Genomic DNA, 57,671 nt, shown 5'->3' with positions numbered 1-57,671 from the left:
CGGTCGACGCCGCCCGCACCGTCCTCTCCCCGCTGATGGCGGACCTCACCGCCACCACCTGGTGGTACGACGAGTGGATCGAGGACCGGATCGAGCGGGCCCCGCACCGCTTCGACGAGTCGTTCGACCGGTGGCGCCAGCTGTTCCGGGCTGCGGTCATCGACCAGTACGAGCAGAACAAGCGGGTCGTCGACCACACCCTCTCGCAGGGCGAGCAGAGCCGGGCGCGGACGCGCCGCCGGGAGGCGGAGACGCAGACGAACCTGCTGCTGAACCGCTCGTCCGACAGCAAATCGGTGATGAGCGACTTCAACCCGTACCGCTACCTGGCGTCCGAGGGCTTCCTGCCCGGCTACAGCTTCCCCCGGCTGCCGCTGGCCGCGTACATCCCGCGTTCCGGGAACCGCCGCAACGCGGACGGCGACTACCTCCAGCGTCCCCGCTTCCTCGCGATCCGCGAGTTCGGCCCGGGCGCGCTCATCTACCACGAGGGCGCCCGCTACCAGGTGACCCGCGTGCAGCTGCCGCCGGACGCCTCGGGCGATCTGGCGACGGCGGAGGCGCGGCGCTGCGACGGCTGCGGCTACCACTACGCGGTCAAGGTCGGCGCGGACGTCTGCGGTATGTGCGGCGAGTCGCTGCGCGGCAAGCGCACCGGGCTGCTGCACCTGCACACGGTGTACACGACGCCGCGCGAGCGGATCTCCTCCGACGAGGAGGAGCGACGCCGGGCAGGTTTCCGCCTGGAGACCTCGTACGCCTTCCAGGACCACGGCGTCCGCAAGGGGCGGCTCACCGCGCACGTCTCCGACGCCGAGGGCGCGCCCGTGCTCGACCTGGACTACGGCGACTCGGCGACGGTCCGGATCACGAACCTGGGCCGGGTCCGCGACAAGGAGGGCGAGCCGGACGGCTACTGGCTGGACCTGGGCGACGGCCGCTGGCTGAACGACCGGGCCGCCGCGGACGCCATCGAGGGCACCGGCATGCCGGTGGTCGATGAGGACGGGAACGAGAAGCGCCGCAAGAAGCGCGTCCTGCCCTATGTGGAGGACCGCCGCAACATCCTCGTGGTGACCCTGGACGAACCGCAGCCCGAGGCGATCGCCCTGTCGTTCCTGTACGCCCTGGAGCGGGGCATCGAGGCGGCGTTCGAGCTGGAGGACTCCGAGCTGACGGCGGAGCTGCTGCCTCCGGACGACGGTCCCCGGCGGCGGATCCTCTTCATGGAGGCGGCCGAGGGCGGCGCCGGCGTGCTGCGGCGCCTCCAGCACGACAAGGACGCCCTCGCCGAGGCGGCCCGGACGGCCCTGGAGATCTGCCACTTCGACCCGGACACCGGCGAGGACGAGGGCGGCCCGTCGCCCGACGAGGAGTGCGCCCGCGGCTGCTACGCCTGTCTGCTGACCTACGGCAACCAGACGCACCACCGCCGGCTGAGCCGGCACAGCGCCCGGCCACTGCTGCTGCGCCTGGCCGGTGCCCGCACCGAGCGGGAGGACCGGGGCGAGTCCCGCAGCGAGCAGTTCCGCAGGCTGGCCCCGGCGGCCCCCGCCCGCACGGAGAACCCGGCAGCGGCCCCGTCGGCTGTTCCGGAGGCGACTCCGACCCCCCTGGAGACGGATCTGGGGGCACTGGTCGCGCAGGGCGATCTGCTCGGCTGGCTGCGGGCGAAGGGCTTCCGGCTGCCGGACGAGGTCGACGTCCTCGTCCCGGAGGCGGCGGCCCGCCCGGACCTCGTCTTCCGCCTGGACGGCGCCCACCTCGCCGTGTTCGTCGACGCCCCGGGGCGTACGGCCGACTCGACGCGCGACGTCGAGGCCGGCTACCGCCTGGAGGACGCCGGCTGGGACGTCCTGCGCTTCCCCGCGGACGCGGACTGGGACGCCATCACCTCGCTCAACGCCGCCTACTTCCACCTGCGCTGACCGCCGCGCCCCTTCTCGACCCCAAGGAACTGAGACAACTCATGAGCCTCACGTACACAGCCGGCTCCCTGGTCGCCGCCCGTGGCCGGGAATGGGTGGTGCTTCCGGAGAGCGCCCCCGACATGCTGGTGCTGCGCCCGCTGGGTGGGAGCGAGGACGACGTCGCGGCCGTCTTCCCCGCCTTCGAGGAGGTCCGTCCGGCGGAGTTCGCGGCGCCGTCCGCGACCGACCTGGGCGACCAGCGGGCCGCCGGCCTGCTGCGGACGGCGCTGCGCATCGGGTTCCGTTCGGGCGCGGGACCGTTCCGTTCGCTGGCGTCGATCGCCGTGGAGCCCCGGGCCTACCAGCTGGTGCCGCTCCTCATGGCGCTGCGGCAGCGCACGGTCCGGCTGCTGATCTCCGACGACGTCGGCATCGGCAAGACGGTCGAGGCCGGCCTGATCGCCAAGGAGCTCCTGGCGCAGGGCGAGGCGACCCGGCTCGCCGTGCTGTGCTCCCCCGCGCTGGCCGAGCAGTGGCAGGCCGAGCTGCGGGAGAAGTTCGGCATCGACGCCGAACTGGTCCTGGCCTCCACGGTATCGCGGCTGGAACGGGGCCTCGAACTGGGCCAGTCCCTCTTCGACAAGCATCCGTACACGATCATCTCGACGGACTTCATCAAGTCGACCCGGCACCGCGAGGACTTCGTCCGGCACTGCCCCGACCTGGTGATCGTCGACGAGGCGCACTCCTGCGTCGCGGCGGACGACACCGCGCAGAGCGGTACGTCGGCGGCGAACCAGCTGCGGTACGAGCTGCTGCGCCGCGTGTCGGCCCAGGAGGACCGACACCTGCTGCTCCTGACGGCGACCCCGCACTCCGGCAAGGAGTCCGCGTTCCGCAACCTGCTCGGCCTGGTGCGGCCGGAGCTGGCCACGCTCGACCTGGAGTCCCCGGCGGGGCGAGCGAAGCTGGCGGAGCACTTCGTGGCCCGCAAGCGCGCCGACGTCCGCGAGTACCTCACCAAGGAGGACGGCCTCGTCGACGACTCCCTCGCGGAGCGGACCGCGTTCCCGTCGGACCGCTGGACGAAGGACGAGCCGTACAAGCTGACGCCGGCCTACCGGGCGCTCCTCGACGACGCCATCGCCTACGCCCGGGACCGGGTGGCGGCCGCCGGCGAGCAGGGCAAGCGGGAGGCGCGGATCGCCTGGTGGTCGGTGATCGCCCTGCTGCGGTCGATGGTGTCCTCGCCGGCCGCCGCCGCGCAGACCCTGAAGACCCGCTCCGAGTCGGCCGCCGCCCGCACCGCCCAGGAGGCGGACGCCCTGGGCGCCCCGGTGGCCTCCGACTCCGCCGAGAACGACCGCATGGAGGGCATGGACGTCGCCCCGGGCGCCGCCGAGTCGGAGGAGGCCGGCGCCAGGCTCCTCGAACTGTCCGAGCGGGCCGCCGCGCTGACCGGCCCGGCCGAGGACGCGAAGCTGAAGGCGCTCACCCGGCACCTGAAGGGCCTGATCGCGGACGGCTACCACCCGATCGTCTTCTGCCGCTACATCCCCACCGCCGAGTACCTGGCCGCGCAGCTGGAGGGGAAGCTCGGCAAGAAGACCCGGATCGCCGCGGTGACCGGCACGCTCTCCCCGCAGCAGCGCCTGGAGCGGATCGAGCAGCTCGCCGCCGGTGCTCCCGAGGATGCCGGCGACCCGGCGGTCCGCCGGGTCCTGATCGCCACCGACTGCCTCTCCGAAGGCGTCAACCTCCAGCACCACTTCGACGCCGTCGTCCACTACGACCTGGCGTGGAACCCGACCCGGCACGACCAGCGGGAGGGCCGTGTCGACCGGTACGGGCAGAAGCGTGACCAGGTCCGCGTCATCACCATGTACGGCGAGGACAACGGCATCGACGGCAAGGTCCTGGAGGTGCTGTTCAAGAAGCACCGGCAGATCCTGAAGGACCTGGGCATCTCGGTCTCCGTCCCCGACGAGACCGCGTCCGGCGTCACGGACGCGGTGGTGGAGTGGCTGCTGCTGCACGGCCGGCAGGGCAGCCAGGAGAGCCTGTTCGACCTGGACGGCCACCAGGAGTCCTTCGACCGCATCGAGCGCGAGTGGAACTCGGCCGCCGAGCGCGAGAAGACGTCCCGGTCCAAGTACGCCCAGCGCGCGATCCACCCGGAGGAGGTGGCCCGCGAGGTCGCAGCCGTGCGGGCCGCGCTCGGCGGCGCCGACGAGGTCCGCGGCTTCGCCCTGGACGCGCTGCGCGACCTGGACGCCCTGGTCCGCGACCCGCGCGACGGCACCGGCGACTTCACCGTCCAGACCGGCGGCACCCCGGCCGGTCTGCGGGACGCGCTCGCCGCCACGCTCGGCGGGCGGATCGTGGAGGAGGACCGGGAGATCCCGTTCCGTACGAGTCCGGCGATCGCCCGCGGCGAGGTGGCCCTGGTCCGTACGGATCCGGCGATCGGCGCCGTCGCCGCGTACGTCCTGGACTCGGCGCTCGACGCGAACACCCCCGGCCCCCGCCCGGCCCGCCGCTGCGGCGTGGTCACCACGAACGCGGTGAAGGTCCGCACCACGCTCCTCCTGGTCCGCTACCGCTTCCACCTGACGCTGCCGTCCCGCACGGGCGAGCGGCAGCTGGTCGCGGAGGATGCCCGGCTCCTCGCGTACGAGGGCGTGCCGGCGCGTGCCCGCTGGCTGGACGACGACGCCGCGGCCGCCCTCCTGAAGGCCGGGGCGACGGCCAGTACGCACGAGCAGGCCGCCCGCAACCACATCGCCAAGGACCTCGCCGGCCTGCCCGACCTGGCCGGACACCTCACCGCGTACGGCACCCGGCTCGCCGCCGAGCTCGACGCCTCGCACCGTCGGGTCCGCAAGGCGAACGAGGAGATCGTCCGCGGCCTGAAGGTCGTCCCGCAGGAGCCCGCCGACGTCCTCGGCGTGTACCTCTACCTTCCCCCCGTCGCGTCCGCCCCCACCGTGTCCGGAGCCGAAGCCTGATGTCCGCCGCCACCCGCAACGCCCTGGCCTTCACCGCCGTCACCCCGGTCGGCGGCCTGCTCCCCTCCGACATGCTGCTGCGCATCGCGGAGGCCCGGAACCTGCCGGGCACCAAGCCCGCCGACTACGGCCTGCCGGCCGCGGTGCCGGTACGGAACGAGGCCGAGCGCGCCTGGGAGTACCTGAAGCCACTCTGGCGCGACCTGCGCGCCGCCCTGCCCCCGGACCCGGCGACCGGCGCGCCCGCCGCCGACCCGACGGGCCGCGCCGGCACGGACTGGCTGGCGCAGCTCTTCCGCAAGCTGGACTTCGGCGCGCTGACCGAGGTCGGCGCGGCCGGCGTCCCGGCGGACTCCGACCCGGAGAAGCGCTTCCCGGTCTCCCACCGCCACGGCCCGGCCCTCGTCCACCAGGTTCCCTGGAACCAGGAGCTCGACAAGCGCCCGGCGCCCGGCCAGGTCCCGCCCCAGTCGATGGTCCAGGACTGTCTGAACCGCACCGAGGCCCACCTGTGGGCGGTCGTCACCAACGGCCGCCGGCTGCGGCTGCTGCGCGACTCGTCGTCCTTCTCCACCGCCGCCTACGTCGACTTCGACCTGGAAGCCCTCTTCGACGGAGAGCTGTTCAGCGAGTTCGTCCTCCTGTACAGCCTCCTGCACGCCTCCCGCTTCGCCGTACCCGAGGGGACGGCGGCATCGGGGTGCTGGCTGGAGAAGTGGCGCGCCGAGGCCGTCACCTCCGGCACCCGCGCCCTGGACCAGCTGCGCCTGGGCGTCCAGAACGCCCTCACGGTCCTCGGCACCGGCTTCCTGCGCCACCCCGACAACTCCGCGCTGCGCGAGGACACCGACCCGAAGGCACTCCGGGACGCCCTGCTGCGCCTGGTCTACCGGCTGCTTTTCGTCTTCGTCGCCGAGGACCGGGACGCGCTGCTCGACCCGAAGGCCGACGCGCGGGCGCGGGAGGCGTACGAGCGGTACTTCTCCTCCGCCCGCCTGCGCGAGCGCGCCCGCCGCCGCCAGGGCACGGCCCACGGCGACCAGTACGAGGCCCTCCGCATCGTCCTCGAAGCCCTCGGCACGGAGGGCGGCCGCCCCGAGCTGGCCCTGCCCGGCCTCGGCGGCCTGTTCTCCCGCACGGACGCCGACGCCCCGCTCGACGGCCTGAAGCTGTCCAACGAGTCGCTGCTCTCCGCCGTACGGCACCTCGCCCAGGTCCGCGACCCGGGTGCGCGCCGCTGGCGGCCGGTGGACTACCGGCACCTGGACGCCGAGGAGCTGGGCTCGGTGTACGAGTCCCTGCTCGAACTGGAACCGAAGCACTCGGCGGCGGACCGCAGCTTCGAGCTGGTGGAGGTGGCGGGGAACAGTCGCAAGACAACGGGCAGTTACTACACCCCGTCCTCGCTGATCGAGTGCCTGCTCGACACGACGCTGGACCCGGTCCTGGACGACGCCGTGAAGCGGGGCGAGCAGCGGGCCACCGCCGCCGGCCGCCCCGACCCGGCCGAGGACATCGTCGAGGAGCTGCTGTCCCTCACGGTCTGCGATCCGGCGTGCGGCTCCGGCCACTTCCTCGTCGCGTCGGCCCGGCGGATCGCCAAGCGGGTCGCCTCGGTACGGGAGCACAACCCGGAGCCGACCGAGGCCGCCATGCGGCACGCCCTGCGCGAGGTCGTCGCCCGCTGCATCTACGGCGTCGACCTCAACCCGATGGCCGTGGAGCTGGCAAAGGTCTCCCTGTGGCTGGAGGCCATGGAGCAGGGCACGGCCCTCGCCTTCCTCGACGCCCACGTGAAGTGGGGCAACGGCCTGATCGGCGCGACCCCGAAGCTCCTCGCGGGCGGCATCCCCGACGACGCGTTCAAGCCCATCGAGGGCGACGACCGGAAGCACGCGTCCGCGCTCGTGAAGCGCAACAAGGCGCAGCGGGGCGGCCAGGACGAGCTCCTGTTCGACACGGAGCCGCTGCCGGGGAACGAACGGTACGCCGCCGAGCTGTCCCTGATCACCAGGGCCCCCTCCAAGCTCCTGGAGCAGGTGCGGGAGCAGGAGTCCGCCTACCGCGAGTACACCGAGTCGACCTCGTACGTCCAGGACCTCCACGCCGCCGACGCCTGGTGCGCCGCCTTCGTGTGGCCCAAGCACGCGGGGGCGCCGGAGGCGCCGACGGACCAGGTCTTCCGCGCCCTGCGGGGCCGCGACCAGTCCTCGGTGCCGGACGCGACCCACGAGGAGATCCTGAAGCTGCGGGACCAGTACCGGTTCTTCCACTGGCACCTGGAGTTCCCGGAGGTGTTCGCCGTCCCGGAGTCGGGGGCGGGTGTGCAGGCGGGGACGGGGTGGGCCGGCGGGTTCGACGCGGTGGTGGGGAATCCGCCGTGGGAGCGGGTGAAGCTCCAGGAGCAGGAGTTCTTCGCACAGCGGGACCCGCGGATCTCCGGGGCCACAAACGCGGCCGCACGGAAGCGGCTCATCGCGGAGTTGAAGAATGACCGCGATGGGGAGCGGCTGTACGCGGAGTTCGAGGCCGCGAAGCGGCGGTCTGAGGGCGAGAGCCACTTCTTGCGCGTCAGCGACCGGTTCCCGCTGACGGGGCGCGGTGACATCAACACGTACGCCGTGTTCACGGAGATGGACCGGGTGCTGACGGGGCCTCGGGGGCGGACGGGGGTGATCGTCCCTACGGGGATCGCTACGGATGCGACGACACAGTTCTTCTTCAAGGACCTGGTCACCAAGGGCCGCCTCGTCGCGCTGTACGGCTTCGAGAACGAGGACAAGGTCTTCCCCGGCGTCCACCACAGCGTGAACTTCGCCCTGTTCTGCATGGCAGGCTCCGGTTCTCCTGATGCCCCGATCTCCATCGCCTTCCGGGTACGCCAGACCGAGCAGATCTCCGAGCGTTCCTATCACCTGACGGGCCGCGACATTCAGCTCCTCAACCCGAACACCGGAACGTGCCCGGTGTTCCGGAGCCGCAGGGACGCCGAGATCACACTGGGGATCTACCGCCGCGTGCCGGTACTGATCGACCAGACGAAGAAGTCGGACGGGAACCCCTGGAACGTCTCGTTCATGACCATGTTCCACATGTCGAACGACTCCCACCTGTTCCGCCCCGCCGCTCAGAACAACGAGACGCTCGACGATCTCCTCAAGGCCGACTGGAGCCTCGTCGGCAACGTCCTCACCCGTGGTGAGGAGCGCCTGCTCCCGTTGTACGAGGCGAAAATACTCCACCATTACGACCACCGCTTCTCCACCTACGAGAACGCCACGGAGAAGCAGCTCGCCGTGGGCACCCTCCCGCGCTTCACCGTGGAGCAGCACCAGGACGTCTCCGCCGTACCGCTGCCGCGCTACTGGGTGCCGGAGCAGGATGTTCCGACCGGCGAGGTCGACAAGAACGGCAAGCCGATCCTGGAGCCGGGCGTCTACAGTCGTCTGGCCGCCAAGGGATGGGACCGGGAGTGGGTCTTCGGATGGCGTGATATCTGCCGCGCGAGCGATGAGCGCACGCTGATCGCGGCAGCTGCTCCGGCCCACGGTTTCGGCCACCCCTATCCTTTGGCCTTCCCCGCTTCGCCGGACCATGCCCCTCTGCTCTCCGCCGTCTGGTCCTCCATGGCCTGCGACTACGCCGTCCGCCAGAAGATCGGCGGTACACACCTCACCTACGGCTACATGCAGCAGATGCCGGTCCCCACCCCCGACCAGCTCGCCCCCCACGCGGAGTTCATCACCCCCCGCGTCCTCGAACTCACCTACACCGCAGCCGACATGGCCCCCTTCGCCCGCGATCTCGGCGACACCGGCGCCCCCTTCATCTGGGACACCGACCGCCGTGCCGTCATCCGGGCCGAGCTGGACGCCCTGTTCTTCCACCTCTACGGGATCACCCGTGAGGACACTGCCTACATCCTCGACACCTTCAACGTCACCCGGGACAACGACGTGAAGGTGCACGGCGAGTACCGCACCAAGAACCTCATCCTCGCCGAGTACGACCGCATGGCCGCCGAGGGCCTGACCGGCTACCGGTCCGCCCTCACCCCGCCCCCCGGCCAGGGGCCCCGCCACAGCAACTGACCCACCCCCGGGGCGGCCTCCTCCACAGCCGCCCCGGGTCCTCCCACGGACAACACCCCCCACCGCACGGTTTCACCCCCGTGCCGGTCGCCGTGCCCTGAAAACTGCCGTCACCGTCGAAACGGAGAACCCCTTGAGCACTCACGCGGCCTCGTTGTCCGAGCTCCCGCCCTCGATGAGCGCGTACGAGGAGCAGGTCTGGAAAGCCCTCAACGAGCACTGGGAGCGCCGCAACAACCGCCGTGGTCTGCCGAAGTGGGCGAGCAACGCGCTCGATCGCACCGGGGAGGCCACGGGAAACGCGGGGCGTCGGGTCAAGGAGGCCGTGCCGGAGGCGGTCAAGAAGCCGATGCGCCGTGCGGGCGACGCGCTCTCCGACGCGGCCCTGCGGCCGGCGGTCGCGGGGGCGACGGCGCTGCTCGACCTGGTCAACGACTGGGCGTTGGAGCTCAACGACCCGAAGACCGTCGAGAAGCTCGCCCGTAAGCGGGGGCTCGACATCGACAGCTTCACCGAACTGCGGGAGCAGGACCTCAAGGCCTGCGACCGGCTGCTGAGCGCCAACACGATGAAGTGGCGGACCGCCGGCGCGTTCGAGGGCGGGGCCATGGGCCTGCTGGCGATGGTTCCCGTCGCCGGCATCCCCGCCGCGATGACGGCGGACATCCTCGTGATCCAGGTCCTGAGCGCGTCGATCGCCTCGCGCATCGCGTACTCGTACGGCTACGACGCCAAGGACCCCGACGAGCAGCTCTTCATCCAGCGCCTGGTGCACCAGTCCTTCATGGCGCAGGTGGCCAAGGCCGAGCCGCTGAACAAGACCGCCCAGGCGGCTCAGGCGCTCAAGGGGCGCGTGAACTGGTCGGACAAGCTCCGCGCCGACCACAAACTCGCCGCCGCTCTGGAGAAGTTGATGCAGCACCTGAGCCCGGCGGGCTCCAAGGTGTCGGTCAAGAGCGTCGCCAAGGTCGTGCCGTTCGTCGGCGTCGTCATCAGCGCCGGTCTGAACGCCGCCGTTCTCGGCCGCGTGGCCTCCGAGGCCCAGCGGTACTGCCAGACTCGCTTCCTGTGCGAGAAGTACGGGCTGCCGATGCCGGCCGCGCTGGTGTCCTACCAGGACGACGGCCCCGAGGAGGACGCCCCGTAAAGGCAAACGCCCCCGCCATGGCCCCTCCCTCTGGAGAATGAAACACATGATTCACGAGTTATCGGATGCCCAGGCCGCCGCGTTCCGCTCCCATGGCTCCGTCGTCATCGAGGCGTACCTGGAGTCCAAGGGCTGGCGGCGGAACCTCGGTGACGGTCCGCGCACCATCTGGTACCGCCAAGAAGTCGCACGAGACCTCTGTCCGTACTGCGACGGCGATGAGGGCTCCCTCGTGGACGCCCCCTCCTGCCCCGTTCACGACCTCGCCACGTGGGTTCTGGCATGGCCTTGCGGTAACGGAGCCACGGCGCACGATGTCCTGCGCACCTTGTGCCGCGCGGAAGGCCGCACCCCGGAGGAGATCCTTCACGCACTCGCCCTGCGTGACCGCGATGAGGTCAGAGCGCGGTGCGCCACTCCACTGTGGCAGCAGATGCCCGACCCCGATCTGGGTATGGAGCTCTTCGACACGCTCAGGAGGGTTCTGGACCTGTCAGCGGGTCAGGACACCGAAAAGCACCCGTATGAGGCGCGCCTGATCTCTGAGGACGAGGTGCTCTTCACTTTTCCCCACGAAGAGCCTCCGACGATCGACGGCCCGCCCTCACCCAGCCGAGAGGCCGCATGTCTTCTCCTCTCCGCCGCCCAGAACGAGGTGGCAGGCCCCAGTGACCGCAGCACTCACGTGGCGACGAGGTACGCCACCGGCGAGTGGGCCACCGTGGAGGTCATGGGCCCGGAGGATCTCCCGCCGTGCACTCCCCTCGAAGCCGCGATGAGTTCGCTCGTCCACCAGTTCAACCTCGTGGGCTGGACGCTCGACAGGGCGCTCCCTGCACGGTCGCCCTCCTAGACACCACCCACTCCGGCCCGGGCCACACCGTGAGGGCCGCCTGTCGCGCCTCCGGGCCAACCCCATCACGTGACTGCCGCACTCGTACAAGCACTTCCGTCCACCACCCTCGTCTGTTTCGACCACCAGAGGACTTGACCATGACCGACATGACCGGCAGACCGGCCCCGGGGGACGACAAGCCCGCCGAGCCGACGTCCTTCGTCCCCACCCAGCTGCCGCCCGCGCCCACCACGCCTCCACCCGTCCCGGCTCCGGCACCCACGGCACAACGCCGCCTCGCGAAGGCACCCTTCATCGCGGTCGCGCTCTGCGCCGCCCTGCTCACCGGTGCCGCCGGCTTCTGGTGGGGAAGCAACGGCGCCGCCGACTCGGCCGGGCCGCTGGACCACGTCGAGATATCCGGCGGCGAGCTGACCGAGGGGGGCGCCGACAGCGACTGCGACGACTCCGACAGCTTCAGCTACAACGACTGCGACACGGATACCACGTACACCTTCAAGTACAAGGTCAAGAACGAGGGCGACGATCTCGCCAACTACTCCGCCGTGGTCAATGCCTTCGACGAGGACGGGAACTTCCTCGGCCAGACGTACATCGCGGCTCGCCATCTGGCCCCCGGCAAGACGGATTCCGACGAGGGCGAGTTCAACGAGTACTCGACGCTCGAAGGCGACAGCGAGCTCTCGGACATCGCCACCGTGAGGCTCGCCCACGTGGAACGCACCACACTCGCCAACTGACCCCGAGACGCGACACGCTCGGCCGGATAAGAGCCGGTGTGCCGCTGCGGCAGCGGCACACCGGTCGTTCCGTCGGTCAGTTCCCCGCCACGAACCTCACGAAGGGCTCCCACTCCGCGCGCCACGGCGAAGGCCGGGTGGGTCAGGTCCTTGGAGTCCCGCACGTGAAAAGCCTGTTCGGCGTCCGCGATCTCCACGCAGCTGTCGTCCTGGTTGCCGCTGTGGCTGGACTTGCACCAGGCGAGTTCCGTCGTACTGCTTTCGTGTCGGAGATCAGACGCCCGTTCCGCTGCCCTTCGGAGTATCCGAGCCGTCGGCCGTCCGGAGTCTCCAGCAGCTGCACCGGCCCGTCCAAGCACCCGTGGAACTCCAGATTCATCGGCGCCACCTGAAACGTCACGTTGCGCGGAGCGGTCCGCTCGAGGGCGTGGTCCAGCATGCTCGCATGCGCCTCCGCCCCGTCCGGCCGGCGTCGGAACACGTGCTCCTCCACGATGAAGCTGAACGGTACGATCGGCCGTTCCCGCATCCGCTGCCGCTCCATCCGGGCGGTGAGCTGGTCCTCGGTCTGCTCGCCGGTTAGCAGCGGGATGCTGTTGTCGAACACCGCCCGCGCATACGCCTCCGACTGCAGCAGCCTCGGCACCAGCCGGCACTCCTACGTGCACAGGCTGACCGCTTCCCGTTCGAGCCGGGCCCAGCGGCGGAACCAGGCGGCAAGGCCGGCCTCGCCGCGGCTGAGGTGGCGGGCGGCCCGCTTCAGGGTGCCCGTGTTGCCGAGGGCTTCCTCCGCGCGGTCGATGAACGCCTCGTCGGGCATGCGGCGGCCCAGTTCGCCCGGTTCCACGGTGTGCTTGGAGCAGCGGACGAGGGCGGCGAGGCCCGCCCGACTGCGGCCCACGTGCTCGCGCAGGGCCTGGACGACCGCGCCGAACGTGCGCAGACTGTCGGACGGACGGGGTTCCCGCGCCCATTCCCCGCCGGTGCCGTCCGGGTAACGACGGCCCCGCCATCTCCTCCTCAGCGAGGCTCATCCGCCGTCCCTTTCCTCCGTGCCGCGTCCGCGCCGGTGCGCGCATGTCGCTCGACTGCACGACTCAGCGTGGCGGGCCGCTCCGCGCACCGTCCGCCGACTCCGCGTACGAGGGCCGGCCCTCGCCCCGGGGCGTGACCGGACGCCACTCTGGCGTCATGAACCAGATCGTTCCCCAGCTGGCCCCGTCGGCCTGCAGCTTCGCCCCGCTCCTGTCGTCGACTCACCGCGGGGCGCGGCTCGCCCGGCTGCTCGCCGTCTCCTCCCCGCTTCCCAGGACCCCACGGAGCGTGCTGAGCCGGTCGTCACGAAGCTGGCCGCCAACGCCGTTGTCCACGGGCGCGTGCCCGGCCGAGGCTTCCGGCTGACGCTCCACTTCGAGCCGGAGACCGGACTGCTCCGCGTGGAGGTCACCGACGCCCGCGGGGAGTGCCTCCCCCGCCCCTCCCGCGAGCGCCGGCCGTTCTCCACCGGTGGTCACGGCCTCATGCTCGTCGCCGCGCTCGCCGACCGCCGGGAGACGGTTCTTCACCCGCCCGGCGGCAAGGCTGTCCGGGCCGTCCTGAGGCACCCGCTCCGACATCTCCCCTGCTGCGAGGCGACCGCCGCACCTGAGCGGAAGCCCCTTCGAGGCGAGATCCGGCCAAGGTCGACTACCCCGCCCGGAGCGCGTTGACACCGCCAACACACTTCCTTACGGTGGAACTTGTCACGGGGAAGCGAGGGGGGCGACAGCGCGTGCGGGTGGGCGAGACCAGGGGAACCGGCCGGGAGGTCACGGCGGAATCCCTGCTGGCCGCCGCCGAGCAGGCCTTCCTGAGGGGCGAGTTCGACGTCGTACGGCCGCTTCTCCAGCGACTCCGGAGCGAGTTCGGCGCACCTGAGACCAGTCCGGCCGACACCCGGTACGCCATCCTCCTCGCGGCGATGGCCGCACGAGCCGGGAACTGGCCGAAGGTGGTCCAGCTGTGCCCGGACGTGCCCGACGGGGCGGAGGCCGGGGTCGTCCACTTCCTCGCCGTGCACGCCCTCCGCGAGCTGGCGCGGGAGGACCAGCACGCGGACGCCGGGAACGCGGCGGTCGTGATCGTGCTGTGGGCATATCTCCTGGACGCGGACGACCCGGGCGGCTTCCGGGCACTGCTCACCGGACAGCGGGGCGAGCCCCTGCCCGACGCCCTCTGGGAGCAGGCCCTCGGCCAGCTGCGGGGACGCATCGCCGAACTGCTGCGCGCCCTGGACGCCCGGGCCGGACGAGACGTCCTCGCCGCCTGGCACACGGCTTGGGAGGCCGAGTGTGCGGACGGTGCGATCGTCCTCTCCGCCATCCCCACGGACGCCGGGCCGCACGCCCTGATCTCCCTCCTCGATGCCGCCTGGCACCTCGTCCACCACGGTCGCGGCGCCGACCTCCTCGCCGCCGACACCGCCCGCCTCTTCGACTTCGGCCTCTGGCCCGACGACACTCCCGCGCACCGCGCGCGCTCCGCCCCCCTGGCCCAGGCCCACGCGGACCGGGGGGCGGAGCACGTACGAGGCCACAGGTGGAGCGAGGCGCTCACCGACTTCGGTACGGCGGCACAGCTCGGGCACACGCTCACGCGCCATGACGAGGACGCCGTCGTCCGCGCCTGGCGGAGCGTCGGACGGAGCCGGAACGGGTACGGCAACGACTCCCTCGTGCGGATCGCCGGACTCGAACAGGCCTACGTGCTGCTGCCCTGCGACACCGCCCTGGCCACCGAACTGACCGACGAACTGGTACGGCGGGGCAGGGAGGTCGCCGGCACCGACCCCCAGGAGAGCCGGGACCTCTTCACGCGCGCCCTGGCCGTGACACCCGGGGACCCGCACGCCCGCGCGGGCCTCGACGACCATCTGAAGGCAGACCTGCGCCAGTTGCTCCGTGGGACGGACCAAGAAAAGGAGAAGGAGATCTCCGCCGGTGACGTGCGGAGCCTTCTCGCGCGGGACCCGGGCTGCGAACCGGCCCGGCGGTGGCTCAAGGACCATCACGAAGCACGGGGCGTGGCCGCCGCCGTCGGCGGACGGCCGGACGAAGCGAGGGACGCCGCGCGCGAGATGCTCCGGTACGCGGACCCGAGACCGTCACACAGCGAGGAGGACGTCGACAACGTCTTCGTGTTCCTGCTGCTCACCGCGGCCGGGCGCACCGACTCCCACAGTCGCGCAGGCCTGGAACACCGCGTCGAGCTCCTGAGCACGGCCGCGGCGGTCCCGACCCCTGTCCAGAGCCACACCCGACAGGACCTCCACGAGGCGGTTCTCCACCTGGCCGAGCACCTGGAGGCCGCCGGCGACGTGTCCGGCATCATCGGCCTGTTCCTCCGGGACCTGATGCGGACCGGTGTCAGCACCCGCTTCGACAGAATCGTGGAGACCGCCTACGCGCTCCGCGCCAGTGTGCGCAAGAAGGCGGGCGACCTCGGCGGGGCGGAGCGCGACCTCGCGTGCGCGGTGGCGATCGGCGACGGGCTGCCACTCCAGACCCCCCTCTTCGGCTCCGTCTCCCGCAAGCCCCGCCGCGACGACCCTCGACAGGACACCCTCTTTTGACCACCGGCATCCCCTCTCCGCGGTCCTCCGACGCCGAACCACCCCCGCTGCCCTGGTTCGGCCCCACCCTCCACGAGCTCCTGCCCGACGCCCCGCCCGGTACCAGGACCATGAGGCTCCGGACCCAGGCGGCCCGGGAGCTGGGTGCCGCTCGCACCCGGGGAGACGCGGCCCGGCATGCCCTCGTCGACCGGGCCTCCCGGAACGCCCACACGCCCGTCGACGCGCTCGTCGCCGAGATGCTCACACCGCCCCTGCCCCGCCCCGATCCCGAGGAACGCCCGTGACCGGTCCCGGCCCCCTCCCCGAAGGCCCCGGCGGCCCGCCGTCCGAGCTCGACAAGCTGCGGCGCAGGGTCGCCGCCCTGTCCGGCAAGCGCGACGAGGCCGAGGCCCGGCTGCACGCCCTGCTGGGTTCGCTGCTGTCGCTCGACGACGTGCTCGCCGACACCCGCCGCCGGGCCGGCGCCCTCCACGAGGCGCGGTCCGCCCGCGAGACGGCCTCGGCGGCCCTCGTGCTGGGCGAGCAGATCGAGGCGGCCCACCTGCTGCTGCGCGCCGAGTTCGCGCGGCACGACGTCGACCCGATGGACGCCGTCGGCAGGACCGCCGACCCGGCGGAGATGCGGGTCGTCGGCACGGAGCCGCACCCGAGCCTGCCGGGCGGCACCGTGCTGCGGGAGAAGGTCACCGGCTTCCGGCGCGGCTCCGCCGTCCTGCGGGCCGCGCAGGTGGTCGTCGCGGTGCCGGGGCCGGCGCCGGAGCCCGTGCCCGACCCCATGCAGGAACCCGGCCCCGTACGGACGCAGCCGCGGCGCACGACCCGCGCCCAGCGGCGGCTCCTCCGCAAGGCGTCAGCCGGGCGGGGGCGCCGGGCCTGCCGCGCCTGAGCGCGCCCCCGCTCCACCACCCGGTCCCGCCTCCGCCGTACCACGACGATCAGAAAGCCTCCCTTCATGCACCGGACCCTCGGCATCAACCTCGGCACCACCAACTCCGTCACGGCCTGGATGCGCGACGGCGTCCCCGTCGTCCTGCGCAACCGGGACGGCGGTCGGGCGACCCCCTCGGCCGTCGGGGTCGACCTCTCCGGCGGTCTGCTCGTCGGACAGGAGGCCCTCAACTGGCGTTCCGGCGACCCCGGTTCCGTGATCACGGAGGTCAAACGGCTGATCGGGCGGCGCTGGGACGACGCGCTCGTCCAGGAGGCGCTGAAGACCCGGCCCGAGGACGCCCCGCCCGTCCGGGAGAGCCCCGACGGGACGGTGGAGATCCGGCTCGGCGCGCACTGGCTCTCCCCCGTGCAGGTCTCCGCCGTCCTGCTCCGCCGGCTCAGGCAGGATGCCGAGGACGCGGCCGGGGTGCCGTTCCGGCGTGCGGTGATCACGGTGCCCGCGTACTTCGCCGAGCCGCAGTTCGCGGCGGTGCGCGAGGCCGGGCGGCTCGCCGGATTCCACGTGGCGCGGATCCTGCAGGAGCCGACGGCCGCCGCCCATGCCTTCGGGGTCCGGCCGGGCGAGGACGGGATCAAGGACTACGCCTCCGTGCTCGTCTTCGACCTGGGCGGCGGCACCTTCGACGTGTCGCTCCTGACGCTCGGGCCCGGCCACTTCGAGGTGGCCGCGCTGGGCGGGGACAACCTCCTCGGCGGTGCCGACTTCGACGCGCTGCTCGACGGGCACCTGCGGAACCTGATCGGCGGACGCGACCACGACGGGGACGGCGACGCCTCTCGCATCCGGGCCGCCGCCGAGCGGGCGAAGATCGAACTGTCCTCGCGGGAAACCTCCGAGGTGGTCCTCGCCCCGCTCGGCCGGCAGGGCGGCTCCTGGTCCGGAGCGGTGCGGCGCGGTGACTTCGAGGAACTCCTCACCGGCCACCTGCACCGCATGCGGGAGGCCGTCGAGGCCGTGCTGACCGGGTACAGCACGATGCCCGAGGACATCCAGCGGGTCCTGCTGGTCGGCGGATCCACCTTCGTCCCGGCGGTCCGACGCGCACTCCAGGACCTCTTCGGCGAGGAGACGGTGTCCGACGCGGTGGACCCCATGACGGCCGTCGCCCACGGCGCCGCCGTGGAGGCCGGACTCCTCGACACGCTCGGCTGCCCGTCCGAGAACTGCACTGTCGAGGGGATCCCCGTCGACTCCGATGCCTGCCCGGCCTGCGCCACCCCGCTGCTCGGCACGCCCACGGTCGACTGCCCCGGCTGCCACGTCCCCGCCCCCGAACTCGCCTCCGCCTGCCCCGTGTGCACCGCGGACCTGTCCGGGCTGCGCGCGACCGCCCCGGCCGCCGTCCCCGTCGTGTGCCCGGGCTGTGACCGGGACGACAACCCCGCCGGCGCGACTGTCTGCGGCGACTGCGACACGCCCCTGGACTCGGGCGGTCTGAAGTGCCCCGGCTGCTCCATGGTCAACGCCGCCGGCCTCAGCGCCTGCTCGAACTGCGGCGGCGACTTCGGCACCGCCCCCGCCCGGCAGGTCACGGCCCAGGACATCGGCGTCGAGCTGGAGGACGGTAGCGTGAAGGTCGTCTTCTCCGGCGGCACCCCGTACCCGACCGATTGGAAGAACGTCGACGGCCTCGTGATCCGCGGCGACGACAGCGCCTACGTGCGTTTCAGCTTCTGGGAGGGGCGGCACCTGCGCTCGGCGCAGCGCAACGAGTTCTGCGGCGGGCACGTCCACCACAGTGCCGAAGAGCTCCGGGGCGACCTGCCGCTCACCCTCCAGGCGCGCATCGACACCGACCGAACCATCGACCTGAGGTACCGCATCGGTGCCGAGGAATGGAGCAAGGCCGAACTGCGGCGCAGCCCGGTCTCCGCCGCCGTCGGCCGGAAGGCCGCCGCGCTCCAGTCCCGCTACACCGACTTCTTCAGCCACTGGGCGCGGGAGCTCACCCATGCCGAACGCGACGCGCTCACCGAGGTCGGGAACGACCTCGCGGCCCTCGCCCGCGGAGAGGGCGTGAGCCGCTCCCTCGACGGGTTCCTCGACTCCGCCCGCGACACCCTGGAGCTGTGCTTGCGGGCCCGGGACGCACAGGCCCTGACTGGGAACCTCGCCCGGGGCGGCCGCGGACTGCTGCCAGAGGAACGCCTGGCGGAATTGCGGAAGGTGGCCGAGGACGTCAAGGATGCACGCCGGTCGATGAACACCACCGAGATGCGGACGGCTGCGGAACGGGCGGAAGACCTCCTCACCCGCATCGACCCGACGATCCGCACCGCGGTCTCCGCCATCTGTCTCGCCGAGCAGGGCTCCTTCCCCGCCACCCTGCGCGCCGAGGTCATCGCCGCCAGGGACGCCCTGCGCAGCGCGGTGGCCGACGGCGGTCGGGACGCTCGGGACGCCCAGCTCGTCCGCCTCGGGCGACTCTGGGAGCAGGGCCGGAGCCAGTTCGCGGAGGAGGGCGGTTCCTCAGCCTCGGCGATCGTCCTGCCGTCCCGGCAGTGAGGCCGGGACGGGCGCGACGACGGTACGGGAGGAACTGAGACCGTCCACACGCATACGTTTACACAGTCAACGAATCTAACGTCTTTGAGCGCCACGAGTAAGCAGTGCATTGACAACGTCAACAAGTAGGGTGTGAAGCATCGCACAAGCCCGCCCGGAAGGTCATCCATGCCTCAGCACGAACCGCTCCCCGGCACGCCCGAGTTCCACCTCAGGCTTCCCAAAGGGGCCGGAACGGCACGCGGTCACCTTCTCACCGAGTTCGGCGGCAACGGCACGCACAAGTTCCTCCTGCGCGAGGGGTCCTCGGTCGCTTCCTCGGAATGGCCCGGGCTCGGCGACCACGCGCGGCGATCGCGGGCGGAGCTCCGGGAGGCCGGCGCGCTCGCCGACGCCCCGGGCACGCCCCTGCGCTGGGTGACGACCCGAGACATCGTCTGCAACTCCTCGTCCGCGGCCGCCGCACTGGCCTACGGTTACGACGCCTCCGGCCCCGAGTCCTGGCGGACCTCCGACGGCCACCCCCTCGCCGACTACCTCTCCACCGGCTGGCGAGCGCCGCGGAAAGCATGGCTGGTCCGTGGCTCCAACGTCTCGGGGCGCAACCTGGTGCGGCAGCTGTGGCTGAAAGAGGGGTACGTCACGCTCTCCGGGGCCCATCTGCCGCCGCTGCAGGAGAGCGACCCTACCAAGAGCACGCTGCGCCGCTTCGTCGAAGAGGGGTACGAGGGGGCGGCGTCGTACAACCAGAAACGCGGTCTCGTCGACGAACTCCACGCCTTCCTCACTCAGATGAGGGTGGGAGACACCGTGGCGACCATAAGCGACGGTCAGTTGTACATCGGGCGGATCACAGGAGAGGCCGCGCAGACCACGTCCCCCGGCGGGCTGTACAACCTGCGACGCACCGCTTCCTGGCTGCCCGTCGGCCACCCGTACGAGGAACTTCCCGAGGAGGTACAGCAGAAGCTCTCCGTACAGCACGACGTCGTCGACCTGACCGGCATCCTGGAGGCCCTGGAGGGTTTGACCGACGCCGGCACGGGCGACGGAACCAGCGTTGTTCGGCATCCCTCCGCCGACGCACCGGCGCAGCGGGAATCGACTCTTGCGGAGGTCACGGACGCCCTGACGGCCGAACTCCTCGTCCATGATCGGGGATGGCTGGAAGAAGTTCGTGAACTACTGATGGACGAACGCCAGTTGGTCTTGTACGGGCCACCCGGGACGGGAAAGACCTACCTCGCCCTGAAGCTGGCGGAGCACTTCGGCGGCGGACCCGAGCAAGTCAAGATCGTCCAATTCCATCCGTCCTACTCCTACGAGGACTTCTTCGAGGGCTTCCGTCCCGTGGAGGACCCCGAGACGCAAGAAGTGGCCTTCCGGCTGTCGGCGGGCCCGCTCCGGGAGCTCGCCGATCTCGCCTCCCGCGACGGCAACCGGCACGTCCCCCACTTCCTGATCATCGACGAGATGAACCGCGCCAACCTCGCGAAGGTCTTCGGCGAGCTCTACTTCCTGCTCGAGTACCGCAAGCGGTCCGTCCGCCTGACCTACTCCGGCGAGGACTTCGGGTTGCCGCCGAACCTCTTCGTGATCGGCACCATGAACACCGCCGACCGGTCCATCGCGCTGGTGGACGCGGCCATGCGTCGCAGATTCGCCTTCGTGGAACTGTCCCCCCGCACCGAACCCACCGCCGGCCTCCTCGACCGCTGGCTGGAACGCGAGGGCAAGGGCGACGAACCCGCACGCCTCCTGGACGCCCTCAACGCCCTCATCGGCGACCCCGACTTCGCCGTCGGCCCGTCGTACCTGATGAAGCCGGGCGTGTACCGCGACGGCGGTCTCGACCGGACGTGGCGCACGAAGATCCTGCCGCTCCTCGAGGAACACCACTATGGCGAGGGCCTCGACGTCGCCGGCCGCTACGGTCTCGACGCGCTGCGGAAGCGTCTGCCGTGAGCGAGGAAGAGGTATCCCTGCGCGAGCACGGCCCCGCCGTCTCCGTGCCGCTCGACGCCGGCACCGGGCAGGCCCTCGCCGCCGCCGGCGTGCTGCGAAGCGCGACCCCCGACCCAGCGCGGGCGGGAAACTGGCTCCTGAGGGCGGGGAGCAGAGTCGGCGCGATACGACTTCCCGGCGGCCCCGTCGTGCGGATCATGCCCAAGACACCGGTGACCCGCCTGTTCTTCCTGCTCGGCTTCAGCCTCGATCCGGCCCGAGCCTGGCACGACAGCAGGAAGGGCACCGTCGACACCGGAGGGCACGAGGACATCGTCCCCGCGCTCGCGCACGCCGTGGAACGGCAGATCGACGGGGCCCTGCGTCAGGGTGTCCTCCGGGGATACCGCACCGTCGAGGAAACCGCCCTGTTCGTGCGCGGACGCGTCCGCGAAGCCGACCAGGTCCGGCGGCATTTCGGCCGGACTCCGCCCGTCGAGATCAGCTACGACGCCTACACGGCCGATACCGCCGAGAACCGCCTCCTGCGTGCCGCTGTCGAACGGCTGCTTCGCCTGCCGGGGGTGACCTCGCCCGTCCGGCGGCGCCTCGCCCGTCAGCGCGTCCGCCTCTCAGGGGCCACTCCCCTCGTCCGGGGCGGGGAGCTGCCCCGCTGGCAGCCGTCCCGGCTCAACTCCCGCTACCAGCCGGCACTACGGCTGGCCGAAGCCGTGCTGCGCGGCATCTCTCCGGAACACCGGCCGGTCGACGCCGCCCCCCTCACCGTGGACGGCTTCCTGCTCGACATGAACAGGCTCTTCGAGGACTTCGTCACCGTCGGACTGCGCGAAGCCCTCCGGGACCACGGTCTGTTCGCACGCCTGCAGGATCCCCACCACCTCGACGCCGCCCAACGCGTGGGCATGCGCCCCGACCTCGTCGTACACACCGGTGACGGCCACACCCCGGTCGCCGTCGTCGACGCCAAGTACAAGGTCGAGAAGGCCGACGGGCTGCTCAACGCGGACCTCTACCAGGCGCTCGCCTACGCCACCGTCCTCGGACTGCGCGAGGCCCATCTGGTGTACGCGGCCGGTCGGGAACCCCTGCGCGTCCACGAGGTACGGGGGACGGAAGTACAGCTCTTCCAGCACAGCCTGGACCTCTCGCGACCGCCCGGGGACCTCCTGGCGATACTGGAAGGACTCGCCGGGCGACTGGCCGGGGCCACGCCACGTCCGTGACCACAAACCATCGCCGGGCGGGCAGGGGAGGACCCCATGACACGGCTCGCTTTCGCCCAGAGCTTCCGGGACGGCTACGAACCTTGGAGAAGCCGGTTCGCGCGGGAGTACGCAAGGCCATGGAGAAGTTCCAGGCCCTGAGCGCGGCCGAGCCCCACGCGGACAAGGGGCTGCGTCTGGAATCCGTCAAGAAGGACCGTGACACACGGATGCGAATCATCCGCGTCACCGACTTCTGGCGGGGCGTCGGCCTGGCTCCCGACGACGGCAGCGACGTCTTCCTGGCTTTATCGACGTCACACGACAGCGGTTGTCGACGGCCTTGGGAGGCACTCATCGCGCCCAGATCTCGATGTCGGCGAGAACGGAAGGAACTTGTCGGCACTCGGCAACGGCGGGACGAGGGCCGCAACCTACGCCCGTAGCCAGCGCTTTTGTCCCAGCCCTTGGGCGAGCGGCGCACGGCGTCTTGCCGGTCGGACACCGAGCTGTTGCCCGAAGCCATCGATATCCAGCACGGGCAGTGCCTCCCGAACCGCCCGAAAAACGCTGCTCCTCGTCATCGCCAGGGCCACGGGTCTTCCTCCCCCCTTCGCGGCGGCGTGTCGCCCACCAGGCGTCGTACGGAGGTCCCGTACAGGACCGACGGTCCCGGGACGGGCAAGACGGTGGCCGCCCTGCACCGGGTGAGGCACCTGCTGAACCGTTCCGCGGACAGCCGGATCCTGCTCACCACGTACACGAACGCGCTCGCCGTCGGACTGCGCGACATCCTCCGTCTGCTCCTCGACGAGGAGTCGTTCGCCCGGGTGGACGTGACGACGGTCGATGCCTTCGCCGGCGGGGTCGTGCGGTCGCACGGCTCGGCCGTACCCAGGCCGGTCGGGGACAGGGACCAGCAGCAGCTGTGGGAGAAGGTGGTCAAACAGCTGAACCTGCCGTTCATCGCGCAGTTCCTGGCACAGGAGTACCGTCACCTCGTCCTCGGCCAGGACCTGCGCACTCTCGTCGCGCCGCCGTCCCGTCTGGTCCCGACAACCTCTTCCTCACGGGTGACCCGCATCAGCGGACCTACGACCCCCGGGTGCCGCTCGGGTCCCTGGGCATCGCCACCACGGGTCGAAGCTTCCGGTTGCGCGTCAACTGCCGCTCCACCGAGGAGGTCCTCACCTGGTCTGCCGGCCTTCTCACCCCCGTCACCGTCGACTCTCTGGAGGGCGAGGGGACGGACTCGCTGACCGGGTGCCGCTCCCCCTCGCTCCCGCTTGACCGGCGCGGGCGGCGGTCGGTGCAGGGCTTTCCCCACACCGCGCCGCTCCTCACTCCTCGGGTGCCAATGCCCCTGTCGCCAGGCCGTCCCGTGCCAGATCGGTGAGCCGCGTGCTCAGATCGCCGATCTCCCGCAGGTCTTCCTCGAAGGTGGACAGGGCACGGAAGGCGGAGCCGTAGCGCCGTTGCTCGTCGATGCCCATGCGGGGAATGCGCGCGCCACGCGTATCGAGGCGGTAGGTCCCGCTGCTGCTCGTGGACCGACGGGCGTTCGCCGAGCTGCGCAGGAACCCCTGGAGGTAGTCCGTGTCGAGCTGATCGCTCGCCGAGACCGGTTCCGACTCCTCGTAGCTGACGAGTCCCGCCCTGGCGAGGTCCGCGACGCTTGTGGTCGCGCTGTCCAGCGAGCCCGGGCCGCCGCCGACGGACAGTTCAGGCAGCAGGACAGCGAGTCGGCGGATTCGTTTCTCCACTTCCCTGCGGAGAGCAAGGTACTCGCCGGGGTAATCACGGTGACGCGAGCGCAGGTGCGTACCAGGGGTGAGGTCGACGGTGTCGTCGAGGAGCTCGATCAACGGGACGTCGGCAACCTGGTCGGGGCGCGGGTCCAGGCCGCCGTCGGGGCTGTTGGCGGTCAGATCGACCATGCGTACGGTGTGGTGCGCGTCCGCGTTCCCGGCTCCCTCAGGGCGCTGAAGGCACCACACGTGCACGGGCAGGGAGTGCGAGGTGGCCGCCCCCGGCGGCAGGGCTACGACTTGGCGCAGGATGCCGCGGCGTACGAGTTCCGCGCGGATGCGACGTCCCGCCTTGCGGTAGGCGACCGAGGCCGGCATGACCATGAGGACGTGGCCGCCCGGCTCGGTGTGCGCGTAGGCGTGCTGCAGCCAGGCGAGCTCGCCTTCGGCCTTGGAAGGCGTGCCCAGCTCCCAGCGGGAGTCGAGCAGCAGCTCTTCCCTCCCCCACTCGGTGACGCCGGCGGGCGGATCACAGACCACCAGATCCGCCCTCAGGTCGGGCCATTCGTCGCCGCGCAAGGAGTCCCCGGCCACGATCTCGACCGGTTCCCGTCCCAGGATGTCGGCACGGAGCTGGGCGAAACGGGCGCTGTCGGCGTCCGATTCCTGACCACAGAAGCGGGTGCCCGTCCCCGAGTCGATGGACAGGAGTAGTACTCCGATCCCGCAAGCGGGATCGAAGACGGTTGCCGCCGGGGGGAGTTCGGGAGCGAAGTGACGCACAGCACGGACGATGCGGTTGGGGGTCACCTGGTCCGATCCGGCGCGACGGGCCGAGTCCACGAACCGCTCGGTCAGTCCGTTGACAAGGTCGACGGGCGATTCGCTGCGGGTGAGCCGTCGCACGCGCGCCGCCACCTCGTCCGGGAGCGCGGGGCTGGATGCTCCCGCCAGGGCGGCGGTCACCTCGGCCAGCCCCGCCACCATCTGCTCGCCGTACACGCCCCGCAGCGCTTGCCACAGCTCGACTTCGGGCGAGATCTCCTGGCCTTTGCGCTGTGCGTCCAGCCATGCCTGGACCTCAACGAGCGAGAAAAGCGGACTGTTGGCAGCGCCTCCTGCCGGTGCGGGGAAGTCGTCGTACCGCCGACGCCAGTTGGAGACAGCCGCCCGGGTGACACCGGCCAGCCGAGCGATCTCGGCGCCGGTGACCAGGGCGCCGACCGAGGGAGCGGCATTCTCTGTCATGGCCCCAGCGTACACGGATGACCGGATCGACTCCAGGATAGTTCTGTTGACAGTGCACACAGACTTATGTCATCTTCATGCTGCGCACGGCGCGCCAGTCCGGCTGTACCGCAAGGACGCGACCGCGTCCCGGCTCGCCCTCGTCACCGCTCCCCTGCCCCTCGTCACCGCTCCACAGAGGCCGCCATGACCACTCACACCCTCGTGCGCACCGTCTACCGGTTGAGCCGTGTCGACCCCACCCCGGAGGCCATGCTGGACGTCTTCGACGCCGCTTTACTGGATCGGCGTGCGGCGGACGTGCACTTCCCCGACGTGTTCGGCGTCCCCGCCGTCTACGTCACCTGCGGCATGGAGAGCGACGAGGCCACCTGGTGCGCCCCCATGGCACGCACCACCGGGATCCGCGTCACCGAGAGCGTCCGCCGGACGGCGGCCGTCCTCCTCCTCGCCGTCGACGGCACGGTGTACGGCATCGGCTGCGACCAGGGCTACCGCCTGATTCCCGACCACCTCAAGGACAAGCGCTTCGGCCTCTCCTTCGTCATCCGCCAGATGGATCCGGCCGCGATCCGCGGAGCGGTGTCCAGGTCCCTTGGGCAGGCGCGCACCGACATTTCCCTGGTTCCCGGCGGTGCGCCGGTCCCCCTGCTCGGCATCCGGGAGCACTCGCGCGTCATCCGCAGCCTGGGCGGATACCTTGACGACCTCCCCCTCACCCGCTCCCGGTACACCTCGGGGAAGGCCGTCAGCGCCCAGGGCGGATGCGGCCTGAAGGTCGCCCTGGGGATCGAGCCCGAAGCGCTGCTCTCCGACCTGCGGACCATCGCGACCATCTGCCGCGAGGACGTTCCCCACCCGGAGCTGGAATTCGTCGACCGCATCGCGCCGGTCGACGACCCCTCGACCCTCGACGCTCTCGAGCGGGCTCTGGACAACCGTCTCGGGCTGTCCTCCGACGGACGGATTTCCGTCTCCGTCCCGTTCGAGCAGTACGAGGCGTATGAGGCGGCCACGGCCTACCTCACGCGCATCAACAGCTCGGAGGCCCGGTGCTCCGACGGTTTCGACCTGGACTACGTTCTCGAGCGCGCCCGCCTGGCGCCGCCCGGCCGGCGCGTCACGGTCCTGCGCGAGGGGACCGTCACCCTCGCCAGGGACGGATGGGCCAAGGAGGCCGACGCGCTCGCCGTCACCAGCGCGCTGTCCTGGCTGGAGGCCGAGGTCTCGCTCGGCTCACGGCGCTTCTTCCTGTTGGAAGGCGAGTGGTACGAGGCCGGGGCCGCCTACGTCGAGGAGTGCCGGGCCACCATCGCGACCCTTCTGGCCCGGCCCCCCTCGGTCACGATGCCCGCCTGGCCCTCCGACGAGCCCGAGGGCGCCTACAACGACAGGGTGCCCGACGAGCGGCCCGGCTGGCTCTGTCTCGACACCGAGAACATCTCCAACCCCCTCCGCCGCAAGGACCGGATCGAGATCTGCGACCTGCTGACGCCCGACGACACCCTGGTCCTCGTCAAGCGCGCCGGTGGTTCCGGGCCGCTGAGCCATCTCTTCGGCCAGGCCAGGGTGGCGGTGGAGCTGACCCAGGAAGTCGCCCGGACGCGACAGGAGCTCTCCGCGAAGGTGTCCCGGCTCAGCGGAGGCAAGCGCCACCTGCCGGAGGACTTCACCCCCCGGCGGGTCGTCCTCGCGGTACAGCTCAAGAACGGAAAGGAGCTGACGGCCGATTCCCTCTTCGGCTTCTCTCAGATCACCGCTGCCCAGACCGTGAAGGCCCTGACGGCGCGAGGGGTGACCGTCGAGCTCGTCGGCATCCCGACCGGCGACACGGAGCCGCCGCTCCGTCCCCTCCCCGGCCCGGTGTGCGCCGGGGGACGTCGGACCGGCCGGAGGGCCACGCTCCACTGACGTGCGGTCACCCGCCCGGCATCATCCCGCCGCCCTTGAGGCGCTCGATGTCGGAGGGGCGGACCTGGATGGCGAAGAGGGCTATCAGGAGGGCCACCACGGCGAACGCGGCGGCGACGATGAAGCCGGCGGAGACGCCGGAGGTGAGGATCTGGTCGCTCCAGGGGGGCGGGAGCTGGCCGGTCTCGGCGAAGCGGGCCTTCTCGGCCGGGCCGGCCTGGGCGAGGAAGGCCGGGACCAGTTCGTCGGCCTCGTTGCGGCTGGCGGTGCCGAAGACCGTCACCAGGATGGACAGGCCCAGCGAACCGCCCACCTGCTGGGTCGCGTTGAGGAGGCCGGAGGCCGCGCCGGACTCGGCGGGCTGGACGTTGGAGAGGGCCATCAGGGTCAGCGAGACGAACATGAAGCCCATGCCGGCGCTGAAGACCAGCATCGGGCCGAGGATCGAGCCCGCGTAGGTCGAGTGGACGTCGGTCAGGGTCAGCCAGGAGAGGCCCACCGCCAGGCAGAGGGCTCCGATGACCATGAAGGGCTTCGGGCCGTACTTCGGGAGGAATTGGGAGGTGATGCCGGCGATCACCGCGATCACGGCGCTGACCGGCAGGAAGGCGAGACCCGCCTCCAGCGGGCTGAAGTCGAGGACCTGCTGCACGAAGAGGGTGAGGAAGAAGAACATCCCGAAGATCGCCGCCGCGAGGCAGAGCATCATGCCGTAGGTGCCCGCGCGGTTGCGGTCGGCGAACATGTGCAGCGGGGTGATCGGCTGCCGGCTGCGGCGCTCCACCAGGATGAACACGGCGAGCAGCACGACGGCGACACAGAACGAGGCGATCGTCCAGGGATCGCTCCAGCCCTCCTGCGCGGCGCGGATGAAGCCGTACACCAGCGCCACCATGCCGAGCGTCGACGTCAGCGCGCCCGCCAGGTCGAAGTGGCCGGGAAGGCGTTCGGACTCCCGCACGTGACGAGGGGTCAGGAACGCGATCAGCAGCGCGATCGGCACGTTCACGAAGAAGATCCAGCGCCAGTCGAGCCATTCGACGAGGACCCCACCCGCCAGCAGGCCGATCGCTCCGCCGGCCGCCGACACACCCGCGAACACACCGAAGGCCCTGTTCCGTTCGGGACCTTCCTCGAAGGTGGTGGTGATGAGGGAGAGCGAGGTCGGGGAGGCGATCGCGCCGCCGATGCCCTGGAGGGCGCGGGCCGCGAGGAGTTGCCAGCCCTCCTGCGCGAATCCGGCGAGCAGGGAGGCGAATCCGAAGAGCAGCACGCCGAAGACGAAGACGCGGCGCCTGCCGAGGATGTCGCCGATCCGGCCGCCGAGCAGCAGCAGACCTCCGAAGGTCAGCGTGTAGGCGTTGACCACCCAGGACAGACTGGTGGTCGAGAAGGCCAGATCGCTCTGGATGTGCGGAAGCGCGATGTTGACGATGGTGATGTCGAGGACGACCATCAGCTGACAGGAGGCGATGACGAACAGGGCGATGCCCTTGCCGTCTCCCGCGCTGGTCGGTGTGGGGTCCACCGCCGGGGTCGTCGGCTTCGGTGTACTACTCATGATTCGTTCATGGCGCGTCGCGCCCTCACCGCAGGAGCCGTGGGCCGGTCGGTCCACCTTTCGACCCTAAGCCCGGTCTTCCGAGCCGACCAGTCGATCAAGCACGCCGACCCCGCCGGACCCCGCCGGACCTCTCCGACGCGGCCGGGCCCCCGAGTTCGGCACCCGGCCGCCCCCGGGCGGACGCACGCCGGGCCTTCCCGGCGCCGTACGCCGGGCCTCCTCGGTGCCGCCCCGTGGCGGGCCCCGGGGGGCGCGCACCGGTCCCAAGTGCCGTACGTCGCGCGCCGGCCCCGAGTGCCGTACGCGGAGCCCTCGGTGCTGTATGCGGAGCCCGCGGTGCCGTACGACCGGCGCCGGGCCGCCACCCGGTGCCGTACGGCCCAGGAACCCCACGCCGGGTGGCAGGGACCGAATCGGGTCAGAATGCGGGCATGCGGGCCTTCTCCGACGCCCTGAGGCGTCCCGGTCACCGAGACCGGCACCGGCATCGGGACCGGCGCCGGCACCGTCGCCGGACCGGACCCGGCGGTGCGGTGACCCCGTCGCGTCGCGGACCGGTGACGTCCGTCAGTTTCACGGTACGCCTCCGGGGCGGCGGGCGCCCGCCCCGGCCGTACGGGGGGCCGGAGCCGTGGAGCTGACGCCGTCCGGGCACGTGGACGGGTTCGCCCGCGAGCGGCTGCCGCCCGCCTCCCAGTGGCCCCGGCTCCTCTTCGACCTGCCCGAGCTGGCCGCCTACCCCGAACGGCTCAACTGCGCCGCCGAACTGCTCGACCGGACGGCGCTGCGGTTCGGTGCCGGGCGGCCCGCCTTCCACGACGGGGAGGGCGGGACCTGGAGCTACGGGGAGCTGCGCGAGCGGGTGGACCGGATCGCGGCCGTGCTCACCGGCGAGCTGGGGCTGCGGTCGGGCAACCGGGTGCTGCTGCGCGGGCCGACCACGCCCTGGCTCGCCGCCTGCTGGCTCGCGGTGGTGAAGGCCGGCGGGATCGCCGTCGCCGTCCCGGCGCAGCAGCGGGCCGCCGAGCTCGCCGTCGTCGCCCGGACGGCCGCCTGCTCGCTCGCCCTGTGCGACGCGGGCGCGCAGGGCGAGCTGCGGGCCGCCCGCGTCCCGGGCCTGACCGTCGTCCCGTACGGCGGCGACGGACCCGGCGACCTCCTCGCCCGGGTCGCGCGCCGGCCGGCCCGTCCGTTCCCGGCGGCGGACACGGCCGCCGACGACGTGGCCCTCATCGCCTTCACCTCCGGCACCACCGGCCGCCCCAAGGGCTGCGTCCACTTCCACCGGGACGTCCTCGCCGCCGCCGACACCTTCTCCGCGCACGTCCTGCGGCCCCGGCCCGACGACGTCTTCGCCGGCTCCCCGCCGCTCGCCTTCACCTTCGGCCTCGGCGGCCTGCTGGTCTTCCCGCTGCGCGCCGGCGCCAGCGCCGTCCTGATGGAGCGGGCCGGGCCGCAGCAGCTGCTCGCGGCGATCGGCCGCCACCGGGTCTCGGTGCTCTTCACCGCGCCCACCGCCTACCGGGTGATGCTCGGCCTCCTCGACGGCGGCTCCACCGCCGACCTGTCCTCGCTGCGCCGCTGCGTCTCGGCCGGCGAGAACCTGCCCGACGCCGTCTGGACCGCCTGGTACGCCCGGACCGGGCTCCGGCTCGTCAACGGCATCGGCGCCACCGAGCTCCTCCACATCTTCGTCGCCGCCGCCGACGCCGACAGCCGCCCCGGCACCACCGGCCGCCCGGTGCCCGGCTGGCGGGCCGCCGTCCTCGGCCCGGACGGCCGGCCCGTCCCCGACGGCCGGGAGGGGCTGCTCGCCGTGCGCGGGCCGATCGGCTGCCGGTACCTGGCCGACCCCCGGCAGACGGAGTACGTGCGCGACGGCTGGAACGTCACCGGCGACCGGTACGTCCGCGAGCCCGACGGCCGGTTCCGGTACGTCTCCCGCGCCGACGACATGATCATCTCGGCCGGGTACACCATCGCCGGGCCCCAGGTGGAGGAGGTCCTCCTCGGCCACCCGGACGTCGTCGAGACGGCGGTCGTGGGCCGCCCGGACCCCCTCCGGGGCCAGGTCGTCGTCGCCTACGCGGTGGTGCGGGAGGGGGTGCCGCGCTCCGCGGCCACCGCCAGCGCGCTCCGCTCCTTCGTCCGCGCCCGCCTCGCCCCGTACAAGTCTCCCCGCGCGGTCGTCTTCGTCGACGCCCTCCCCCGCACCGCCACCGGCAAGCTCCAGCGCCACCGGCTGCGCGACGGCTGACCCGCGGGAGCGACCGGGACGGGAGAGGACCGGCGGCGGTCGGCAGAAGACTTCACGAAGGCGGGCAGGCGGAGGCGGGCGGCTACCAGTGGGAGACGGGCGGGCGGAAGCGGGAGGCGGGCCGACCGTCTTCCGCCCGCACGGCCTAAAGTGATCACGTGGCCGAGCAGCACACTCCCCGTTCCCTGATCGTCTCCCTCTACGGCGCCTACGGCCGGCCGGCCGAGGAGACCCCGATGCCGGTGGCCGCGCTGATCCGGCTGCTCGGGGCGGTCGGCGTGGACGCGCCCTCGGTGCGCTCCTCGGTGTCCCGGCTGAAGCGGCGCGGGCTGCTGCTGGCCCGCCGGACCCCGGACGGGGCGGCGGGCTACGCGCTCTCCGACGACGCCCGGCGGCTCCTGGAGGACGGCGACCGGCGGATCCACTCGCGGACGGAGCCGTCCCTGGCGGACGGCTGGGTCCTCGCCGTCTTCTCCGTCCCGGAGCAGGAGCGGCACAAGCGGCACCTGCTGCGGTCCCGGCTCGGCCGGCTCGGCTTCGGGGCGGCCGCGCCGGGCGTGTGGATCGCGCCGGCCCGGCTGTACGAGGAGACCCGCCACGCCCTGGAGCGGCTCGGGCTCTCCCCGTACGTGGACTTCTTCCGCGGCGACCACCTGGGGTACGCGGCGACGGCGGAGGCGGTGGCCCGCTGGTGGGACCTGCCGGCGATCGCGCGGCTGCACGAGGAGTTCCTGGCCGGGTACGAGCCGGTTCTCGCCGCCCGGCGGGAGGAGCCGGGCACGCCGGAGGACGCCTACCGGGACTACCTCCTCGCCCTCGACGCCTGGCGCCGGCTGCCGTACGCGGACCCGGTGCTGCCGCCGGAGCTGTTGCCGGCGGGCTGGCCGGGCCGGCGGTCGGCGGAGGTCTTCGCGGAGCTGCACGCGCTGCTGTGGGAGCGGGGGGCGGAGTACGTCCGGGCGGTGGAGAAGGACCTGTAGGGCGGTTCCCCCCTCCGGGCCGCCGTACAGGCGGTTCCCTCAGGACCGTCGTGCCGGTGGCCCCTCAGCGCCGTCGTACCGGTGGCCCCCTCAGGACCGCCGTACCGGTGGTTCCCCTCCGAAGGCCCCGTCCCGGTGGGGCCGGGGTCCCGGTCGGGACGGGAGGGGCGCCCCTGTGGCCAGAAAACGCCTCCCTATAGGGTGGGGACATACGGTTGAAACCAGGATGTCTCGGGGCGTCCTGACCTCGTCTTCCCGTCACCCGCCCCCGCACCCGCCCCCGCACCCGCCCCCGGCAGAGGGAGCCCGTTCCCGTGCCCGACGTCACCGACCCTGCCCCCACCCCTGCCCCTGCCCCTGCCCCTGCCCCTGCCCCCGCAGCCGACATCACCGGCCCCGCCCCCGCGGCCCCCGGAGCCTGGCGGCGCGTCCGGCTGCCCCGTACCACCGCCGCCGTCCCGATCGCCCGCGCCCTGGTCCGTACCGCCCTCGACGGGATCGACCCCGCCGGGTCCGGCCGGCCGGACCGCGACACGGCCGAGCTGCTCACCGCAGAGCTGGTCGCCAACGCGGTCGAGCACACCTCGGGCGCCGGGCCGATCGAGCTGGTCGTGGAGGTGCTCGCGGCGCCGGGCGGCTGTCAGATCGAGGTGCACGACCCCGATCCGGCGCGGCCGGGGCAGCTGGTCTGTCCGGATCCGGACGCCGAGGTGGATCCCTGGCAGGAGCACGGCCGGGGGCTGCTGCTGATCCGGGCGCTCAGCAGCGCCTGCGGGCACCGCCCGACCGCGCGGGGGAAGGCGGTCTGGTTCACGCTCCCCCGGGTCCCCGCCCAGCGGCGCCGTCCGCGGAGGTGAGCGCGGGGGTGAGCGCGGGCGCGAGCCGCGAGTGGCGGCGCCCGTAGACCGCGTACAGCACGGCCCCGACGGCGAGGAAGCAGGCGAAGACCAGCCAGGTCCGCCAGCCGGTGCCCCAGATGAGGTAGAGGCAGAAGCCGATGCCGAGGACCGGGCTCAGCGGGTACAGCGGCACCCTGAAGGAGCGGCGGAGGCCGGGCTCGCGGCGGCGCAGCACCATCACCGCGAGGTTGACCACGGCCATGATCGCGAGGGTGCCGATGGTGGTGAGGTCGACGACGACGTCGAGCGGGGCGAAGGCGGCCGGGACGGCGAAGACGGCGGCGACGATCCAGGTGTTGGCGACCGGGGTGGAGGTCTTCGGCGAGACCCGTTCGAGGACGCGGGGCATCAGGCCGTCGCGGGCCATCGCCATCAGGACGCGGGTCTGGCCGTACATCACGGCGAGGACGACGGAGGCGATGGCGACGACCGCGCCGAAGGCGACGATCCCGCCGCCGACGGAGGAGCCGGTGACCCGGTCGACGACGAGGGAGAGCGCGGCCGGTTTGTCGGCGACCTCGCCGGCGCCGAGGGCGCCGATCGCGGCGAGGGCGACGGCGCAGTAGAGCACGGTGACGACGCCGATGCAGATGAGGATGGCGAGCGGGATGTTCCGCCGCGGGTCGCGCACCTCCTCGCCGGCGGTGGTGATGGCGTCGAAGCCGATGTACGAGAAGAACGCGACCGAGGCGCCGGCGGTGATGCCAGCCATGCCCTCCGTGGCGAACGGCGAGAGGTTGCCCGCCTCGAAGGCGGAGAAGCCGATCGCGCAGAAGACGACCAGGATGCCGATCTTGAGGATCGACATGGCGGCGGTGGCGCGGGCGCTCTCGCGCACGCCGCGGACCAGGAGCGTCGCGGCCATGAGGATGACGACCACGGCGGGGAGGTTGACCACCCCGCCCTCGGCGGGGCCGGCGGCGAGCGCGTCGGGCAGCCGGAGGCCGGTGACGCCGTGGAGGAGCTCGTCGAGGTACTGGCTCCAGCCGACGGCGACGGCGGAGACGGAGACGCCGTACTCCAGGAGCAGGCACCAGCCGACGAGGAAGGCGGCCCGCTCGCCGAGGCTCGCGTAGGCGAAGGAGTAGGAGGAGCCGGAGACCGGGATCGCGCCGCCGAGCTCCGCGAAGGAGAAGGCGGTGAAGACGCAGGTGATCGCGGCGAGGACGAAGGAGACGACGACCGCGGGGCCCGCCTCGGCGACGCTGTCGGCGAGGCCGACGAAGATACCGGTGCCGACGATCGCGCCGACGCCGAAGCACACGAGCTGGAAGAGGCCCATGGTGCGCCTGAGGCCGTGGCCCTCCAGATCGGCGCCCGATTCGGCGATCAGCCGCTGGGGGGACTTGATCCGCGAAAACATGCGGTGGTTCTCATCTCTGGTCCTGCCGGACCGACTGTGTTCCTGCCGGTCCGGGTCCAGCCCTGCCGGTCCGGCTCCGGTCCTGCCGGTCCGGCTCCGGGTCCTGCCGGGCCGGGTCCGGGTCCTGCCGGCCGGATCCGGTCCCGACGTCCAGGTCCGGTCCCGACGGTCCGGTCGTGCACGCGTCAGGGGGGTCCGGGCGTGCGCGCCCGGACCCCCCTGAACGGTGCGATCGTAGACCGCACACCGCATATTCACCCAATCGGGCGTAAAACTATGGCGTGGCCGGGCCCGCCAGGGTGGCGACGAGGACCGCCTTGATGGTGTGGAGGCGGTTCTCGGCCTCGTCGAAGACGATCGAGTGCGCCGACTCGAAGACCTCGTCGGAGACCTCCAGCTCGGTCAGGCCGTGCCGGGCGTGGACCTCCCGGGCGACCGCGGTGCCCAGGTCGTGGTAGGCGGGCAGGCAGTGCATGAACTTGACGTCGGGGTTCCCGGTGGCGCGGAGCACGTCCATGGTGACGGCGTACGGGGCGAGGGCGGCGATCCGCTCGTCCCAGACCTCCTTGGGCTCGCCCATCGAGACCCACACGTCGGTGACGACGAAGTCCGCGCCGACGACGCCGTCGGTGAGGGACTCGGTGAGGGTGATCGTGGCGCCGCTCTTGTCGGCGAGCTCACTGGCGGCGGCGACGACCTCGTCGGCCGGCCAGTACGCCTGGGGGGCGACGATCCGCACGTCCATGCCGAGCAGGGCGCCGGTGACGAGGTAGGAGTTGCCCATGTTGAAGCGGGCGTCGCCGAGGTAGGCGAAGGCGATGCCGTCGAGCGGCTTGTCGCTGTGCTCGGTCATGGTGAGCACGTCGGCGAGCATCTGGGTGGGGTGCCAGTCGTCGGTGAGGCCGTTGAGGACCGGGACGCCGGCGTAGGCGGCCAGCTCCTCGACGGTGGCCTGGCTGTCGCCCCGGTACTCGATGGCGTCGAACATCCGGCCGAGGACGCGGGCGGTGTCCTTCACCGACTCCTTGTGGCCCATCTGCGAACCGGAGGGGTCGAGGTAGGTGGTGGAGGCGCCCTGGTCGGCGGCGGCGACCTCGAAGGCGCAGCGGGTGCGGGTCGAGGTCTTCTCGAAGATCAGGGCGATGTTCCGCCCGCGCAGCCGCTGCACCTCGGTGCCGGCCTTCTTGGCGGCCTTCAGCTCGGCGGCGAGGTCGACCAGGCCGCGGAACTCCTCGGCGGTGAAGTCCAGCTCCTTGAGGAAGTGGCGGCCGGAGAGGTCAAGGGCCATGGCGGGCGCTCCTGGGGTGCGTGGGGTCGGGACGGGTACAGCGGGACGGGTACGACGGGACGGGTACCGCGGGACGCTGGAAGTGTATACATACTCCAGCATGTCTATACAGTCCCGGGCGGTCCGATCCTCATACCGCGTCCCGCACCACCGGGCAGCTCATGCAGCGCGGACCGCCCCGCCCCCGCCCCAGCTCGCTCCCCGGGATCTCGATCACCTCGATCCCCTGCTTCCGCAGGTGCGTGTTGGTCGTCACGTTCCGCTCGTACGCCACCACCACCCCCGGCTCCACCGCCAGCACGTTGCAGCCGTCGTCCCACTGCTCCCGCTCCGCCGCGTGCACGTCCTGCGTCGCCGTCAGCACCCGCACGTCCTGGAGCCCCAGGGCGGCCGCGATCGCGCTGTGCATCTGCTCCGGCGGATGGTCCGTCACCCGTAGCGCCTGCCCCTCGTCGCCCGGCTCGATCGTGTACGAGCGCAGCATCCCGAGCCCCGCGTACTGCGTGAACGTGTCCCCGTCCACCATCGTCATCACCGTGTCCAGGTGCATGAACGCCCGCCGCTTCGGCATGTCCAGCGCCACGATCGTCCGCGCCGAACCCGCCGCGAACAGCCCCCGCGCCAGCATCTCCACCGCCTGCGGCGTCGTCCGCTCGCTCATCCCGATCAGCACGGCCCCGTTCCCGATCACGAGCACGTCCCCGCCCTCGATCGTCGACGGATAGTCCGACTGCCCCTCCGACCAGTGGTGGAACGGCCCGGCCTCCGGGCCCGTGAAGAGCGGATGGTGCTTGTAGATCGCCTCGAAGTGCACCGTCTCGCGCTGCCGCGCCGGCCACTTCATCGCGTTGATCGACACCCCGTCGTAGATCCACGCCGAGGTGTCCCGGGTGAAGAGGTGGTTGGGCAGCGGACGGAGCACGAAGTCGTCCAGGTCCAGCGCGTGGAAGCGGATCGACGTCGGCTCCCGGTGCGCCGCCAGGAACTCCCGCTTCGTCATCCCGCCCACCAGCGCCTCCACCAGCGCCCCGGTGTCGAGCGAGTCGAAGGCGGCCCGCAGGTGGTCGGCGGCGAGCGGCCCGTACTCCTTCTCGTCGAAGACCCGGTCGAGGACCAGCGCCCGCGCCGCCGGCACGTCCAGCGCCTCCCGCAGCAGGTCGCCGAAGAGGTGCACCTCGACGCCCCGGTCGCGCAGCACGTCCGCGAACCCGTCGTGCTCCTGGCGGGCCCGCCGCACCCACAGCACGTCGTCGAAGAGCAGGGCGTCCTTGTTGGACGGGGTCAGCCGCTTCAGCTCCAGATCGGGGCGGTGCAGGATCACGCGGCGGAGCCGGCCGGTCTCTGAGTCGACATGGAATCCCATGCGCCCATCCTGACGGAGCGGACGGCCGAACGCGTGGGACGCGCACGGCCGAATTCCGCCCCGCCGGGCCGCCCGCCCCGCTCCGCACGGGGCCCGGCCAGGGGCCCGGGACTGCCCGACCGGGGACCCGGGGCCACCCGACCGCAGACCCGGGTTCCCGGAACCGCCCGGCCACGGACCCGGGTTCCCGGAACCGCCCGGCCACGGACCCGGGTCCCCGGAACCGCCCGACCACGGACCCGGGTCCCCGCAGCCGCAGCCCCGGGTTCCCGCAGACCCGGGTTCCCGCAGCCGCACTCCCGGGCCCCGCGTCCGCGGCCCCGCGCTCCCCTCGGCTACAGCCTCGGGTCCACCGGTTCCGACTCCAGGGCCAGCACCGCGAAGACCGCCTCGTGGACCCGCCACAGCGGCTCCCCGGCCGCCAGGCGCTCCAGCGCCTCCAGGCCGAGCGCGTACTCGCGCAGGGCGAGCGAGCGCTTGTGGCCGAGGAAACGCTGCCGCAGCCGCTCCAGGTTCTCCGGGCGGGTGTACTCGGGGCCGTACACGATCCGCAGGTACTCCCGGCCCCGCACCTTCACGCCCGGCTGCACCGGGCGGCCCGAGCCGTCGCGGACCAGCGCGGCGAGCGGCTTGACGACCATGCCCTCGCCGCCGGCGCCGGTCAGCTCCAGCCACCAGTCGGTGCCCGCCCGGACGGACACCTCGTCGCCGGTGTCGACGACGATCCGCCGCGTCACCTGGAGCAGCCCCGTCGGATCGTGCTCGACGAGCCGGTCCAGCCACCCCAGCTGCGTGTCGTGCGGCACGTCCGCGAGCGACCGCCCCCGCACCGCGAGCAGCTGGAACGGCGCGAACCGCACCCCGTCCAGCCCCTCCGTCGGCCAGCAGTACCGCCGGTACGCCTCGGTGAACGCGCCCGCGTCCGCCGCCCGTTCGCGCTGGGCGGCGAGGAGCCCGTCGAGGCCCTCGACCCCGCGCGCGGCCGCCGCCTCCAGCGCCCGTACGGCGACCGGGAGGACGGCCCCCGAGGCGGCGCCGACCGCCGCGTACTGGTGGCGCAGCAGCCCGCCCGACTTCAGCGACCACGGCATCAGCTCGCCGTCGAGCAGCAGCCAGTCGGTGTCGAGTTCCTCCCACAGCCCGGCCGCACCGATCGCCGTCCGCAGCCGGGCGAGGACCTCCTCCGTGGCGGCGGCGTCGTCGAAGAACGGCCGGCCGGTACGGGTGTGCAGGGCGCCCGTCGGCCCGTCCACGCCGAACCGCTCCCGCGCCGCGTCCGCGTCCCGGCACACCAGCGCCACCGCCCGCGAACCCATGTGCTTCTCCTCGCACACGACCCGCTCGACCCCGTCCGCCCGGTACTGGGCGAACGCCTCCGCCGGGTGCTCCAGGAAGCCGTCCGCCTTCGCGGTCGGCGTCGGCGCCATCGTCGGCGGCAGGTACGCGAGCAGCCGGGGGTCGACCGCGAACCGGCTCATGACCTCCAGGGCCGCCGCCGCGTTCTCCTCCCGCACCGCCACGTTCCCCAGGTGCCGGGTCTCCACCGTCCGCCGTCCGTGCACGTCCGCCAGGGCCAGCGGCCGGCCCTGGTGCCCGCCGGGCGCCTCCGACGCCAGCGGACGCACCGGCTCGTACCAGACCCGCTCGGCCGGCACGTCGACGAGCTCGCGCTCCGGCCAGCGCAGCGCGGTCATCCGCCCGCCGAACACGGCACCCGTGTCCAGACAGATCGTGTTGTTGATCCAGGAGGTCGTCGGCACCGGCGTGTGCCCGTACACGACCGTCGCCCGGCCCCGGTACTCCTCCGCCCACGGGTAGCGCACCGGCAGCCCGAACTCGTCGGTCTCGCCGGTGGTCTCCCCGTACAGCGCGTGGGACCGCACCCGGCCCGACGTACGGCCGTGGTACTTCTCCGGCAGACCGGCGTGGCACACCACCAGCTTCCCGCCGTCGAGCACGTAGTGGCTCACCAGGCCGTCGATGAACTCCCGCACCTGCTCCCGGAATTCGGCCGGTTCGCGCTCCAGCTGCTCGATCGTCTCGGCGAGGCCGTGGGTCTGCTGGACCTTCCGGCCCTTCAGCCAGCGGCCCAGCTTGTTCTCGTGGTTGCCCGGCACGCACAGCGCGTTCCCGGCCGCCACCATGCCCATCACCCGGCGCAGCACGCCCGGCGAGTCCGGCCCCCGGTCGACGAGGTCGCCGACGAAGACCGCCGTACGCCCCTCCGGGTGCGCCCCGTCCACGTAACCGAGCCGCCCGAGCAGCGTCTCCAGCTCGCTGCGGCACCCGTGGATGTCACCGATGATGTCGAACGGCCCGGTCAGGTGCCGCAGGTCGTTGAACCGGCGCTCCAGCACCACCTCCGCCGCGTCCACCTCCGCGACCGACCGCAGCACGTGGACCTTCCGGAAACCCTCCCGCTCCAGCCCCTTCAACCCGCGGTGCAGCTCGCGACGGTGACGGGGGATCACGTGATCGGGCATGCCCGCCCGGTCGGCCCGCAGCGCGTTCCGCTCCCGGCACACCGCCTCCGGCAGGTCGAGCACGATCGCGATCGGCAGCACGTCGTGCTCCCGGGCCAGCTGCACCAGCTGACGGCGCGCCTCCCGCTGCACGTTGGTGGCGTCGACGACGGTCAGCCGGCCGGCCGCGAGCCGCTTGCCGACGATGTAGTGGAGCACGTCGAAGGCGTCCCGGGACGCCGACTGGTCGTTCTCGTCGTCGGCGACGAGCCCCCGGCAGAAGTCCGAGGAGATCACCTCGGTCGGCTTGAAGTGCCGCCGCGCAAAAGAGGACTTGCCGGAGCCAGTCGCGCCGACGAGCACGACGAGGGAGAGGTCGGTGACGGGCAGCCGCCGCTTCTCGGCGGCCGCGTCGGGGGTGGTCGCATCGGTGGCGGCCGTGCCGGCGGTGGTCGTGCCGGTGGTGGCCGCATCGGTGGCGACCGCATCGGTGGCGGCCGTACCGGCGGTGGTCGTGCCGGTGGTGGCCGCATCGGTGGCGACCGCATCGGTGGCGGCCGTACCGGCGGTGGTCGTGCCGGTGGTGGTCGTGCCGGTGGTCATGTCGTCGCCGCTCATGCCCGCTCCTCCTTCTCCGTCTCGCCGTTCTTCCCGGTCCCGGTCCCGCCGTGCTCCTCCGCCTCGCCGTCCTCGGCCCCGCCACGGGTGAACACCCCCATCTGCGTGGGCGCGCCGACCTCGGGGTCGTCCGGCCCGACCGGCGCGAACTCCACGGCGTAGCCGTACCGTCCGGCCACCTCGCCGGCCCACGCGCGGAACTCCGCGCGGTTCCACTCGAAGCGGTGGTCGCCGTGCCGGACGTGTCCGGCGGGCAGCGACTCCCAGCGCACGTTGTACTCGACGTTCGGCGTGGTCACGACGACCGTACGGGGCCGCGCGGAACCGAAGACCGCGTACTCCAGGGCCGGCAGCCGCTCCAGGTCGAGGTGCTCGATCACCTCGCTCAGCACGGCCGCGTCGTACCCGCCGAGCCGCTCGTCCGTGTACGTGAGCGAGCCCTGCACCAGCTTCACGCGGGCGGCCTGCCGCTCGCCCATCCGTTCCAGGCGCAGCCGGCGCGCGGCGACGGTCAGCGCCCGTACCGACACGTCCACGCCCACGATCTCCGTGAACCGGACGTCCTTCAGCAGCTCCTGCACCAACTGGCCCTGCCCGCAGCCCAGATCGAGGACCCGGGAGGCGCCGGCCGACCGCAGGGCGGCCAGGATCGCCTCGCGCCGGTGCACGGCGAGCGGCACCGGCCGCTCCTCCGTGTCGCTCGCCTCGTCCACCGCGTTGTCGACGTCCTCAACGTCGAGCCCGTCGGCCTCGGCGAGCCGCACCAGTTCGAGCCGCTCGGACGCCTCGCGGGCGAGGCTCCGGCGGCGCGACAGGTAGCGGGTGGTGATCAGCTCGCGCCGGGGGTGGGCCGCCAGCCAGCCGTCACCGGCCCGCAGCAGCTTGTCCACCTCGTCGGGCGCGACCCAGTAGTGCTTGGCGTCGTCGAGGACGGGCAGCAGCACGTACAGCTGGTTCAGCGCGTCCGCGAGCCGCAGCCCGTCGCCCTCCAGCACCAGCCGCACGTACCGCGAGTCGCCCCACTCGGGGAACTCCGCGTCCAGCGCCACCGGTTCGGCCTCCACCGTCGTCCAGCCCAGCGGCCCGAACAGCTCCCGCACCAGCTCCGCCCCGCCCCTGGCGGGCAGCACCGGCACCTCGATCCGCAGCGGCAGCGGCTCCGCCGCCCGCTCGGGCAGCGCCCGGCACACCCCGTGCAGCGCCGTCTTGAAGACCTGCGCCAGGGCGACCGCGAGCAGCGACGACGCGGCGTACGGCCGGTCGTTCACGTACTGCGCGAGCGCCGCGTCCGGGGCCCCGCCCCGGCCCTTCCCCTTGCCGCGGCGCACCAGCGCCACGGGGTCCACCTCCAGGAGCAGGGCCGCGGTGCACCGCTCCGCGGTGGCCTCGGGATAGAGCACGTGCGCGCGGCCGTGCGAGGTCGAGAACGCCTGCGCCCGCTCGGGATGCTTGTGCAGCAGGAAACCGAGGTCGGTCGCGGGACGCTCCAGGGTGCCGGTCGTACTGATCGTCAAGAACACAAGCCCGAGTATGAGCGTCCCACCCCGCCCCGACCAGGGATTTTCCCCCGCCCTCCCCCGGCCCGAGCCCACCGGCCGGCACTCTCCGCCCGGACGATCAAGGCCCCGGCCGCCCCGGGACGCGAGCGGCCCGGCCCCAGCGGCCGCCCCGCCGGCCACGGCAGGTCTTACGATCAGCCCATGATCGATACTCCGGAACACTGGACCGTGCGCCACTTCTCGCAGGCCAACCCCGCCGGCCCGGGCTGCGACAGCGTTCCGGCCCTCTTGCGCCGCCTGGCCGACACCATCGACGAGCTGGGCCCCGCCGAGATCCAGGACGTGGTGATCTCGTCGGAGATGACCGAACACGGCCCTTGGCGAGCGGGAACCGTCTACTACTACCTGCCGGAAGACGAATAAAAACTGGAGCACGACGGCTGAGCCCTGAAGACTGAGCCCTGAGCCCTGAGCCCTGAGGGCTGAGGAGACCGGCCTCGACGCTCCTCACGAGCGGAGCCAGGATCACCGGGGCCGCGGCAGCCACGGCGCCGAGGCGGACGCCCGGCCGGCCCACCGAAACGCGGGCGTTCCTCGCGGGAGGGCCGGGCAGGACCCGCGGTACGAGCCGGAGCGCAGATGATCGCCTCATGCTGCGAGGCTCCTTCGACGACGTCCCTCTGACCGCGCTCTTCCCCCTCCTGACGCCTGCGGATGTGGACGCCTTGCACCAGGCGGCCGACGCGGTCGACACGGCTCGTGCGGGCAGAGCCACAGCGCGGTGGGAGTGGGCCCCGGAACACGCCGTCCTCCCGGACGGGCGGCCGGGGACGCCGGTCGTCCTCGGACTGGACGTCGTCGAGCACGCCGGGGGAGGCGATCAGCTGGAGTTCCTGCTCCAGGTGGTGTGGACCGACCAGGGCCAGCTCGCGGTCGACGCGGCGGTGAACGTGGCCTGCTGGTGCGAGACCGATCATGTCACCCATGACGTGGACGCCCTCAGACTCGTGGTCGGCGAGGAGACCTCGCTGCCCGGCGCGTTCCGCATCGGCGCCGAACGCCTGACCGGATGGCTGGCCGATCCCCACGACGCCGACCACTGGCGCGCCGCAGCGGGACTGCCGCCCCGGCGAACCGCCTGAGGGTGAGCCGCTGATGCGCGGCACCCCACCCTCGGACGAGCATCGGCTTGCCGTCCTCGATGCGGGCAGGAGCCGTTCCGCGGTTCGACAAGCTGCTCGGCCGTCCTTCGTACCGTCCAGGAGCACGTCACGAAGGCACGGCAGGTGCTCCCCACGGCGCACCGCTCCCATCCCGTGGGACACGGGGCGGGAAGATCTCTCGGAAGAGGGATCCGTGGGCCCGGCGGACCGGTGGGCGACCACGCACCCGGCCCGACCACGTCGGGCACGTCGAGGAAGACAGGGCGTCCTCGTCGCGCCGCGACCGGCGTCGCCCGCACAGGTGTCAGATCACGCACACGAGCCCCGCGCCGAGGGACCAGCGAACCGATCGCCGGCGCCGCGGCGGCCGGGGCGGTCGACCCGTCAAAGGTCCGTCGCACCCGGGTAGTGGCGGCGGAGGTCGTTGAGTACGCGCTCGTCGACAGCCCTGACGTCCCACCACGAGCTGTCCGCCTCGGTCAGGACGACCACCACCCTGTCCTCGGCGAACCCACGTGCTTCGGCGTCGATCAACTGGAGGAAGGGAGTCGTCAGCGACAACAACGTCAGCGTGTCCATACCGCCGTCGGCAGACCGTTTCTCCAGCTCGGTACAGCGAGGATCGACGAACTCGTCGCATTCGACACGCCACTTCAGGTCCAGGCCGAAGCTGCCGAGGCGAACCAGTAGCTCAGCCAGAGTCACGTAGTGCTTTCCGTGCCAGGCAGGGAAAGTGATCCCCTTCATCCCCGCCTCCGCTTCGGCCGTATCAGGTGACAAGCGTTTCCTCCGCTCAGCGGCAAACCCTCCTTGCCATTTCATCAGGTCACCGTCCGAACGTGCCGTACGGCCGCCTCCTCGAACATCCGAAGCCCACGCGGCACCGGCGATCTCGACCGGTCCGCAGGCGCGGCCACACCCTCCGGGGCTCAGCCCCGGGTCACAGGCGGGGGAAGCGGGCGCGTACGGCGTCGATGCAAGTGTCCCGGGAGGTGGGGCCGCCGAACCGGAGGCGATCGTAGGCGGTGAACGCCGGTTCCAGAGCGTCGAGTTCATCGACCAGAGCGTGCAGCCTCGCAGACCACTGCACCGAACCGGCATCCGGCTCGCTCGCCGAGGCGCTTATCGCGGTCGTCAGGTGTTCCTTGCGCTGAATGGTGGCCGGGGTCACCGAGTGCAGACACACGTACTGCCCGCTGAGATAGGCGTTCCACTCCGCCTTCCCGGCGATCGGATCGGCCCAGTGCGCGGTGAACCACGCTTCGAGCCGGTCCACGCCGCCGGCCTCGTCGGCGAGAGCGAACAGGTCGGCCGGCACCATCTCGGCACCGTCGGAGCGCAGATACCCCGGAAGCGGCAGCCGCCGCCCCAGCATCAGCCGGCGGACCGCATCGGCATCGCGGCCGTGGAGTGCGCACAGTTCCTCCAGGGCGACGAACTGCACGCTGACGTACGCGTCGTCGGCACCGGTCATCGGATGGTCGCCGTTGACCTCCCGGAACCGCTCGGCGAGTCGCTGCTTCAGGTCCGTCTCCGGCACGGGGAACCTCCGGCGTCATCAGCGCGGGCCTCTCCCGCGCGGGCTCCGCACGCTACAAGCCGTACGATTCGGCACTCACCGAACCATGAATGGCCTCACGGAAATCCGCTGTTCGGCACATGTGAACCCGGTCGTGGCGCCGCCGACCGCCGGAAGCGGAAGCACGGGGCAGCCGACCCCGGCCATGGGCGCACTCCGGTGCTCGCCACGCGGCCTTGCCAGGCGTGCCGAACCGAAAGATCCGCCGGGCAGACCCTAAACGCCGGGCCCGTTCCGCTCCGCGAGGGCGGCGATGGTTTCCGGGCCGACGCGGCAGCAGCCGCCGATCAGCCGGGCACCGGCCCTGGCCCAAGCGGCTGCGAGGGCCGGGGCGGCGGCCGGGCCGTAGGCGGACGTTCCGCGCCAGTCCCGGGCGCCGGCGTCCCAGTGCTCGCCGCTGTTCGGGTAGACGACCGCCGGCAGGCCGGTGGCGGCCACGGCCGCCGCGACGGCGTCGCCCGCCTCGGCGGGCTCGCAGCAGTTCACGCCGACGGCCACGACCTGCCCGTTCCCCGCCGCGACCGCGAACGCCTCCGTCAAGTCCTGCCCGGCCCGGGTGCGCCCGCCGGCCACCGTGTACGACAGCCAGACCGGCACCCCGCACCCCTCGACCGCCCGCAGCAGCGCCTCCGCCTCCACCGCGTCCGGCACCGTCTCAAGGGCCAGCACGTCCGGCCCCGCCGCCGCGAGCACCTCCACCCGCGGCCGATGGAAGGCCACCAGCTCCCGCACCGAGAGCCCGTACCGGCCCCGGTACTCGCCCCCGCCGGGCAGCGTCGCGCCGTAGGGGCCGACGGAGGCGGCCACCCACACCTTCCCCCGCCCCGCGTCTTCCAGGGACGGGGGTGGGGCCCCCTCCCCCTCCCCCTCCCCCTCCCCCACCCCTCCCACCCTCTCCCCGCCCCCGTGCCCGCCCCTTTCGCCTTCGTCCTCCCCCTTCTCCCCCTTCTCCCGCTCGTCGCCCGCCGCCGCGCGCGCCAGGGCGATGCTGCGGGTCAGCAGCTCGGCGGCCTCGGTGTGGCTGAGGCCCCGGCGGGCGAAGCCCTCGAAGGTGGCCTGGTAGCTGCCGGTGATCAGGACTCGGGCGCCGGCCCGGACGTAGGCGGTGTGGGCCGCCGTGATCTGCTCGGGCGCGTCGGCGAGCAGCCGCGCCGACCAGAGCGCGTCGGACAGGTCACAGCCCTGGGCCTCCAGCTGGTTGGAGAGGCCGCCGTCGAGGACGAGCACTTCGTCGGCGAGCGCCTGGGCGAACGTCCGGGCCGGTGTCATCGGTTCACCCCAGCTGCGGTGCGACCTGGGCGGAGATCAGCTCCAGATGGTCCAGGTCGTCCAGGTCGAGGACCTGGAGGTAGACCCGGGAGGAGCCGACCGCCGCGTAGCGGCCGAGCTTGTCGGCGACCTCGGCGGGCGAGCCCGCGAGGCCGTTGGCCTTCAGTTCCTCCACGTCCCGGCCGATGGCGGCGGCGCGGCGGGCCACCTCGGCGTCGTCCTTGCCGACGCAGACGACCAGCGCGTTGGAGTACACGAGGTCGTCGGCGCGCCGGCCGGCTTCCTCGGCGGCCGCGCGGACGCGTCCGAACTGCCGCTCGGTGTCCTCCAGGGACGCGAACGGGATGTTGAACTCGTCCGCGTACCGCGCGGCCAGCCGGGGCGTGCGGGTGGCTCCGTGGCCGCCGATCAGGACCGGGACCTTCTTCTGGGCGGGCTTGGGCAGTGCGGGCGAGTCGGCGAGACGGTAGTGCTTCCCTTCGTACGAGAACGTCTTGCCGGTCTCGGTCTCCCACAGGCCCGTGACGATCGCCAGCTGCTCCTCCAGCCGGCCGAACTTCTCCTTCGGGAACGGGATGCCGTACGCGGTGTGCTCCTCCTCGAACCAGCCCGCGCCGAGGCCGAGTTCGACGCGTCCGCCGGACATCTGGTCGACCTGGGCGACCTGGATGGCGAGGACGCCCGGCAGCCGGAAGGTCGCGGCGGTCATCAGGGTGCCGAGTCGGATCCGCCGGGTCTCGCGGGCGAGGCCCGCGAGGGTGATCCAGGCGTCGGTCGGACCGGGCAGCCCGTCGGACGCGCCCATGCGCAGGTAGTGGTCCGAGCGGAAGAAGGCGTCGAAGCCGAGGTCCTCGGTGGCGCGGGCCACCCGGAGGAGGGTGTCGTAGTCGGCGCCCTGCTGGGGTTCGGTGAAGATGCGGAGATCCATACCTCCATCCTGCACCGTCGGGTGCGTGTCAAGCCGTGCGTCAGCGTGCGGGGCCTTCCGGCCCGGTCGGGTGAATATCCGTCCCCCTGGCGGGACGCGTCACCGCTGGCCAGTGACCGTGACCGGGCCCCGTCGTTGGCTCGGGCGGAGCCGGACCGCCCGGCCCGCGTGCCGGCGGCCGTAGCCGGTGCGTCGTTCTTCTCCCGTGATTCCGTCCGCACCGGCCGGGGTCCGGGTCGAGGAGGCCGCGATGTCCCAGGAAGCCGCGCCGGAGCAGGCGCTGCCCGAGCAGCAGGTGCCGCAGTCCGTGCCCGGGCAGCAGGCCCCCGGAGCCCCGAAGGGGCTGCTCCAGCAGATGGAGGAGCTGATGGCGGCGCTCTCCGCCGACCTCTCCCAGCTGGACGCCGACCTCCAGTCCTCGGCGGACCGCCACGAGCCGGGAACGGCCGGCGGGTACGGGGATGGGGACAGGGGCAGGGACAGGGACAGGGACTCCGACCGTCCCGGCGAGCGCCGTGACGGCGGTTCCGGGCCGCACTGACCGAGCCGCGCTGACCCGATCTTGCTGACCAGCCGCACCGTCCCGGTCTCACTGATCGACCACGCTGCCCGGTCTCGCTGACCGAGTCCCGCCGGCCTGGCCACGTCGGCCGGGTCGTGTCGACCGCCGCTCCTCCTCCTTCCCCTTCTCCTTCGCTCACTTCCCCGCCGCCCGGGCCCGGGGCCGTCACCGGTCCCGGGCCCGGCCGCGTTCCCGCTCCTGTTCCCCTTCCCGGGCGGGGCCGGACTCCCGGGCAGGGTCACACTCCCGGGCGGGACCGGACTCTTGGACGGGGTCAGGGTCCCGGACGGGGTCGGGCACCCGGACGGGCCCCTGTTCCCAAGCCGAATCGGAAGCGGGCCGGGGGGCGGGGGTCCTGTGGTGCGGGGTGGGCGGCGGAGGGTCCGCCCGGTCCCCGGGCTGGTCGGGAGGGCGGGCCCGGCCCTGCTCGCGCACGTCGAGGCGGCGGAGCATGCCGCGGACGCGGTCGCCCGCCTCGTCGGCGGCGTCGATGGCCTCCATGCACTGCCAGTACAGGCCCTCATCGTCGGTGACCGAGGCCACGCCGACGAGGGCGATGCCGACCTCGCCGAGGAGCTCTCCGAGGGCGGTCAGCGCCGAGCGCGGGTCGCCGACCTCGGTGAGCCGGGCGGCGCGCGGGCCCGCCGCTCCCCACGCCGGGTACTCCCCGGCCTCGCTGAGTCCCCGCGCCTCGCCGCGCAGCTCCAGCGGCCCGCAGAGCGCGAGGTGACTTCCTATGGCCTGGGCGAGGGCCCGGGCCTGCCAGGCTTCCGCCACGATGTCGTGTGCCGTCCCGCTCCGTGCCAGTGCGCGCAGGCCGGCTTGGACGAGCCGCTCCGCTTCCATCAACTACGCCCCCGTTCGTGCGACTTGCCGTTCTCTCTGTCCACTACCCAGAGTGAGGCTGCCCGAGCCCCGACACCAGAGGAAAGCGGAAATCTGTGGACAGGCATCTCGACGGAGATGAGTCGATCACTCCGAAGAGTGACGAACACCGCCATCTGTGCCCGATTCGTCCGTTCCGCCCCTCCTGCGGGGTGGAAAGCGGAGCTCGTTCCGGTCGATCTTGGCGTCGAGCGCGGCCAGGGGGTCGATCCCGAGGACCGTGCAGAACTGGAGGAGGTAGGCGAGGACGTCGGCCACCTCGTCGGTGACGCGGTGGGCCGCCTCCGGGTCCTTCATCACCTCCTCCGCCTGCTCGGGCGTCAACCACTGGAAGATCTCCAGGAGTTCGGCGGCCTCGACGCTGAGCGCCGCCGCCAGGTTCTTGGGGGTGTGGTAGGGCTGCCAGTCGCGCGCCGCCGCGAAGTCGGCCAGGCGGCGCTGGAGCCCTGCCACATCATGTCCGTGGTCCGTCACGGGGTCAGGTCTACCACTCTCACCCCGGGGGTCCGCCGGGCCTCCTCCGCGGTGCCCGCGCCGACCGCGCCGACGAGCCGCATGTGGCCGCCGGCGGCGACGGTGGCGGTGAGGCCGAGGAGCGCGGCGGCCTGGCGGGGGTCGAGTCCCCGGTCGAGGTCGTCGGTGAGGACGGTGAGGCACTGCATGGCGTCCGGCACCTCGGCGATCCGGTCCATGGCGAGGACGCCGGGGCCGGTGAGGAGGGTCAGGGCGAGGGCGAGGTAACGGAGTTCGCCGTCGCCGAGGCGGCCGAGCGGAGTGGCGGGGCGGGCACCCCGGGCGAGGAGGGCGCGGACGGTGCCGTCGGGAAGCTGCTGCGTCCCGACGCCGGTGACGGGGCCCGCGCAGCCCGCGGCGGCGACGGCGGCGAGGCGCTGGTGGCGGCGGGGGCACGCGGTGTGGGTGCGGTGCAGGACCTCGGCGAGGTTGGCGCAGTCGCGCAGGAGCCGGCCCTCGCCGGGGAGGACGGGGGCGCGCATCCTCTCCGGCGCGGGGACGCAGGAGAAGAGGGAGCGGAGGCCGACCACGGCCTGTTCGGCGGCGGCGAGCACTTCGCGCTGCCCCTCGGTGGCGCCGGCGACGCGCAGCGGGAGGAGGGCGGTGCCGAGGAGGTCGTCGGGGAGCGGGGCGCGGGTGACGGGGGTGGCGCCGGCGGTGAGCCAGGCGGCCTGGACGGTGGCGCGGCCGGGGTCCCTGAGGGCGGTGGTGAGAAGGGTACGGCCGTGGCGGGTGAGGCGCTCGCCGACGATGCGGAGGTCGGGTTCGGCCTGGACCGCGAGGTCGAGGCGGACGGGGCCGACGGGGCCGTCGACGGTGCAGCCGATGCGGAAGCCGCGGCGGCCCTCGCCGTCGGGCCGGGCGCTCTCGGGGACGAGAGCGGCGGGATCGGGGAAGACCTCGGTGAGCGGATCGCCCGCGCCGAGCCGGGCGAGCGCCTCGTACGCGCCGAGGACGGTGGACTTGCCGCTGCCGCTGGGGCCGGCGAAGAGGGTGACGGGGCCGATGGGGTACGCGGCGTTCCGGCGCCCGGCGTAGGCGGAGAGCCGCAGTTCGGTGACGACCGGCCTCGGCACGACCCGAGGCTCACCCCCGGCCCCGGCCCCGGCCCTGTCCCTCTCCTTGCCCCTGTCCGTGTTCTTGGCCTCGTCCCTTGCCCCGTCCCTCGCCCTCTCCCCGACCGCCGGGACGCCTCCCGCCCCGCTCCTGCCTCCGCCTCCGCTCCGGCCCCCGCCCCGGCTCTCACCGCCGAAGGACGTACCGGTACGGGATCCGGTAGCGGTTCCACCGCCGGCGCTGTTCCCCGTACCCGTACCCGCACCGGTACCGGTGTGCGGGCGGGCTCCCGCACCCGAGGGCGAGGGGGTGGACCGGGGACCGGGAACGGTGTCCGGACGAGGGCCACGAGGACCGGAGGTCCGGAACTCGGAGACGCGGGAGTCGGAGCTACGAGGATCGGAGGTGCGGAGATCGGAGGTGCGGAGATCGAGGGTGCGGGGATCGGGAGTACGGGGATCGGAGGTACGGGGATCGGGAGTACAGGACTCGGAGGAGCGAGGATCGGGCGTGCGGGAATCGGGCGTGCGGGCGAGGGCGGGGCCGCCGGTGTGGTCCATGAGCGGACCGTACGCAGACGCGGTGCTGACGAACCGTTACGGCGAGATGACCTTCCTACGATCGGGGGACGCTCGCGCGCGGGGCGCCGACGGGCTCGTCGTCCTCGTCGCCGGCCGGGGCGTCGCCGGTGGACTCGACCTCGGTCCCGGGCGGGGCGAGCAGGAAGACGTTGCGGTCGACGCGGTGCATGCCGCTGCCGAGGCCGAAGACGACGCCGCTGCTGAAGTCGAGGACGCGCTTGGCGACTTCGGGGTCGGCGCTGGTGAGGTCGAGCAGGACCGGGATCTGGGCGATGAGGTACTCGGCGACCTCGCGGGCGTCGGCGAAGACCTGGACCCGCAGCACGACCATGCGGTGCCGTTCGGCGGATTCGTACGGGTCGGGGATCGTGCGGTGGTCGACTCTGGACGGCCATTCGTCACGGCCGCGCAGTGGGAGGACCTGGGCCAGGCCCTCCCACTGCTCGTCGGTGACGTCGTACCTCTCGTACCTACTCATGGTCCCATCCTCCCGCTCCTCACCCGTTCGGCCCAACAACGACACGGGCGAACGGGTGACGGCAGGGCCACGGAGGGGTCACGGAGGTCACGGACGCACCCGGCATCACCGGTATCACCGGCGTCCCGCGCGTCACGGGCGGTACGGGCGCCGTCGTCACGGGGGTCCTGCGCGTCACCGTCGTCACGGGCGGTGCGGGTGCCGTCGTCACGGGCGTCACGCGAAGGTCTTGGCCAGGCGGCGCAGGCCTTCGGCGATCTCGTCGGGCGCGTGGGCGGTGAAGGAGAGGCGCAGGGTCGCCGGGTCGGGGGTGCCGGAGAAGAAGGGGGCGCCGGGGACGTAGGCGACGTTGTGGCCGACGGCGGTGGTGAGGAGGGCGGTGGCGTCGTGGCCGGCGGGGAGGGCGGCCCAGACGAACATGCCGCCTTCGGGCCGGTTCCAGCGGCTGCCCTCGGGGAGGGCGGCGGGCAGGCCGTCGAGCAGGGCGTCGCGGCGGTCGCGGTAGGCGGCGCGCATGCCGGCGACGTGGGCGTCGAGGTCGCTGTCGCGGAGGTAGCGGGCGGCGGCGGCCTGGTCGACGGTGGAGGTGTGGAGGTCGGCGGCCTGCTTGGCGATGACGCAGGCGTGGCGGAGGGCGGCGGGGGCCCGGAGGTGGCCGAGGCGCAGGCCGGGCGCCATGACCTTGGAGAAGGAGCCGAGGAGCGCCGTGCGGTCGGCGGCGGCGGGGTGGGCGGCGATGGGGAGGACGGGCTCGCCGTCGAAGCGGAGTTCGCCGTACGGGTCGTCCTCGACGATCCAGAAGCCGTGGCGGGCGGCGGCCTCGGCGACGGCGGCGCGGCGCGCGGCGGGCAGGGTGCGGCCGGTGGGGTTCTGGAAGGTGGGGACGACGTAGAGGAGGGTGGGCTTCTCGCGGGCGGCGATCTCGTCGAGGGCCTCGGGGAGGAGGCCGTCCTCGTCGGTGGGGACGGGGACGACGCGGGCGCCGGCGAAGCCGAAGCTCTGGAGGGCGGCGAGGTAGCAGGGGTCCTCGACGAGGACGACGCCGCCGGGTTCGAGGAGCGCGGTGGTGAGGAGGGCGAGGGCCTGCTGGGAGCCGGTGGTGACGAGCAGGTCGTCGGCGCCGGTGGCCAGGCCGCGGGCGGTCAGCCGGGCGGCGACGGCCTCGCGGAGGGCGGGGTCGCCCTCGGTGGTGGAGTACTGGAGGGCGGTTCGCGGGCTGTCCGTGAGGACGGCCCGGTAGGCGGCGCGGATGCCTTCGGTGTCGAAGAGTTCGGGGGCGGGCAGTCCGCCGGCGAACGAGATGACCTCGGGCCGTGCCGTGAGCGCCAGGATCTCCCGTACGGGCGACGAGGCCACGTTCCCCAGCCGGGAGGCGAGGGGCGGTACGGGGGCGACGGCGGTCCGGGACGTCGGGGACGAGGGCGCGGACGGCGGGGTGGCAGCAGGCATGCGCCTCAGCATAGGGAGGGGGCGCTCGGTGTCCAGGAGTCGTCCACGTCCCGAGAGGGCGGCTGGCAGCGGGAGTTGGGGCCGTCGGCGGTGAACGTGCGGGTGTACGGGACGCGGTGGGCGTCCAGGGCGCGGCGGCAGGCGTCGGCGCGGGCCCCGGCGTCGGGGGCGGTGGGGTCGTAGAGGACGCCGGCGACGGATCCGCTGTGGGAGATCTGGACGCCGACGGCGCCGGTGCGCCGGGCGAGCGCCTCCAGGGTCGCGAACTCCGGGTGTTCCAGGACGCGTTGGGCGCGGCGGGCGCTGGCGGTGGCGACCCGGCCGAGGAGCGCGGTGTCGCCGTCGGCGACGGCGCGGCGGAGCAGGTCGCGGAGCCGGGCGTAGGCGCGGAGGTCGGCGGCGTCGGCGTCGGGGGCGGGGAGGGCGAGGGTGTCGACGGGGGCGCCGCCGGCGAGGAGGCAGCCGACGACGAGGAGCGGCGGCAGCGCGCGGCCGAGGACTTCGAGGACGCGGCCCTCGCGCTGGGCGAAGAGGACGGGCCGGTCGTCGAGCATCAGGGGGTCGCTGGCGCCTTCGGCGCGGACGGCGAGGCGGGCGGTGGTACCGGGGTCGAGGCGGAGCCCGTACGCGTCGGCGACGGCCCGCACGGTCGCGAGGACGTCGCTGGTGGAGCTGCCCATGCCGAGGCCGAGCGGCACGGCGCCGGTGAGGCGCAGGGTGCCGCCGTACGCGGGGCGCCCGGTGCGGGCCGCGCAGGCGGCGATGGCGAGCCGGGCGGCGCGGGCGGCCTTGGTACGGCCTCCGGGCGTGACGGCGACGGCGTCGGGCGGGGTCCCGGGCCGGGGCGTGAACACGGCCCGGGTGCCGGGCGCGGCCATGGGCAGGGTGACGAGCCCGGCACACGGCCGCCCGTCACCGTCGAGGAAGACGCCCTGGAGGAGTTCGCCGTGGTGGGAGGGGGCGTGACCGGTACCGGCGGTGGGGGCGGAGGTCTCGACGCGGGCCGGGACGGGAACACCGGGGTGGGCGGGGGCGGAGGTGCTGGCGGTCACCCGGAGAGTGTGACCCGCGGGTCCGAGCGCCATGGCGGGGGGGTGCGCGGGCCTCATGCGGCACCCCGCCCCGCGTTCTCGCCCGGATACGGCCACCCGAACCCGTCCACCCGGATCCGGCCGCCCGGATCCGGCCAGGCCGCCCGGATCCGGCCTGTCAGCGGCCCACCGACCCGTCCAGTTGTTCGCGGATGATGTCGGCGTGGCCGGCGTGGCGGGCGGTTTCCTCGATCATGTGGACGAGTACCCAGCGCAGGGACCGTGTGGCCGACGCTTTGCCGGCGGGGCGGGCGCAGGGAGTGTCGAGGTCGGGGCAGCGGCGGGCGATGGCGTCGGAGTGGGCGACGGCCTCGCGGTAGGCGGCGAGGAGGCGTTCGCCGTCGTCGTCGGGGCCGAGTTCCATGCCGAGGTCGGGCTGGGGGACGTCGGCGCCCTCGAACGCCCAGACGAACCAGTAGTGCTCCGCCGCTGTCAGGTGTTTGACGAGTCCGAGCAGGCTGGTTCCGGAGGGCACCGCCGCGGCGCGACCCCGCGCGTCGTCGATTCCCCGGGCCTTCGCGGCCACCGCTTCCCTGAGGTAGTCCAGGAAGGCGAGGAGCGTCGCCTTCTCTTCCGAGTCCTCGCCGGGGGGACTCGTGTCGCGGCGCGCGAGGATGTCCGTCACGCGGACACTCTAACCGCTGGGTTTCGCGGGCCGTTCAGCCGAGGAAATCGAGAACCAGTTCACCGGCGGCGGTGGCGCATTCCTCGAAATAGGCGTGTCGCGCGCCCTCGAAGAGGTGGAGCCGGGCGCCGGGAACGCGGTCCGCGAGCAGGGGGGCGTTGGCGGTCGGGTTGAGTGCGTCGTCCGTGCCGTGGAGGACGAGGGTGGGTGCCGTGATGCCGGGCAGCGCGTCCCACGCGTCGTGGCCGTCGCTCGCGGCGAGGTGCCGGCGGCGGGCCCGCGGCGTCATGGTGGGGTCGCCCAACGTGTGGTACGGGCCGGGGTGTTCCGCCAGCCAGGCGGGGGTGTACATGAGGGAGAGCAGCGCCCGCCGGGAGGCGGCGGGCGTCGGCGCGGCCAGCGACCGGCGGACGGCGTCGGACCGCTCGACGGCGTGCGGGCCGCCCGGGGAGGTGCAGCCGAGCACCAGGGACCGCACCCGTGCGGGGTGGCGGGCGGCGCACCACTGGGCGACCCGGCCGCCCATGGAGGTGCCGTACACGTCGGCCCGTGCGATGCCGAGGTCGTCGAGGACGGCGATGACGTCGTCCGCGAGGTCCCGGGTGCCGTAGGGGCGGTCGGGGCTGTCGCTGTCGCCGGTGCCCCGGTAGTCGAGGGTGACGGTGCGGCGGGCGGCGTCGAAGCCGCCGCGGACGCCGTCCCACCAGTGGTGGCTGTTGGCCTGGCCGGAGAGCAGTACGAGCGGGTCACCGCCGCCGCTGACCTGGTAGGCGAGGCGGACACCGTCGGCGGTGACGACGTACGGCACGGGGCTGCTCCTTCGGGGGCGGTCAGGGGCGGGCGTCGGCCATCATGCCGCAACCGCGCCGGATCGGGTCGCGGCCCCGTGACGGGTCGGGTCGTGGACCCCGCCCCGGGTCGGGGCACTGTCCCCGCGCCGGGTCAGGTCGCGGCCCCCGTACCGGTCTCGTGCGCGAAGTAGCCGCTCGACGTCTTGCCGCCGGCCTTGAGGTGGGCGCCGTCCTGGATCTCGAAGAGGGAGTTGAACTCGGCTGCGGCGAGCGGCAGTCGCCACTCCCCGGCCTCGGCGCGGGCCGTCTTCGACGGCTTGCCGCGCAGCAGCCGGGCGGTGGGCTCGTTGTGCGCGGCGTGCGGCCCGTAGTAGACGGGGAAGGCGTCGGCGGCGCGGTAGGCGGGGATGAAGGCGCGCCGGTACTTGTCGGAGGTGTTGCGTTCGGAGGCGTGCACCACGAGCGGGTGGAGGAAGACGACGGAGCCGGCCGGGCCCTCGCAGTCGACGACGGTGGAGGCGTCGACGCCGACGCCGGCCAGGGAGGTGATCTTGCCGCCGAAGTAGCCGTCCACCTCGTGGTCGAGGACGCCGGCGCGGTGCGAGCCGGCGGCGACCTTCAGGCAGGCGTTCTCCCGGGTCGCGTCGTCCAGGTAGATGAGGGCGGCCACCAGGTCGGTGTTGGTGTGCGGGTAGTAGGCGAAGTCCTGGTGCCAGGCGACGACGCTGCCGACGTGCGGCGCCTTCACGTTGAGCTTGGAGTACTGGAGCACGATGTCGTCGCCGATGAGCTGGCCGACGGCGTCGAGGAGCCGGTCGTCCTCGGCGATGCCGGCGAAGATCTCGTAGCGGGAGGTCGGGGACCAGATGCGGCGCGCCTTGGTGGTGTCGCCCGGCTCGACCTCGGCCACCTCGCCGAGTTCGGCGGAGGCGAGCAGGTCGTCCACGAGCCGCCGCGCCTTGTCGATCACCCCGGTGTCCAGGATTCCATCGACCACGCAGAATCCGTTTTCCCGGTACGACTCGACCTGCGTTTCTGTCAGGACCTTGCCCATCGGTTCGACTCCCCTCGGCAATTCCGCGGCGACGGCCTGGTGATCGCGTGCCGCCGTCTCGTTGTGGAGATTCGCACGGGCGCCGGGGGGCGGCAAGGGAAACCGGGAGGCAGTTGCGGAATCTTCGGCCGTCGTTCCTTCCTCTCTTTCTGCCGGTCCTACTGCCACCCATCGGCGAGGGGCCGGGGCTAGGCTCCCTCCACCGCATTGGGCCGCATTTCTGATCACTGGAGTCTTCCATGAAGAACGTGCCGCACAATTCCGTATCCGCCGGCGTGAAACCGGCAGAGGTCGAAATCCTCGACTGCACGCTCCGGGACGGCAGTTATTCCGTCGGATTCCAGTTCGCCGAGGAGACCATCACGCGGGTGCTGGCCGGTCTGGAGGCGGCGGGAATCCGGCTCGTGGAACTCGGCCACGGTCTCGGGCTCAACGCGGGCGAGGCCCTGGGCAAGCCGTCCCTGGTGCCGGACGAGCGGTGCTTCGAACTCGCGGAGGAGACGCTGAGCGAGGCGGCCTGGGGGATGTTCTGCATCCCGGGCGTCGCGGAGCTGCACCATCTGAAGGCCGCGGCGGAGAGCGGCATGCGGTTCGTGCGGATCGGGCTTGACGTGACCGCCGTCGAGCCGGGCGAGGAGTTCCTGGCGTACGCCCGGGAGCTCGGCCTGACGACCTTCGCGAACCTGATGAAGACCAACGCCCTCGGTCTCGACGGCGTCGTGGACGCGGCCCGGCGGTGCGCGGCGTACGGCGCGGAGGCCGTCTATCTGGTGGACTCGGCGGGCGGCTGCCTCCCCGGCAGGATCACGGAGCTGTTCGGCGCGGTCGGCGCCGCCGTGGACGTGCCCCTGGGTTTCCACGGGCACGACAACCTGGGGCTCGCGAACGCCAACGCCCTCACCGCGGCGGACGCCGGGGCGCGGTACGTCGACGCGACGCTCGACGGGATCGGGCGGGGCGCCGGGAACACCGTGACCGAGTCGTTCGCGGCGATCCTCCGCAGCCGGGGCGCCGGCGCGGCGTACGACTACCGGGCCCTGGCCACCCTCAGCGAGACGGCCGTGCGCCCGCTGCCCCGGCTGCACGACGACCGCACGTACCAGGTCGTCGGAGGGCTGACCGAGACGCACTCCAGCTTCTTCCCTCTGATCGCCCGGTGCGCGGAGCGGCAGGGCGTCGACCTGTTCGACCTGATGACGGAGGTCGCCGGGGTCGAGCGGGTCAACCCGACGGAGGACCTGGTGATGGGCGTGGCGAGCGCGCTCAGCGCCCGGTACGCCGCGGCCTGACGGGCCCCGCGGCAGGCAGGTCCCCGGCAGGCCCCCCGGCACGTGCGTCCCGGCACGTACGTCCCGGTGGGCCCTCCGGTCCGTGTGTCCCGGCGGGCGGGCGCGTCGAGGCGCGTCCGCCCGCCGTCTTCATGAGCACGTCCCCTGAGCACGTCTTCTGAGCACGACTTCTGAGCACGTCCCCGACGAACCCTGGATTCGAGGTATCCCCATGCGTCTGTGCACTGTCCGGTACGAGGGCGGCGAGGACGTCGGCATCGCGGCCGGGGCCGGCGTCGTCCTGCTGGGCTCGCTGAACAAGGTGACCGGCGGCGACTTCGGCCCGACCCTCCTCGACGTCATCGTGGACGGGCGGCTCGACGCGATCGCCGCCGCGCTGCGCGACCCGGCGGTGCTCGACACCGCGGTCGCGCCCGCGTCGGTGCCGTCCTTCGCCCCGATCTACCGCAACCCGCCCAAGCTCTGGGGCGTCGGCCTCAACTTCACCCGGCACGCCGACGACCTGGAGGTGCGCCAGCCGGCCGGCACCCCCGGCTCCTACCTCCGCCCGGCCAGCTGCGTCATCGGCGACGGCGACACGATCCTGCTGCCCCGGCAGTCGGACCGGGTCACCGCGGAGGCGGAGCTGGGCGTGGTGATCGGCCGGGACTGCAAGGACGTGTCGCCCGAGGACGCGCCCTCGGTGGTCTTCGGCTTCACGACGGTCCTCGACATGACGGCGGAGGACGCGATCCGCGTCAATCCGCGCTACATCCCGTGGGCCAAGGGCTTCGACACCTTCTGCAGCCTCGGGCCCTGGGTCGTCACCCCGGACGAGATCCCCGACCTGTCGGCCGTCCGCATCTCCACCGTCGTCGGCGGGCGCACGATCGCCTCCCACCAGGTCTCCGCGATGATGCGCGACCCGTACTGGCAGGTCGCCCACTTCTCCGGCGGGATGACGCTGGAGGCGGGCTCGGTCATCGCGACGGGCACCCCGGGTGCCGGGGTGATCCGGGACGGCGACGTGGTCGAGGCCGTGGTCGAGGGCGTCGGTCACCTGCGGAACACCGCCCGCGCCGTGTAGGGCCGCGGCGCCGGGAGAGGCCCCAGCTCCTGTTCGTCTCCGAGTGCGACCCCGCCTGCGGGCGGAGGCTCACCGCCGCGCTGTCCCGGCAACTGCCGCACCG

General features: G+C 72.7%; 40 protein-coding genes and 6 pseudogenes (1 of these 46 running past the window's edge). 24 read left to right on the top strand and 22 right to left on the bottom strand.

Annotated features, from left to right (window positions below; translation table 11 throughout):
* The 6 genes from AB0E83_RS11195 to AB0E83_RS11170 all read left to right on the top strand — a co-directional run.
* On the top strand, window positions 1-1,928 hold the end of the coding sequence (locus tag AB0E83_RS11195; protein WP_362108959.1) for a protein kinase. Its footprint begins 4,441 nt before the window's first position; the window shows 1,928 of its 6,369 coding nt (coding positions 4,442-6,369); the start codon falls outside the window, past its left edge; the stop codon is at window positions 1,926-1,928.
* Between the two features lie 41 nt (window positions 1,929-1,969).
* A complete protein-coding gene (locus AB0E83_RS11190) occupies window positions 1,970-4,918 on the top strand; it encodes a DEAD/DEAH box helicase (protein WP_362108957.1) in 2,949 nt (982 codons plus the stop codon).
* Window positions 4,918-9,009 carry a DNA methyltransferase gene (locus tag AB0E83_RS11185; protein WP_362108955.1) on the top strand — a complete coding sequence of 1,364 codons (4,092 nt, stop codon included), beginning with the start codon at window positions 4,918-4,920 and terminating at the stop codon, window positions 9,007-9,009. Before AB0E83_RS11190 ends, AB0E83_RS11185 begins: the two co-directional genes overlap by 1 nt.
* Window positions 9,010-9,142: 133 nt before the next feature.
* Entirely contained in the window at window positions 9,143-10,156 is a 1,014-nt protein-coding gene (locus AB0E83_RS11180; RefSeq protein ID WP_362108953.1) for an EcsC family protein, read from the top strand.
* Between the two features lie 46 nt (window positions 10,157-10,202).
* Window positions 10,203-11,009 (top strand): hypothetical protein, encoded by an 807-nt coding sequence (locus tag AB0E83_RS11175; protein ID WP_362108951.1) that lies wholly within the window; start codon window positions 10,203-10,205, stop codon window positions 11,007-11,009.
* Window positions 11,010-11,158: 149 nt separating this feature from the next.
* Window positions 11,159-11,752, top strand: coding sequence for a hypothetical protein (locus AB0E83_RS11170; protein WP_362108949.1), 594 nt, complete (start codon window positions 11,159-11,161; stop codon window positions 11,750-11,752).
* A 76-nt stretch (window positions 11,753-11,828) separates the two neighbouring features.
* Here the strand turns inward: AB0E83_RS11170 and AB0E83_RS11165 are convergent.
* Window positions 11,829-12,057 (bottom strand): annotated as a pseudogene (locus tag AB0E83_RS11165) (DUF397 domain-containing protein).
* Window positions 12,018-12,776: pseudogene (locus AB0E83_RS11160) on the bottom strand (Scr1 family TA system antitoxin-like transcriptional regulator); the annotation flags it as partial. The pseudogenes AB0E83_RS11160 and AB0E83_RS11165, both read right to left, overlap by 40 nt.
* A gap of 753 nt (window positions 12,777-13,529) precedes the next feature.
* Between AB0E83_RS11160 and AB0E83_RS11155 the strand changes: the two are divergent.
* The 8 genes and pseudogenes from AB0E83_RS11155 to AB0E83_RS11120 form a co-directional block, all read left to right on the top strand.
* Window positions 13,530-15,362, top strand: a complete 1,833-nt coding sequence (locus tag AB0E83_RS11155) for a hypothetical protein (RefSeq protein WP_362108947.1) — start codon at window positions 13,530-13,532, stop codon at window positions 15,360-15,362.
* Window positions 15,359-15,649, top strand: a complete 291-nt coding sequence (locus tag AB0E83_RS11150) for a hypothetical protein (protein WP_362108945.1) — start codon at window positions 15,359-15,361, stop codon at window positions 15,647-15,649. The genes AB0E83_RS11155 and AB0E83_RS11150 overlap by 4 nt, the downstream gene beginning before the upstream one ends.
* Window positions 15,646-16,251 carry a nucleotide exchange factor GrpE gene (grpE, locus tag AB0E83_RS11145; protein WP_362108943.1) on the top strand — a complete coding sequence of 202 codons (606 nt, stop codon included), beginning with the start codon at window positions 15,646-15,648 and terminating at the stop codon, window positions 16,249-16,251. Before AB0E83_RS11150 ends, grpE begins: the two co-directional genes overlap by 4 nt.
* 66 nt (window positions 16,252-16,317) lie before the next feature.
* Window positions 16,318-18,822: an Hsp70 family protein gene (locus AB0E83_RS11140; RefSeq protein WP_362108941.1), complete on the top strand. Its 2,505-nt coding sequence runs from the start codon at window positions 16,318-16,320 to the stop codon at window positions 18,820-18,822.
* Window positions 18,823-18,990: 168 nt separating this feature from the next.
* Complete coding sequence (locus AB0E83_RS11135; protein ID WP_362108939.1) at window positions 18,991-20,787, top strand: DUF4357 domain-containing protein; 1,797 nt, start codon at window positions 18,991-18,993, stop codon at window positions 20,785-20,787.
* The gene (locus AB0E83_RS11130) at window positions 20,784-22,010 is read left to right on the top strand and encodes a restriction endonuclease (protein WP_362108937.1); all 1,227 of its coding nucleotides are present in this window, start codon (window positions 20,784-20,786) and stop codon (window positions 22,008-22,010) included. The genes AB0E83_RS11135 and AB0E83_RS11130 overlap by 4 nt, the downstream gene beginning before the upstream one ends.
* Before the next feature lie 36 nt (window positions 22,011-22,046).
* Window positions 22,047-22,303: pseudogene (locus AB0E83_RS11125) on the top strand (DNA helicase UvrD); the annotation flags it as partial.
* Between the two features lie 281 nt (window positions 22,304-22,584).
* A pseudogene (locus tag AB0E83_RS11120) lies at window positions 22,585-23,262 on the top strand (UvrD-helicase domain-containing protein); the annotation flags it as partial.
* A gap of 67 nt (window positions 23,263-23,329) precedes the next feature.
* Here the strand turns inward: AB0E83_RS11120 and AB0E83_RS11115 are convergent.
* Window positions 23,330-24,985: an N-6 DNA methylase gene (locus AB0E83_RS11115; protein ID WP_362108935.1), complete on the bottom strand. Its 1,656-nt coding sequence runs from the start codon at window positions 24,983-24,985 to the stop codon at window positions 23,330-23,332.
* A 186-nt stretch (window positions 24,986-25,171) separates the two neighbouring features.
* On the opposite strand from AB0E83_RS11115, the gene AB0E83_RS11110 reads away from it, so the two are divergent.
* On the top strand, window positions 25,172-26,896 hold the full coding sequence (locus tag AB0E83_RS11110) for a TIGR04141 family sporadically distributed protein (RefSeq protein WP_362108933.1): 1,725 nt from the start codon (window positions 25,172-25,174) through the stop codon (window positions 26,894-26,896).
* Window positions 26,897-26,903: 7 nt separating this feature from the next.
* Here the strand turns inward: AB0E83_RS11110 and AB0E83_RS11105 are convergent, their stop codons facing one another.
* Complete coding sequence (locus AB0E83_RS11105; RefSeq protein WP_362108931.1) at window positions 26,904-28,457, bottom strand: MFS transporter; 1,554 nt, start codon at window positions 28,455-28,457, stop codon at window positions 26,904-26,906.
* A 634-nt stretch (window positions 28,458-29,091) separates the two neighbouring features.
* On the opposite strand from AB0E83_RS11105, the gene AB0E83_RS11100 reads away from it, so the two are divergent.
* The 3 genes from AB0E83_RS11100 (at window position 29,092) to AB0E83_RS11090 (ending at window position 32,554) form a co-directional block, all read left to right on the top strand.
* Window positions 29,092-30,717: an AMP-binding protein gene (locus tag AB0E83_RS11100; RefSeq protein ID WP_362108929.1), complete on the top strand. Its 1,626-nt coding sequence runs from the start codon at window positions 29,092-29,094 to the stop codon at window positions 30,715-30,717.
* A gap of 158 nt (window positions 30,718-30,875) precedes the next feature.
* On the top strand, window positions 30,876-31,697 hold the full coding sequence (locus tag AB0E83_RS11095) for a PaaX family transcriptional regulator C-terminal domain-containing protein (protein ID WP_362108927.1): 822 nt from the start codon (window positions 30,876-30,878) through the stop codon (window positions 31,695-31,697).
* Between the two features lie 386 nt (window positions 31,698-32,083).
* A complete protein-coding gene (locus AB0E83_RS11090; protein ID WP_362109001.1) occupies window positions 32,084-32,554 on the top strand; it encodes an ATP-binding protein in 471 nt (156 codons plus the stop codon).
* Here the strand turns inward: AB0E83_RS11090 and AB0E83_RS11085 are convergent.
* The 5 genes from AB0E83_RS11085 to AB0E83_RS11065 form a co-directional block, all read right to left on the bottom strand.
* Window positions 32,508-33,959, bottom strand: coding sequence for an amino acid permease (locus AB0E83_RS11085; RefSeq protein ID WP_362108925.1), 1,452 nt, complete (start codon window positions 33,957-33,959; stop codon window positions 32,508-32,510). The genes AB0E83_RS11090 and AB0E83_RS11085 overlap by 47 nt on opposite strands.
* Before the next feature lie 274 nt (window positions 33,960-34,233).
* Complete coding sequence (gene argF / locus AB0E83_RS11080; RefSeq protein WP_362108923.1) at window positions 34,234-35,247, bottom strand: ornithine carbamoyltransferase; 1,014 nt, start codon at window positions 35,245-35,247, stop codon at window positions 34,234-34,236.
* Window positions 35,248-35,377: 130 nt separating this feature from the next.
* Window positions 35,378-36,610: an arginine deiminase gene (locus AB0E83_RS11075; protein WP_362108921.1), complete on the bottom strand. Its 1,233-nt coding sequence runs from the start codon at window positions 36,608-36,610 to the stop codon at window positions 35,378-35,380.
* Between the two features lie 335 nt (window positions 36,611-36,945).
* A complete protein-coding gene (locus tag AB0E83_RS11070; RefSeq protein WP_362108919.1) occupies window positions 36,946-39,690 on the bottom strand; it encodes a polynucleotide kinase-phosphatase in 2,745 nt (914 codons plus the stop codon).
* Window positions 39,687-41,210 (bottom strand): 3' terminal RNA ribose 2'-O-methyltransferase Hen1, encoded by a 1,524-nt coding sequence (locus AB0E83_RS11065; protein WP_362108917.1) that lies wholly within the window; start codon window positions 41,208-41,210, stop codon window positions 39,687-39,689. The genes AB0E83_RS11070 and AB0E83_RS11065 overlap by 4 nt, the downstream gene beginning before the upstream one ends.
* A gap of 180 nt (window positions 41,211-41,390) precedes the next feature.
* Here AB0E83_RS11065 and AB0E83_RS11060 point away from each other — a divergent pair, with 180 nt between their 5' ends.
* The 3 genes and pseudogenes from AB0E83_RS11060 to AB0E83_RS11050 all read left to right on the top strand — a co-directional run.
* Entirely contained in the window at window positions 41,391-41,612 is a 222-nt protein-coding gene (locus AB0E83_RS11060; RefSeq protein ID WP_362108915.1) for a hypothetical protein, read from the top strand.
* 227 nt (window positions 41,613-41,839) lie between these two features.
* Entirely contained in the window at window positions 41,840-42,331 is a 492-nt protein-coding gene (locus AB0E83_RS11055; RefSeq protein WP_362108913.1) for a hypothetical protein, read from the top strand.
* Window positions 42,332-42,561: 230 nt separating this feature from the next.
* Window positions 42,562-42,735 (top strand): annotated as a pseudogene (locus tag AB0E83_RS11050) (IS5/IS1182 family transposase); the annotation flags it as partial.
* A gap of 1 nt (window position 42,736) precedes the next feature.
* Here AB0E83_RS11050 and AB0E83_RS11045 read toward each other — a convergent pair.
* The 4 genes from AB0E83_RS11045 to AB0E83_RS11030 all read right to left on the bottom strand — a co-directional run bounded on the left by AB0E83_RS11045 (window position 42,737) and on the right by AB0E83_RS11030 (window position 46,128).
* Entirely contained in the window at window positions 42,737-43,099 is a 363-nt protein-coding gene (locus AB0E83_RS11045; protein ID WP_362108911.1) for a hypothetical protein, read from the bottom strand.
* A 193-nt stretch (window positions 43,100-43,292) separates the two neighbouring features.
* Complete coding sequence (locus tag AB0E83_RS11040) at window positions 43,293-43,892, bottom strand: DUF6058 family natural product biosynthesis protein (RefSeq protein WP_362108909.1); 600 nt, start codon at window positions 43,890-43,892, stop codon at window positions 43,293-43,295.
* 255 nt (window positions 43,893-44,147) lie between these two features.
* Window positions 44,148-45,200, bottom strand: coding sequence for a homocysteine S-methyltransferase (gene mmuM, locus AB0E83_RS11035; protein WP_362108907.1), 1,053 nt, complete (start codon window positions 45,198-45,200; stop codon window positions 44,148-44,150).
* A gap of 4 nt (window positions 45,201-45,204) precedes the next feature.
* Window positions 45,205-46,128, bottom strand: coding sequence for an LLM class F420-dependent oxidoreductase (locus AB0E83_RS11030; RefSeq protein WP_362108905.1), 924 nt, complete (start codon window positions 46,126-46,128; stop codon window positions 45,205-45,207).
* Window positions 46,129-46,378: 250 nt separating this feature from the next.
* On the opposite strand from AB0E83_RS11030, the gene AB0E83_RS11025 reads away from it, so the two are divergent.
* Window positions 46,379-46,669: a hypothetical protein gene (locus AB0E83_RS11025; RefSeq protein ID WP_362108903.1), complete on the top strand. Its 291-nt coding sequence runs from the start codon at window positions 46,379-46,381 to the stop codon at window positions 46,667-46,669.
* A 435-nt stretch (window positions 46,670-47,104) separates the two neighbouring features.
* Here AB0E83_RS11025 and AB0E83_RS11020 read toward each other — a convergent pair.
* The 9 genes and pseudogenes from AB0E83_RS11020 to AB0E83_RS10980 form a co-directional block, all read right to left on the bottom strand.
* Window positions 47,105-47,536 (bottom strand): annotated as a pseudogene (locus AB0E83_RS11020) (DUF6099 family protein); the annotation flags it as partial.
* A gap of 126 nt (window positions 47,537-47,662) precedes the next feature.
* Complete coding sequence (locus AB0E83_RS11015) at window positions 47,663-48,049, bottom strand: nucleotide pyrophosphohydrolase (RefSeq protein WP_362108901.1); 387 nt, start codon at window positions 48,047-48,049, stop codon at window positions 47,663-47,665.
* Entirely contained in the window at window positions 48,046-49,164 is a 1,119-nt protein-coding gene (locus AB0E83_RS11010) for an ATP-binding protein (protein WP_362108899.1), read from the bottom strand. Before AB0E83_RS11010 ends, AB0E83_RS11015 begins: the two co-directional genes overlap by 4 nt.
* Window positions 49,165-49,759: 595 nt before the next feature.
* On the bottom strand, window positions 49,760-50,203 hold the full coding sequence (locus AB0E83_RS11005) for a cell division protein SepF (protein ID WP_362108897.1): 444 nt from the start codon (window positions 50,201-50,203) through the stop codon (window positions 49,760-49,762).
* 216 nt (window positions 50,204-50,419) lie between these two features.
* Window positions 50,420-51,652 (bottom strand): PLP-dependent aminotransferase family protein, encoded by a 1,233-nt coding sequence (locus AB0E83_RS11000; RefSeq protein ID WP_362108895.1) that lies wholly within the window; start codon window positions 51,650-51,652, stop codon window positions 50,420-50,422.
* Window positions 51,653-51,657: 5 nt separating this feature from the next.
* On the bottom strand, window positions 51,658-52,704 hold the full coding sequence (locus tag AB0E83_RS10995) for a GHMP kinase (protein ID WP_362108893.1): 1,047 nt from the start codon (window positions 52,702-52,704) through the stop codon (window positions 51,658-51,660).
* Between the two features lie 157 nt (window positions 52,705-52,861).
* A complete protein-coding gene (locus tag AB0E83_RS10990) occupies window positions 52,862-53,368 on the bottom strand; it encodes a DinB family protein (protein ID WP_362108891.1) in 507 nt (168 codons plus the stop codon).
* 34 nt (window positions 53,369-53,402) lie between these two features.
* Window positions 53,403-54,176: an alpha/beta fold hydrolase gene (locus tag AB0E83_RS10985; RefSeq protein WP_362108889.1), complete on the bottom strand. Its 774-nt coding sequence runs from the start codon at window positions 54,174-54,176 to the stop codon at window positions 53,403-53,405.
* A 134-nt stretch (window positions 54,177-54,310) separates the two neighbouring features.
* Window positions 54,311-55,213: a phytanoyl-CoA dioxygenase family protein gene (locus AB0E83_RS10980; RefSeq protein WP_362108887.1), complete on the bottom strand. Its 903-nt coding sequence runs from the start codon at window positions 55,211-55,213 to the stop codon at window positions 54,311-54,313.
* A 275-nt stretch (window positions 55,214-55,488) separates the two neighbouring features.
* On the opposite strand from AB0E83_RS10980, the gene AB0E83_RS10975 reads away from it, so the two are divergent.
* Both AB0E83_RS10975 and AB0E83_RS10970 read left to right on the top strand, forming a co-directional pair.
* Window positions 55,489-56,502 (top strand): hypothetical protein, encoded by a 1,014-nt coding sequence (locus AB0E83_RS10975; RefSeq protein ID WP_362108885.1) that lies wholly within the window; start codon window positions 55,489-55,491, stop codon window positions 56,500-56,502.
* Between the two features lie 211 nt (window positions 56,503-56,713).
* Window positions 56,714-57,568 carry a fumarylacetoacetate hydrolase family protein gene (locus AB0E83_RS10970; protein ID WP_362108883.1) on the top strand — a complete coding sequence of 285 codons (855 nt, stop codon included), beginning with the start codon at window positions 56,714-56,716 and terminating at the stop codon, window positions 57,566-57,568.
* Window positions 57,569-57,671: the final 103 nt, after the last annotated feature.

Source organism: Streptomyces sp. NPDC035033 (genome assembly GCF_040636735.1).
Taxonomy (GTDB): Bacteria; Actinomycetota; Actinomycetes; order Streptomycetales; family Streptomycetaceae; genus Streptomyces.
Note: the sequence above shows the minus strand (reverse complement) of the source record. Positions and strands in the feature narration are given on the sequence as shown.

Bases quoted from the DNA above. Each gene is read 5' to 3' on its own strand.
- AB0E83_RS11190 (WP_362108957.1), top strand. From the start codon at position 1,970: ATGAGCCTCACGTACACAGCCGGCTCCCTGGTCGCCGCCCGTGGCCGG.
- AB0E83_RS11185 (WP_362108955.1), top strand. From the start codon at position 4,918: ATGTCCGCCGCCACCCGCAACGCCCTGGCCTTCACCGCCGTCACCCCG.
- AB0E83_RS11175 (WP_362108951.1), top strand. From the start codon at position 10,203: ATGATTCACGAGTTATCGGATGCCCAGGCCGCCGCGTTCCGCTCCCAT.
- AB0E83_RS11170 (WP_362108949.1), top strand. From the start codon at position 11,159: ATGACCGGCAGACCGGCCCCGGGGGACGACAAGCCCGCCGAGCCGACG.
- AB0E83_RS11140 (WP_362108941.1), top strand. From the start codon at position 16,318: ATGCACCGGACCCTCGGCATCAACCTCGGCACCACCAACTCCGTCACG.
- AB0E83_RS11135 (WP_362108939.1), top strand. From the start codon at position 18,991: ATGCCTCAGCACGAACCGCTCCCCGGCACGCCCGAGTTCCACCTCAGG.
- AB0E83_RS11115 (WP_362108935.1), bottom strand. From the start codon at position 24,985: ATGACAGAGAATGCCGCTCCCTCGGTCGGCGCCCTGGTCACCGGCGCC.
- AB0E83_RS11110 (WP_362108933.1), top strand. From the start codon at position 25,172: ATGACCACTCACACCCTCGTGCGCACCGTCTACCGGTTGAGCCGTGTC.
- AB0E83_RS11105 (WP_362108931.1), bottom strand. From the start codon at position 28,457: ATGAGTAGTACACCGAAGCCGACGACCCCGGCGGTGGACCCCACACCG.
- AB0E83_RS11085 (WP_362108925.1), bottom strand. From the start codon at position 33,959: ATGTTTTCGCGGATCAAGTCCCCCCAGCGGCTGATCGCCGAATCGGGC.
- argF (WP_362108923.1), bottom strand. From the start codon at position 35,247: ATGGCCCTTGACCTCTCCGGCCGCCACTTCCTCAAGGAGCTGGACTTC.
- AB0E83_RS11075 (WP_362108921.1), bottom strand. From the start codon at position 36,610: ATGGGATTCCATGTCGACTCAGAGACCGGCCGGCTCCGCCGCGTGATC.
- AB0E83_RS11070 (WP_362108919.1), bottom strand. From the start codon at position 39,690: ATGAGCGGCGACGACATGACCACCGGCACGACCACCACCGGCACGACC.
- AB0E83_RS11060 (WP_362108915.1), top strand. From the start codon at position 41,391: ATGATCGATACTCCGGAACACTGGACCGTGCGCCACTTCTCGCAGGCC.
- AB0E83_RS11055 (WP_362108913.1), top strand. From the start codon at position 41,840: ATGCTGCGAGGCTCCTTCGACGACGTCCCTCTGACCGCGCTCTTCCCC.
- AB0E83_RS11045 (WP_362108911.1), bottom strand. From the start codon at position 43,099: ATGAAGGGGATCACTTTCCCTGCCTGGCACGGAAAGCACTACGTGACT.
- mmuM (WP_362108907.1), bottom strand. From the start codon at position 45,200: ATGACACCGGCCCGGACGTTCGCCCAGGCGCTCGCCGACGAAGTGCTC.
- AB0E83_RS11030 (WP_362108905.1), bottom strand. From the start codon at position 46,128: ATGGATCTCCGCATCTTCACCGAACCCCAGCAGGGCGCCGACTACGAC.
- AB0E83_RS11025 (WP_362108903.1), top strand. From the start codon at position 46,379: ATGTCCCAGGAAGCCGCGCCGGAGCAGGCGCTGCCCGAGCAGCAGGTG.
- AB0E83_RS11005 (WP_362108897.1), bottom strand. From the start codon at position 50,203: ATGAGTAGGTACGAGAGGTACGACGTCACCGACGAGCAGTGGGAGGGC.
- AB0E83_RS11000 (WP_362108895.1), bottom strand. From the start codon at position 51,652: ATGCCTGCTGCCACCCCGCCGTCCGCGCCCTCGTCCCCGACGTCCCGG.
- AB0E83_RS10980 (WP_362108887.1), bottom strand. From the start codon at position 55,213: ATGGGCAAGGTCCTGACAGAAACGCAGGTCGAGTCGTACCGGGAAAAC.
- AB0E83_RS10970 (WP_362108883.1), top strand. From the start codon at position 56,714: ATGCGTCTGTGCACTGTCCGGTACGAGGGCGGCGAGGACGTCGGCATC.